The 55,486-nt window shown below is 60.9% G+C and carries 55 protein-coding genes and 1 pseudogene (1 of these 56 running past the window's edge); 33 read left to right on the top strand and 23 right to left on the bottom strand.

Translation table 11 applies throughout. The features are described from left to right. A protein-coding gene (gene coaBC / locus AC07S6_RS07065; RefSeq protein ID WP_054919730.1) for a bifunctional phosphopantothenoylcysteine decarboxylase/phosphopantothenate--cysteine ligase CoaBC crosses the window boundary here: on the bottom strand, positions 1-1,132 show its 5' portion. The gene continues 77 nt to the left of window position 1, outside the view; only the first 1,132 of its 1,209 coding nucleotides appear in the window; its start codon is at positions 1,130-1,132; its stop codon lies beyond the left edge, outside the window. 142 nt (positions 1,133-1,274) lie between these two features. Between coaBC and radC the strand changes: the two genes are divergently transcribed. Next, positions 1,275-1,949, top strand: coding sequence for a RadC family protein (gene radC, locus AC07S6_RS07060; protein WP_014720480.1), 675 nt, complete (start codon positions 1,275-1,277; stop codon positions 1,947-1,949). A gap of 54 nt (positions 1,950-2,003) precedes the next feature. Here the strand turns inward: radC and AC07S6_RS07055 are convergent, their stop codons facing one another. Beyond that, positions 2,004-3,596, bottom strand: coding sequence for an ABC transporter substrate-binding protein (locus AC07S6_RS07055; RefSeq protein WP_495111971.1), 1,593 nt, complete (start codon positions 3,594-3,596; stop codon positions 2,004-2,006). Positions 3,597-4,053: 457 nt separating this feature from the next. Between AC07S6_RS07055 and rpmB the strand changes: the two genes are divergently transcribed. Both rpmB and rpmG read left to right on the top strand, forming a co-directional pair. Then, positions 4,054-4,287 carry a 50S ribosomal protein L28 gene (rpmB, locus tag AC07S6_RS07050; RefSeq protein WP_003176907.1) on the top strand — a complete coding sequence of 78 codons (234 nt, stop codon included), beginning with the start codon at positions 4,054-4,056 and terminating at the stop codon, positions 4,285-4,287. A gap of 11 nt (positions 4,288-4,298) precedes the next feature. Further along, positions 4,299-4,454, top strand: coding sequence for a 50S ribosomal protein L33 (rpmG, locus tag AC07S6_RS07045; protein ID WP_003176906.1), 156 nt, complete (start codon positions 4,299-4,301; stop codon positions 4,452-4,454). A gap of 149 nt (positions 4,455-4,603) precedes the next feature. Here rpmG and AC07S6_RS07040 read toward each other — a convergent pair whose 3' ends face one another. Beyond that, the gene (locus tag AC07S6_RS07040) at positions 4,604-4,966 is read right to left on the bottom strand and encodes a cupin domain-containing protein (protein ID WP_014720478.1); all 363 of its coding nucleotides are present in this window, start codon (positions 4,964-4,966) and stop codon (positions 4,604-4,606) included. Positions 4,967-5,196: 230 nt separating this feature from the next. On the opposite strand from AC07S6_RS07040, the gene AC07S6_RS07035 reads away from it, so the two are divergent. Together AC07S6_RS07035 and AC07S6_RS07030 are read left to right on the top strand one after the other, a co-directional pair. Next, positions 5,197-6,690: an aldehyde dehydrogenase gene (locus tag AC07S6_RS07035; RefSeq protein WP_495111970.1), complete on the top strand. Its 1,494-nt coding sequence runs from the start codon at positions 5,197-5,199 to the stop codon at positions 6,688-6,690. 177 nt (positions 6,691-6,867) lie between these two features. Next, positions 6,868-8,010 carry an MFS transporter gene (locus AC07S6_RS07030; RefSeq protein WP_072435241.1) on the top strand — a complete coding sequence of 381 codons (1,143 nt, stop codon included), beginning with the start codon at positions 6,868-6,870 and terminating at the stop codon, positions 8,008-8,010. Positions 8,011-8,135: 125 nt separating this feature from the next. Here the strand turns inward: AC07S6_RS07030 and AC07S6_RS07025 are convergent, their stop codons facing one another. Beyond that, entirely contained in the window at positions 8,136-9,704 is a 1,569-nt protein-coding gene (locus AC07S6_RS07025; protein WP_495111969.1) for a phospholipase D family protein, read from the bottom strand. 61 nt (positions 9,705-9,765) lie between these two features. Further along, positions 9,766-11,190 (bottom strand): aminotransferase-like domain-containing protein, encoded by a 1,425-nt coding sequence (locus AC07S6_RS07020; RefSeq protein ID WP_495111968.1) that lies wholly within the window; start codon positions 11,188-11,190, stop codon positions 9,766-9,768. A 166-nt stretch (positions 11,191-11,356) separates the two neighbouring features. On the opposite strand from AC07S6_RS07020, the gene AC07S6_RS07015 reads away from it, so the two are divergent. After that, positions 11,357-11,581, top strand: coding sequence for a DUF1127 domain-containing protein (locus tag AC07S6_RS07015; RefSeq protein WP_054896024.1), 225 nt, complete (start codon positions 11,357-11,359; stop codon positions 11,579-11,581). On the opposite strand, the gene AC07S6_RS07010 is transcribed toward AC07S6_RS07015, so the two are convergent. Then, the gene (locus AC07S6_RS07010; RefSeq protein ID WP_103452384.1) at positions 11,582-12,874 is read right to left on the bottom strand and encodes an NAD(P)/FAD-dependent oxidoreductase; all 1,293 of its coding nucleotides are present in this window, start codon (positions 12,872-12,874) and stop codon (positions 11,582-11,584) included. Positions 12,875-12,989: 115 nt separating this feature from the next. On the opposite strand from AC07S6_RS07010, the gene AC07S6_RS07005 reads away from it, so the two are divergent. Further along, entirely contained in the window at positions 12,990-13,343 is a 354-nt protein-coding gene (locus tag AC07S6_RS07005) for a YkgJ family cysteine cluster protein (protein ID WP_060763902.1), read from the top strand. Positions 13,344-13,414: 71 nt separating this feature from the next. Here the strand turns inward: AC07S6_RS07005 and AC07S6_RS07000 are convergent, their stop codons facing one another. Continuing rightward, positions 13,415-13,903 carry an Lrp/AsnC ligand binding domain-containing protein gene (locus tag AC07S6_RS07000; protein ID WP_003176896.1) on the bottom strand — a complete coding sequence of 163 codons (489 nt, stop codon included), beginning with the start codon at positions 13,901-13,903 and terminating at the stop codon, positions 13,415-13,417. 156 nt (positions 13,904-14,059) lie between these two features. On the opposite strand from AC07S6_RS07000, the gene dadA reads away from it, so the two are divergent. The 6 genes from dadA to AC07S6_RS06970 all read left to right on the top strand — a co-directional run bounded on the left by dadA (position 14,060) and on the right by AC07S6_RS06970 (position 20,158). Continuing rightward, positions 14,060-15,361 (top strand): D-amino acid dehydrogenase, encoded by a 1,302-nt coding sequence (dadA, locus tag AC07S6_RS06995; RefSeq protein ID WP_014720473.1) that lies wholly within the window; start codon positions 14,060-14,062, stop codon positions 15,359-15,361. Then, positions 15,333-15,686, top strand: a complete 354-nt coding sequence (locus AC07S6_RS06990) for a RidA family protein (RefSeq protein ID WP_014720472.1) — start codon at positions 15,333-15,335, stop codon at positions 15,684-15,686. The genes dadA and AC07S6_RS06990 overlap by 29 nt, the downstream gene beginning before the upstream one ends. Before the next feature lie 79 nt (positions 15,687-15,765). After that, entirely contained in the window at positions 15,766-16,839 is a 1,074-nt protein-coding gene (alr, locus tag AC07S6_RS06985) for an alanine racemase (protein ID WP_034129082.1), read from the top strand. Between the two features lie 116 nt (positions 16,840-16,955). After that, positions 16,956-17,504, top strand: coding sequence for a cupin domain-containing protein (locus AC07S6_RS06980; RefSeq protein WP_014720470.1), 549 nt, complete (start codon positions 16,956-16,958; stop codon positions 17,502-17,504). Between the two features lie 182 nt (positions 17,505-17,686). Further along, positions 17,687-18,097, top strand: coding sequence for a c-type cytochrome (locus tag AC07S6_RS06975; protein ID WP_034129081.1), 411 nt, complete (start codon positions 17,687-17,689; stop codon positions 18,095-18,097). Between the two features lie 138 nt (positions 18,098-18,235). Beyond that, entirely contained in the window at positions 18,236-20,158 is a 1,923-nt protein-coding gene (locus tag AC07S6_RS06970; RefSeq protein ID WP_495111967.1) for an acetyl-CoA hydrolase/transferase C-terminal domain-containing protein, read from the top strand. A gap of 116 nt (positions 20,159-20,274) precedes the next feature. Here the strand turns inward: AC07S6_RS06970 and AC07S6_RS06965 are convergent, their stop codons facing one another. Together AC07S6_RS06965 and rep are read right to left on the bottom strand one after the other, a co-directional pair. Further along, positions 20,275-20,847 (bottom strand): xanthine phosphoribosyltransferase, encoded by a 573-nt coding sequence (locus tag AC07S6_RS06965; RefSeq protein ID WP_003195447.1) that lies wholly within the window; start codon positions 20,845-20,847, stop codon positions 20,275-20,277. 58 nt (positions 20,848-20,905) lie between these two features. Beyond that, positions 20,906-22,915, bottom strand: a complete 2,010-nt coding sequence (gene rep, locus AC07S6_RS06960) for a DNA helicase Rep (RefSeq protein ID WP_005792464.1) — start codon at positions 22,913-22,915, stop codon at positions 20,906-20,908. A gap of 266 nt (positions 22,916-23,181) precedes the next feature. On the opposite strand from rep, the gene AC07S6_RS06955 reads away from it, so the two are divergent. Continuing rightward, positions 23,182-24,846 carry a putative bifunctional diguanylate cyclase/phosphodiesterase gene (locus AC07S6_RS06955; RefSeq protein ID WP_197880316.1) on the top strand — a complete coding sequence of 555 codons (1,665 nt, stop codon included), beginning with the start codon at positions 23,182-23,184 and terminating at the stop codon, positions 24,844-24,846. Positions 24,847-24,971: 125 nt separating this feature from the next. Here AC07S6_RS06955 and AC07S6_RS06950 read toward each other — a convergent pair whose 3' ends face one another. Then, a complete protein-coding gene (locus AC07S6_RS06950; protein WP_127880352.1) occupies positions 24,972-26,375 on the bottom strand; it encodes a NorM family multidrug efflux MATE transporter in 1,404 nt (467 codons plus the stop codon). A gap of 152 nt (positions 26,376-26,527) precedes the next feature. Between AC07S6_RS06950 and AC07S6_RS06945 the strand changes: the two genes are divergently transcribed. From AC07S6_RS06945 to AC07S6_RS06935, 3 genes and pseudogenes are all read left to right on the top strand, one after another. Then, positions 26,528-27,448, top strand: a complete 921-nt coding sequence (locus AC07S6_RS06945; protein WP_014720465.1) for a LysR substrate-binding domain-containing protein — start codon at positions 26,528-26,530, stop codon at positions 27,446-27,448. 176 nt (positions 27,449-27,624) lie between these two features. Continuing rightward, positions 27,625-28,698: pseudogene (locus tag AC07S6_RS06940) on the top strand (Cache 3/Cache 2 fusion domain-containing protein); the annotation flags it as partial. 42 nt (positions 28,699-28,740) lie between these two features. Then, on the top strand, positions 28,741-29,601 hold the full coding sequence (locus tag AC07S6_RS06935; protein WP_425608145.1) for a methyl-accepting chemotaxis protein: 861 nt from the start codon (positions 28,741-28,743) through the stop codon (positions 29,599-29,601). Positions 29,602-29,628: 27 nt separating this feature from the next. Here the strand turns inward: AC07S6_RS06935 and AC07S6_RS06930 are convergent, their stop codons facing one another. Continuing rightward, complete coding sequence (locus AC07S6_RS06930) at positions 29,629-31,125, bottom strand: YifB family Mg chelatase-like AAA ATPase (protein ID WP_495111966.1); 1,497 nt, start codon at positions 31,123-31,125, stop codon at positions 29,629-29,631. Between the two features lie 215 nt (positions 31,126-31,340). Next, positions 31,341-31,604, bottom strand: coding sequence for an accessory factor UbiK family protein (locus AC07S6_RS06925; protein ID WP_003195432.1), 264 nt, complete (start codon positions 31,602-31,604; stop codon positions 31,341-31,343). Between the two features lie 424 nt (positions 31,605-32,028). Here AC07S6_RS06925 and glnK point away from each other — a divergent pair, with 424 nt between their 5' ends. The 4 genes from glnK (at position 32,029) to sutA (ending at position 34,809) form a co-directional block, all read left to right on the top strand. Further along, the gene (gene glnK, locus AC07S6_RS06920) at positions 32,029-32,367 is read left to right on the top strand and encodes a P-II family nitrogen regulator (protein WP_002555808.1); all 339 of its coding nucleotides are present in this window, start codon (positions 32,029-32,031) and stop codon (positions 32,365-32,367) included. A gap of 34 nt (positions 32,368-32,401) precedes the next feature. Continuing rightward, positions 32,402-33,739, top strand: a complete 1,338-nt coding sequence (locus tag AC07S6_RS06915; RefSeq protein WP_020302863.1) for an ammonium transporter — start codon at positions 32,402-32,404, stop codon at positions 33,737-33,739. A 209-nt stretch (positions 33,740-33,948) separates the two neighbouring features. Beyond that, complete coding sequence (locus AC07S6_RS06910) at positions 33,949-34,374, top strand: secondary thiamine-phosphate synthase enzyme YjbQ (protein ID WP_003195429.1); 426 nt, start codon at positions 33,949-33,951, stop codon at positions 34,372-34,374. Between the two features lie 102 nt (positions 34,375-34,476). Continuing rightward, on the top strand, positions 34,477-34,809 hold the full coding sequence (gene sutA, locus AC07S6_RS06905) for a dormancy-specific transcriptional regulator SutA (RefSeq protein ID WP_073843438.1): 333 nt from the start codon (positions 34,477-34,479) through the stop codon (positions 34,807-34,809). Between the two features lie 186 nt (positions 34,810-34,995). Here the strand turns inward: sutA and AC07S6_RS06900 are convergent, their stop codons facing one another. From AC07S6_RS06900 to lptM, 6 genes are read right to left on the bottom strand one after another with little or no spacing between them, the layout of a single operon-like run. Next, positions 34,996-35,691 carry an HAD family hydrolase gene (locus AC07S6_RS06900; protein ID WP_102665828.1) on the bottom strand — a complete coding sequence of 232 codons (696 nt, stop codon included), beginning with the start codon at positions 35,689-35,691 and terminating at the stop codon, positions 34,996-34,998. Further along, a complete protein-coding gene (gene xerC / locus AC07S6_RS06895; protein WP_014720459.1) occupies positions 35,688-36,587 on the bottom strand; it encodes a tyrosine recombinase XerC in 900 nt (299 codons plus the stop codon). Before xerC ends, AC07S6_RS06900 begins: the two co-directional genes overlap by 4 nt. Before the next feature lie 2 nt (positions 36,588-36,589). Beyond that, entirely contained in the window at positions 36,590-37,306 is a 717-nt protein-coding gene (locus tag AC07S6_RS06890) for a DUF484 family protein (protein ID WP_014720458.1), read from the bottom strand. A 13-nt stretch (positions 37,307-37,319) separates the two neighbouring features. After that, positions 37,320-38,150 (bottom strand): diaminopimelate epimerase, encoded by an 831-nt coding sequence (gene dapF / locus AC07S6_RS06885; protein ID WP_495111965.1) that lies wholly within the window; start codon positions 38,148-38,150, stop codon positions 37,320-37,322. A gap of 3 nt (positions 38,151-38,153) precedes the next feature. Beyond that, positions 38,154-39,401, bottom strand: coding sequence for a diaminopimelate decarboxylase (gene lysA / locus AC07S6_RS06880; RefSeq protein WP_003195418.1), 1,248 nt, complete (start codon positions 39,399-39,401; stop codon positions 38,154-38,156). A 14-nt stretch (positions 39,402-39,415) separates the two neighbouring features. Next, on the bottom strand, positions 39,416-39,583 hold the full coding sequence (gene lptM / locus AC07S6_RS06875; RefSeq protein WP_003195417.1) for an LPS translocon maturation chaperone LptM: 168 nt from the start codon (positions 39,581-39,583) through the stop codon (positions 39,416-39,418). Between the two features lie 238 nt (positions 39,584-39,821). Between lptM and cyaY the strand changes: the two genes are divergently transcribed. The 3 genes from cyaY to rnk all read left to right on the top strand — a co-directional run bounded on the left by cyaY (position 39,822) and on the right by rnk (position 40,920). Beyond that, the gene (gene cyaY, locus AC07S6_RS06870; RefSeq protein ID WP_034129050.1) at positions 39,822-40,154 is read left to right on the top strand and encodes an iron donor protein CyaY; all 333 of its coding nucleotides are present in this window, start codon (positions 39,822-39,824) and stop codon (positions 40,152-40,154) included. Then, positions 40,154-40,375 (top strand): DUF1289 domain-containing protein, encoded by a 222-nt coding sequence (locus AC07S6_RS06865; RefSeq protein ID WP_186353363.1) that lies wholly within the window; start codon positions 40,154-40,156, stop codon positions 40,373-40,375. The genes cyaY and AC07S6_RS06865 overlap by 1 nt, the downstream gene beginning before the upstream one ends. Before the next feature lie 131 nt (positions 40,376-40,506). Continuing rightward, positions 40,507-40,920 (top strand): nucleoside diphosphate kinase regulator, encoded by a 414-nt coding sequence (rnk, locus tag AC07S6_RS06860; RefSeq protein ID WP_014720453.1) that lies wholly within the window; start codon positions 40,507-40,509, stop codon positions 40,918-40,920. On the opposite strand, the gene AC07S6_RS06855 is transcribed toward rnk, so the two are convergent. From AC07S6_RS06855 to AC07S6_RS06845, 3 genes are all read right to left on the bottom strand, one after another. After that, the gene (locus AC07S6_RS06855) at positions 40,917-43,757 is read right to left on the bottom strand and encodes a class I adenylate cyclase (protein WP_495111964.1); all 2,841 of its coding nucleotides are present in this window, start codon (positions 43,755-43,757) and stop codon (positions 40,917-40,919) included. The two genes, rnk and AC07S6_RS06855, sit on opposite strands and share 4 nt — an antisense overlap. Positions 43,758-43,926: 169 nt before the next feature. Then, positions 43,927-44,181, bottom strand: coding sequence for a TIGR02647 family protein (locus tag AC07S6_RS06850; protein ID WP_003195403.1), 255 nt, complete (start codon positions 44,179-44,181; stop codon positions 43,927-43,929). A gap of 95 nt (positions 44,182-44,276) precedes the next feature. Then, positions 44,277-44,561 (bottom strand): hypothetical protein, encoded by a 285-nt coding sequence (locus AC07S6_RS06845; protein ID WP_014720450.1) that lies wholly within the window; start codon positions 44,559-44,561, stop codon positions 44,277-44,279. A 125-nt stretch (positions 44,562-44,686) separates the two neighbouring features. Here AC07S6_RS06845 and AC07S6_RS06840 point away from each other — a divergent pair, with 125 nt between their 5' ends. Next, positions 44,687-45,346, top strand: coding sequence for a glutathione S-transferase family protein (locus AC07S6_RS06840; RefSeq protein WP_197880323.1), 660 nt, complete (start codon positions 44,687-44,689; stop codon positions 45,344-45,346). A gap of 105 nt (positions 45,347-45,451) precedes the next feature. Here AC07S6_RS06840 and argH read toward each other — a convergent pair whose 3' ends face one another. Then, positions 45,452-46,846: an argininosuccinate lyase gene (argH, locus tag AC07S6_RS06835; protein ID WP_490613476.1), complete on the bottom strand. Its 1,395-nt coding sequence runs from the start codon at positions 46,844-46,846 to the stop codon at positions 45,452-45,454. Between the two features lie 501 nt (positions 46,847-47,347). Between argH and AC07S6_RS06830 the strand changes: the two genes are divergently transcribed. The 7 genes from AC07S6_RS06830 to AC07S6_RS06800 all read left to right on the top strand — a co-directional run bounded on the left by AC07S6_RS06830 (position 47,348) and on the right by AC07S6_RS06800 (position 53,736). Next, entirely contained in the window at positions 47,348-48,094 is a 747-nt protein-coding gene (locus AC07S6_RS06830; RefSeq protein WP_003195394.1) for a LytR/AlgR family response regulator transcription factor, read from the top strand. A gap of 138 nt (positions 48,095-48,232) precedes the next feature. Beyond that, the gene (gene hemC, locus AC07S6_RS06825; protein ID WP_495111963.1) at positions 48,233-49,174 is read left to right on the top strand and encodes a hydroxymethylbilane synthase; all 942 of its coding nucleotides are present in this window, start codon (positions 48,233-48,235) and stop codon (positions 49,172-49,174) included. Then, on the top strand, positions 49,171-49,929 hold the full coding sequence (locus AC07S6_RS06820; RefSeq protein WP_495111962.1) for a uroporphyrinogen-III synthase: 759 nt from the start codon (positions 49,171-49,173) through the stop codon (positions 49,927-49,929). Before hemC ends, AC07S6_RS06820 begins: the two co-directional genes overlap by 4 nt. Before the next feature lie 18 nt (positions 49,930-49,947). After that, complete coding sequence (locus tag AC07S6_RS06815) at positions 49,948-51,063, top strand: uroporphyrinogen-III C-methyltransferase (protein ID WP_014720445.1); 1,116 nt, start codon at positions 49,948-49,950, stop codon at positions 51,061-51,063. Positions 51,064-51,068: 5 nt separating this feature from the next. After that, positions 51,069-52,310: a heme biosynthesis protein HemY gene (locus tag AC07S6_RS06810; protein WP_014720444.1), complete on the top strand. Its 1,242-nt coding sequence runs from the start codon at positions 51,069-51,071 to the stop codon at positions 52,308-52,310. A 236-nt stretch (positions 52,311-52,546) separates the two neighbouring features. Then, complete coding sequence (locus tag AC07S6_RS06805) at positions 52,547-53,068, top strand: disulfide bond formation protein B (protein ID WP_197880326.1); 522 nt, start codon at positions 52,547-52,549, stop codon at positions 53,066-53,068. Between the two features lie 209 nt (positions 53,069-53,277). After that, entirely contained in the window at positions 53,278-53,736 is a 459-nt protein-coding gene (locus AC07S6_RS06800) for an Rsd/AlgQ family anti-sigma factor (RefSeq protein ID WP_057975310.1), read from the top strand. A 53-nt stretch (positions 53,737-53,789) separates the two neighbouring features. Here AC07S6_RS06800 and AC07S6_RS06795 read toward each other — a convergent pair whose 3' ends face one another. Then, a complete protein-coding gene (locus AC07S6_RS06795; RefSeq protein ID WP_495111961.1) occupies positions 53,790-54,467 on the bottom strand; it encodes an FKBP-type peptidyl-prolyl cis-trans isomerase in 678 nt (225 codons plus the stop codon). Positions 54,468-54,659: 192 nt separating this feature from the next. Between AC07S6_RS06795 and AC07S6_RS06790 the strand changes: the two genes are divergently transcribed. Beyond that, on the top strand, positions 54,660-55,486 hold an 827-nt coding region (locus AC07S6_RS06790; RefSeq protein ID WP_495111960.1), incomplete at its 3' end, for an AlgP family protein.

Here is a 55,486-nt window from a genome sequence, read left to right as displayed (position 1 = left end):
GGGTGGCGTGCAGTTCGCGGTCGATCACGCTGCACGCATTTTCCTCGCTGTTGAAGCCGATGCTCGGGTTGGCGACATCATTGGCAACGATCAGGTCGAGGTTTTTGTCTTTCAGTTTGCGTGCGGCGTAGTCCAGCAGGTGCTCGGTCTCGGCAGCGAAACCGACGCTGAACGGACGGTCCGCACGGGTAGCGATGGTGGCCAGGATGTCCGGGTTACGCACCATTTGCAGGAGCAGGCCGTCGCCGCTCGTAGGGTCTTTCTTGAGCTTCTGCGGGGCCACGACCTCCGGGCGGTAATCCGCAACCGCTGCCGAGGCGATAAACAGGTCGCAGGGAATGGCGGCTTCGCAGGCCGCCAACATGTCCCGGGCGCTGACTACGTCGATCCGCGTGACGCGATCAGGGGTCGGCAGATGCACGGGACCTGTGATCAGTGTGACCCGTGCGCCTGCCTCGACCGCAGCTTCTGCCAACGCGAAGCCCATTTTTCCTGAGCTATGGTTGGTGATGTAGCGCACCGGGTCGATGTTTTCCTGGGTCGGGCCGGCGGTGATCAGCACGTGCTTGCCGGTCAGGGCCAGATGCTGGAAGCACTCGGCGGCGCACTGCGCCAGGTCCGTGGCTTCGAGCATGCGGCCCAGGCCGACGTCGCCGCAGGCCTGGCTGCCGGAAGCCGGGCCGAACACCTTGAGGCCGCGGGTTTGCAGGAGTTGGGTATTGGCCTGGGTGGCCGGATCGCGCCACATGGCCTGGTTCATGGCCGGTGCTATAGCGACGGTGGCGTCGGTGGCCAATACCAGGGTGGTGAGCAGGTCATCGGCAATGCCCTGGGCCAGGCGGGCGATCAGGTCGGCAGTGGCCGGGGCTATCAGCACCAGGTCGGCCCATTTGGCCAGTTCGATATGGCCCATGGCGGCTTCTGCGGCCGGGTCCAGCAGGTCGAGGTGAACCGGGTGGCCGGACAGGGCTTGCATGGTCAGCGGGGTGATGAACTCACTGCCACCACGGGTCATGACCACGCGCACTTCGGCGCCCTGGTCCAGGAGCCTGCGAACCAACTCTGCGCTCTTGTAGGCGGCAATGCCGCCGCCGACGCCGAGAACGATGCGTTTCCGATACAGACGCTGCATTGGTTTGCCTTTCCAGTTCAGTGATGCCAGTTCAATGACACCTGCGATGCCCCCTCCCCAGGTGAAATCGCAGGCAAAAAAGAGGGCCCTACGATAACACAGCGCCCGCCGGGCAACAGCGGAGCAGATATAGGGAGGTGGGATGAGTATTCGTGATTGGCCCGTGGCAGAGCGTCCACGGGAGAAGTTATTGGAAGGCGGCGCGGCGAGCCTGTCCGATGCCGAGCTGTTGGCGATCTTCCTGCGTACGGGGGTGGCCGGCCGAAGTGCGGTGGATCTGGCGCGCCATCTGTTGGCGCAATTCGGTGGCCTGCGCCCGTTACTGGAGGCCAGCCAGACGTTGTTCAGCCAGCATCTGGGGCTGGGGCCGGCGAAGTTTGCCCAACTGCAGGCGGTGCTGGAAATGTCCCGGCGCCACTTGGCTGAGCGCTTGCGGGCTGACTCGGTGCTGGAGAGCCCGTTGGCCGTGCGCGAGTACCTCAAGGCGCTGCTGCGCCATGAGCCCCATGAGATATTCGGCTGCCTGTTTCTGGATTCCAAGCATCGGGTGCTGGGGTTCGAGGTCATTTCCCAGGGCACCATCGACGCTGCGATTGTCTATCCGCGACAAGTGGTCAAGCGCGCCTTGGCGTACAACGCGGCGGCGTTGATCCTGTGCCACAACCACCCGTCGGGGAGCGCGGAGCCCAGCGCGGCTGATCGAAAATTGACCAAGCTGCTGCAAAAGGCGTTGGACGTGGTGGATGTGCGGGTGCTGGACCATATCATCGTGGGCGATGGCGACCCGCTGTCGATGGCTGAATACGGTTGGCTGTAACGGTCCTGCCTCTGTAGGAGCGAGCAAGTTCGCTCCTACAGGTGGGAGTGTGCCTTAGGGCTTGAGGCTGACTTTCGAATAGTCCTGGCGCCCGAACGGGCTTACCAGGTACCCCTGGATGTTCTTGCGGGTCAAGGCAAACGCCGTCGGATGCGCTAGTGGCAGCCACAGCGCCTGTTGCTGGATCTGCGCCTGGGCCTGCTGATACAGCTTGCTGCGCACACCTTGCTCACTGGTGGTTTTGCCCGCGCTGATCAACTTATCCAGGGTGGGGTCGCAATAGCGGGCAAAGTTGGTGCCGGACTTCACCGCTGCGCATGAGAACTGCGGCGTCAGGAAGTTATCCGGGTCGCCGTTGTCGCCGGCCCAGCCCATGAACAGCAAGTCGTGCTCGCCGGCCTTGGCGCGGCGGATCAACTCGCCCCATTCGATCACGCGAATCTCGGCCTGGATGCCAACCTTGGCCAGGTCGGCCTGCAACAGTTGGGCGCCGAGGTTCGGGTTGGGGTTCAGCAGGCTGCCCGTAGGGCGGGTCCATATTGTGGTCTTGAAGCCGTCCTTGAGCCCGGCGCGGCCCAGCAACGCCTTGGCTTTGGCGAGGTCCTGCGGGTAGCCTGGCAACTCTTTGGCATAGCTCCAGGTGTTCGGCGGGTAGACACCGTTGGCCGCTTCGGCGGTGCCTTCGAACACGGCCTTGAGGTAGCTGCCCTTATCAAAGGCCAGGTTGATCGCCTGGCGCACTTCGGGCTTGTCCAGCGGTGGGTGCTGGCTGTTGATGGCGACGAACGCGGTCATGAAGGCGGCGGTTTTTTCCACCTTCAGCGCCGCGTCTTTTTCGGCCTCGCCCACATCCAGGGGCTTGGGTGACAGGGCGATCTGGCATTCATCGCGGTGCAGCTTCTGCAGGCGTACGTTGGCGTCCGGGGTGATGGCGAAAATCAGATTATCCACCGCCGGTTTGCCGGCGAAGTAGTCCGGGTTGGCCTTGTAACGCACCACGGCATCTTTCTGGAAACGCACGAACACAAACGGGCCGGTGCCGATTGGCTGGCTGTTGAGCTTCTCGGGTGTGCCGGCCTTGAGCAATTTATCGGCATATTCAGCCGGATAGATCGAGGCAAAGCCCATGCTCAGTGCTGGGAGGAAGGTGGAATCGGCATGGTCGAGGGTGAAGCGCACGGTCAGTGGGTCAAGGGCGTCGATTTTCTTCACCAGTGCCGGCAATTGCAGGGATTGGGCGTGAGGAAAGCCGCTCTGGGCGATCTTGTGCCACGGGTTGGCCGGGTCGAGCATGCGCTCGAAGCTGAAGCGTACATCTTCGGCCGTCAGGGTGCGGCTTGGGCTGAAATAACTGGTGCGATGGAATTTCACATCGGGGTGCAGTTTGAAGGTGTACGTCAGCCCATCGGGCGACACTTCCCAGCTATCTGCAAGGCTCGGTACCAACCTGCCACTGGCCGCGTCGAATTCCACTAAACGGTTCATCAGCACGTCGGCCGAGGCGTTGGTGGTGGTCAGTGAGTTGTACTGCACCACATCGAACCCTTCGGGGCTGGCCTCGGTGCATACGCTCAAGTTGGTGGCCGCAACGGCCATCGGCGCAATAAAGAGAGGGGTAAGCAATAGCGGTAGGGCAGCGAGGCGCATATTCGGTTTCCTGTGCAGATCGAAGGCCCATCTGCGAGTGCAGTCTGGAAAAAGCCTACCGTAGAGGTCTGATTGATAAATGACTAGCCCATTTTTGCCTGTGCTTTTGGCCAAAATGCTGTTTTGATGGCGCCTCAGCGTGTTTCGCCGTGCACTTCCCTGTGACCGCAGGCGTTGTAAATCATTCTGTGCGACGAGCGGTCGGCTGTTACAGCGGCCCCTCCTGGCGGCGGTTCAGGCACTTGTGGCCAAGATTTACGCTGCTAAAAGTACACAGGTTGTTGTTGCACTGGGGTCTTTCTGGTATAAAGCAGCGCTCTTTTCTAGGGGCCCGGTTCCTTCACTGTAGGTGTAGCCGGTAAGACCCTAAAGAAACGCGGCGCCTGGCGCCAAATGACTGAGAGATTAAGCGGCCAACCCATGCCGGGTTGGGCATGTGGTTTTAGAGGGCTGAGGCATGTCGAGAGTCTGTCAAGTTACCGGTAAGGGTCCGGTGACTGGGAATAACATTTCCCACGCAAATAACAAAACCCGTCGTCGTTTCCTGCCGAACCTGCAGCATCACCGCTTCTGGGTTGAAGAAGAGAAACGTTTTGTTCGCCTGCGTGTATCTGCTAAAGGCATGCGTATTATCGACAAGCGTGGCATCACTGTCGTGCTGGCCGAAATCCGCGCCGCTGGCAAGATCTAAGGAGCTCTATCATGCGTGAATTGATTCGAATGATCTCTAGCGCCGGTACTGGTCACTTCTACACTACCGACAAGAACAAGCGTACTACCCCGGACAAGCTCGAAAAGAAAATGTTCGACCCGCGCGTTCGCAAGCACGTGATCTACAAAGAAGGCAAAATCAAGTAATTGATTTTCTTCCTTGTGAAAAAAAGCCCGTATCTCACGATGCGGGCTTTTTTTTGCCTGATCGTTCCCACGCTCTGCTGATCGTTCCCACGCTCTGCGTGGGAATGCCGTCTCGGACGCTTAGCGTCCCGTTGCCGATCAATCAATGATCAGGCTTTCTCTTCAAACACCACGTAGATCTTGCGGCACGCTTCCAGCACTTCCCAGGTACCGCTGAAACCGGCAGGGATCACAAAGCGGTCGCCGGCCCGCAGTGTCTTGGCATTCCCCTCAGCATCGCGCAACACCGACACGCCTTGCACGATCTCGCAGTACTCATGCTCGGTGTAATTGACCTTCCACTGGCCCACTTCACCTTCCCAGACGCCGGCGTTCATCTGGCCGCATGGGCTGTTGTAGTGGTTGTAGAGTGTCTGCTCGGGATCGCCCTTGAGGATTTTCTCGGCGGCAGGGCGGTAGCGTTCGGGGGCGGTGTTGGCTTGGCTGAAATCGACGATGTCCTGGATGCTCATGTGCATTTCCCGTCTGGCCTGCGGTTAGAGAGCCCAAAGTCTATGTTTATTAAAATGAACATCGCAAGGGCGTTTGCCGCCGTTCTGTCAAATATATTGAAACATCCCCAGCCGCTGGTTTAGGGTGGCAGCTGCCTTGAGCCGAACAGCAGGCTGGCCGGGCAAGCATTCGTGATGGCGCCGGGATAAACCTCCCAGGCCCTTGTATTCAATAAGAGGAGGACACTCGCATGACCACCCTGACCCGTGCCGACTGGGAACAACGCGCCAAGGCTCTGAAGATCGAAGGCCGCGCCTATATCAATGGCGAATACACCGCCGCCGTTTCCGGTGACACCTTCGAATGCATCAGCCCGGTGGATGGGCGCTTGCTGGCCACTGTCGCCAGCTGTGATGCCAGCGATGCCCAGCGCGCCGTGGAAAATGCGCGTGCCACTTTCAATTCCGGCGTGTGGTCGCGCCTGGCACCGGCCAAGCGCAAGTCCGTCATGATCCGTTTCGCCGCGCTGCTCAAGGCTAGCGCCGAAGAGCTGGCGCTGCTTGAAACCCTGGATATGGGCAAGCCCATCAGCGATTCCCTGAACATCGACGTCCCCGGCGCGGCGCAAGCCCTGAGCTGGAGCGGCGAGGCGATCGACAAGATCTACGACGAAGTCGCCGCCACGCCCCATGATCAACTGGGCCTGGTAACCCGCGAGCCCGTCGGTGTTGTTGGCGCCATCGTGCCGTGGAACTTCCCGTTGATGATGGCGTGCTGGAAACTCGGCCCGGCGCTGTCCACCGGCAACTCTGTCATCCTGAAGCCGTCCGAAAAATCCCCGCTCACCGCCATCCGCATCGCCGCGTTGGCCGTTGAGGCTGGTATTCCAAAAGGCGTGTTCAACGTGCTGCCTGGCTATGGCCACACCGTGGGTAACGCCCTGGCGGTGCACATGGACGTCGATACCCTGGTGTTCACGGGCTCCACCAAGATCGCCAAGCAACTGTTGATCCGCTCCGGCGAGTCGAACATGAAGCGTGTATGGCTGGAAGCCGGTGGCAAGAGCCCGAACATCGTGTTTGCCGACGCGCCGAACCTGCAAGCGGCGGCCGAATCCGCCGCCAGCGCCATTGCCTTCAACCAGGGCGAAGTCTGCACTGCCGGCTCGCGCCTGCTGGTCGAGCGTTCGATCAAAGACACCTTCCTGCCGCTGGTGATCGAGGCCCTCAAGGGCTGGAAACCCGGCAATCCACTGGACCCAGCCACCACTGTGGGTGCATTGGTGGATACGCAGCAGATGAACACCGTGCTTTCGTACATTGAAGCCGGCCACGCCGACGGCGCCAAGCTGGTCGCGGGTGGCAAGCGCACCCTGGAAGAGTCCGGCGGCACCTACGTCGAGCCGACGATTTTCGACGGCGTGACCAATGCCATGAAGATCGCCCAGGAAGAGATCTTTGGCCCGGTCCTGTCGGTGATCACTTTCGACAGCGCCGAAGAAGCCATCGCCATCGCCAACGACACCCAATACGGCCTGGCTGCGGCGGTGTGGACGGCGGATATCTCCAAGGCACACCTGACGGCCAAGGCTCTGCGCGCCGGCAGCGTGTGGGTTAACCAGTACGACGGCGGCGACATGACCGCACCGTTCGGTGGTTTCAAGCAGTCGGGTAATGGCCGCGACAAGTCGCTGCATGCATTCGACAAGTACACCGAGCTGAAGGCGACCTGGATCAAGCTCTAAGCAACACTGCTGATCCCCTGTAGGAGCGAGCCTGTGTGGGAACTGGCTTGCCTGCGATAGCATCACTGAGGTGTGGCTGACACACCGAGGCGTCTGTATCGCAGGCAAGCCAGCTCCCACATAAGCTCGCTCCTACAGTTCGTTTTGCGAAGCAGAATTATCCACAGGAGCGTGGCAATGCGTTGGGCGACATATTTCGCCGTGCTGGCCTCGGTACTCAGCGTTGGCCTGGCCCTGGGTGTCAGCATGCCGTTGGTATCCCTGCGTCTTGAAGGTTGGGGTTATGGCAGTTTCGCCATTGGCGTGATGGCGGCGATGCCGGCATTCGGCGTACTGCTGGGCGCCAAGATCTCCAGCCGCATGGCGTCCTGGCTCGGCACTGCCAACCTGATGCGCCTGTGCCTGTGGGCCGGTGCGGTGTCCATCGGCTTGCTGGCGATCCTGCCCAGCTACCCGGTGTGGCTGGTGCTCAGGCTGATGATCGGGGTGATCCTGACCATCGTATTTATCCTGGGTGAAAGCTGGATCAACCAATTGGTGGTCGAGCAGTGGCGTGGCCGCCTGGTGGCGCTCTACGGCTGCAGTTATGCCTTGAGCCAACTGTCGGGGCCGTTGCTGTTGGGCCTGATTGGCACCGACCATGACTACGGCTTCTGGGTCGGCGCGGGCCTTTTGGTGCTGGCGCCGCTGCTGTTGCTGGGACGTACCGGCGCGCCGACGGCGGATTCGTTCAGCGTGACCTTTGGCGACCTGTGGCGCTTTTGCCTAGGCCTGCCGGCGATTGCCTGGGCCGTGGCGTTGTTTGCTGCGTTTGAAGCGATGATCCTGACGCTGTTGCCGGTGTACTGCCTGCAACAGGGTTTTACTGCCGAGATCGCCTTGGCGATGGTCAGCACGGTGGTGGTGGGCGATGCGTTGCTGCAATTGCCCATTGGCGCGCTGGCCGACTACCTGCCGCGACGCACTCTGTTTCTGGCCTGTGCACTGCTGTTGCTGGCGTCGAGCCTGGCGGTGCCGTTATTGATGCACACCTTGCTGATCTGGCCGGTGTGGGTGCTGTTCGGCGCCAGTGCCGGCGGGTTGTTCACCTTGTCGCTGATTTTGATTGGCGAGCGCTACCGCGACGATGCGTTGGTGCGTGCCAACGCTCACGTGGCGCAGCTGTGGGGCATTGGCTGCCTGATCGGGCCTCTGGTGGCAGGAGCGGGCAGCCAGTGGATCAGCGGGCATGCGCTGCCGCTGTTGATGGCTGCCGGGGCGCTGGGGTTGGTGGTGCTGTTGCTGCGCCAGGGGGCTTTCGGCGCTACGCAGCCGGCCTGACCTTTAAACGCGGCCAATGTGGGAGCTGGCTTGCCTGCGATGACGGTTTGTCAGCCAGCTGATTTGTTGTCTGGCACACCGCTATCGCGGGCAAGCCCGGCTCCCACAGGTGATCCGCAGGGGTTTTAGAGCATGCGTTCCAGGCCAACACTGGTGGCGAACCAGGCGTTGAACCGCCGCCACCAACTGCCCGGTTCGCGCGTCAGAGTGTGCATCTGGCCGTTGTCTTCTGTCACCCACACCACTTGGCCGTCCTGCAGTTTGGCCTCATAGCTCAACGCTGGCGCCATACCTTCCAGCGCCAGGTTGCGCACGTGTTCGGCCAGTTCGGGGCTGTCCACCAGTACGCCGACTTCGGTGTTCCACAGCACTGAGCGCGGGTCGAAATTGAATGAGCCGATAAACGACTTTTCTCGATCGAAAATCATCGCCTTGCTGTGCAGGCTGGAGTCCGAGCCGCGCCAACTGCCATGCCGAAACAGGTGCGGGCCGCTGCTTGCGCTGGGGTCGCCCGGTTGCCGGCGCAGCTCATAGAGCTTTACTCCGTGCTCCAGCAGCGCCTTGCGATACGGCGCATAACCGCCGTGCACGGCCGGTACGTCGGTGGCTTCGAGGGCGTTGGTCAGCAGGCGCACCGAAACACCCGCATCGGCACGCCCTGTGAGGTAGGCCAGCCCAGGTTGGCCCGGTACGAAGTAAGCCGAAATCATGATCAGCTCATGGCTGACACCCGCCAGCTCTGGCGCCAGCTGAGTGGTCAGCAACAGTCGCGGGTCGGGGTCGGCCTTGGCCAGTACCTTGCTCGGTGCGTCCCACAGCGCCTGGTTCCAGGCCCAGATCAACTCGCGGCGCCAGATGTCCATGCGGGGCTGGGTCTGGTACGTGCGCAGGCGGTTATACAGCGCATGGTTCTGCTGACGGGACTGAGCCAGGGAGGCTTCAAGGCGCCCGCGGGCGACGGCGAGGTCGACCTTGGAGGGTTTGTTCGAGACGAAGTCATCGATAGGCTTGCTCAGGGCGCTGTTCCAGTACTGGTCGAAGCTGTGACCCAATTGCTCGGCTACCGGCCCGACGCTGAGCATGTCGATGTCGGTGAAATTCAGGTTGGGTTCGGCGTCGAAATACTCGTCGCCCAGGTTGCGCCCGCCAACGATGGCCACGCTGTTATCGGCCAGCCACAGCTTGTTATGCATGCGCCGGTGTTGCAGTGACAGGTTGAATACACGGCCCATGGCGCGTGTAACGCCGGTGCTGCGCCCCAGGTGCAGCGGGTTGAACAGGCGTATCTGCACCTTGGGATGGGCGGCGAGGGTGGCGATGATCTGGTCGAGGCCATCGCTGGTGGTGTCGTCCAGCAGAATGCGTACGCGCACCCCGCGGTCGGCGGCCTTGAGCAGTTCGTCCACAAGCATGCGTGTGCTGATGCCGTCGTGCACGATGTAGTACTGCAAGTCGAGGCTGGTCTGGGCGTTGCGGATCAACTCGGCACGTGCCATGAAGGCTTCACTGCTGTTGGGCAGCAAGCGGAAGCCCGAGCGTCCTTGGTAGGGGGCGGCCTGGGCCTGGATCGAGCGACCGAACGAGGAGTCCTTCGCCGGCAGGGCATCGCTGGGGATGCGCGGGGTATCGACCGTGGCGCAGCCGCCCAGGGCCAGGGCGGCCAGCAGGCAAAACGGTAAAAGCCGTCGAATCATCAAGGAAACTGCTTCCAGGTCAGGGCGGTTGTGGCATATGACGGCATTTGCTCGGGAAAGGTCAGTCCGCCGTCTCTTGCAGCATCTTGCGTGCAGCGGCACCTACCTTGCGCACGGCGTCTTCAATCTGCGTCGTTGGCTTGGCAGCGTAGTTCATGCGCAAGCAGTTACGGTACTTGCCGGAGGCGGAGAAGATGCTGCCTACCGCCACCTGTACACCTTGTTCCACCAGCACGCGGTTGAGCTTCAAGGTGTCGAAGCCCTCCGGCAGCTCAATCCATAGCATGAAGCTGCCTTGGGGCCGGCTGGCGCGCGTGCCAGCGGGGAAATAACGGCTGACCCAATCGAGCATCAAGTCGCGATTACGCTGGTATTGGGTACGCATCCTACGTAAATGAGGCTCGAAATGACCGCCTTTGAGGAATTCGGCAATGGCAATCTGCGGCTGCGTGGCCGTAGAGCCGGTGCTGATGTATTTCATGTGCAGCACCCGCTCCAGATAGCGTCCCGGTGCGACCCAACCAATGCGCAGGCCGGGCGCCAGAGTTTTGGAGAACGAGCTGCACAGCAGCACACGGCCGTCTTCGTCGAAGGATTTGATGGTGCGCGGGCGTGGGTAGCTGTAGGCCAGCTCGCCATACACATCGTCTTCGATAATCGCCACGTCAAAGCGCTGGGCCAGGGTCAGCAAGGCGCGTTTGCGCGCTTCCGGCATGATGTAGCCCAAGGGGTTGTTGCAGTTTGGGGTGAGCTGGATGACTTTGATCGGCCACTGTTCCAGCGCCAGCTCCAGGGCCTCCAGGCTGATGCCGGTGAGCGGGTCGGTGGGGATTTCCAGGGCTTTCATGCCCAGGCCCTTGAGGGTCTGCATGGCACCGTGGAAGCTGGGCGAATCCACCGCGACGATATCGCCGGGCTCACAAATGGCGTGAATGCTGGCGGAGAGGGCTTCGTGGCAGCCGGTGGTGATCACGATGTCTTCGGCGCTCAGTTGGCAGCCGGAGTCCAATGACAGCCGGGCGATTTGCTCACGCAGTTCCATACAGCCGAGGATATTGTCGTAATACAGCCCCGGCAGGTCTTGGCGCCGGCTGACACGGGCGAGGCTACGCAGCAACGGCTTCAAGGTAGGCGACAATACATCCGGCATGCCTCGGCCCATCTGTATGACGTCTTTGCGCGGCACCGCACGAATCAGTTCCAGCACCAGGTCCCACTGGGAGATTTCCACTGGCCGTTGGGCCGGGCGGCCTATCTCGGGCAGTGCCGGCAGTTCACGGCCCACCGGAACAAAATAGCCCGACTTGGGCTTGGGCATCGCCAGGCCGTTGTCTTCGAGCAACCGATACGCCTGCTGCACGGTGCTCAGGCTCACCCCATGTTCCACACTCAAGGCCCGCACCGAGGGCAGTCGATCGCCCGGACGATAGAAGCCCTGTTCAATACGGGTGCCGAGCAATTCGGCGAGGTTGACGTAAAGGGTCATGGTGGTCGCTCCCGAGGGACCAGTACAGATAGGGGAAAAATACAGGATTCAGCCACGCAAAGGCAGCATCTGTATGTATTTAATAAAAGTTGGCTGAATCTGTAATGGTTCTGGCCCCCCACGCATGCTGATCACTCAAGGCAACAGGCCAATGAGGGGCAGTCAAATGAGCGGCATGAGCGATGTACGGCTGGCGTTACGCAGTCAGGAACTGGACGTGGCGCAGGAGCAGGTGATCACTGCCTCGGCGCCTGGCCGCTGGAATCTGTTCTGGCGCCGTCGCCATACGCGCAAGGCCCTGCTGGACCTGAGCCGCGAGCAGTTACGCGACATCGGGCTGACCGCCGATCAGGCGCGCCGTGAGGGTTTGAAACCCTTCTGGCGCGATTGATCAGAGCAGTTCTTTGAGGCGGTGCCAGAGCATCCCCAGGGCCAGCAACGGCGAACGCAGGTGTTTGCCGCCGGGGAAGGTGATGTGTGGCACCTGGGCGAACAGATCGAAGCGCCCCTGTTGCTGGCCGCTGATGGCCTCGGCCAACAGCTTGCCCGCCAGGTGCGTGGCGTTGAGGCCATGGCCGGCATAGGCCTGGGCGTAATACACGTTGGGTTGATCGGCCAGGCGGCCAATCTGCGGCAGGCGGTTGGCGCCGATGCCGATCATGCCGCCCCATTGGTAGTCGATTTTCACGTCTGCCAATTGGGGGAATACCTGCAGCATCTTCGGCCGCATGTAGGCGCCGATGTCCTTGGGGTCTCGACCGGAGTAGTGGCAGGCGCCGCCGAACAACAGGCGACGGTCGGCGGACAGGCGGAAGTAATCCACCGTCACACGCTGGTCACACACGGCCATGTTCTGCGGTAACAGACTGGTGGCTTGCGCCTCGCTCAAGGGCTCGGTGGCAATGATGTAGCTGCCGGCGGGCAACACCTTGCCGCTCAGTTGCGGGTTGAGCCCGTTCAGGTAGGCGTTGCAGGCCAGTACCAGGGTCTTGGCGCGCACAGTGCCTTGGGCGGTGTGCACCTTGACCTCAGGGCCATAGTCGATACGGGTCACTTGGGATTGCTCGTACAGCGCCACGCCCAACTGCTGGGCAACGGCAGCCTCACCCAGTGCCAGGTTCAGCGGGTGCAGATGGCCGGAACCCATATCGATCATGCCGCCTACATAGCGATCAGAGCCGATTACGGTGCCCATCTCGCTGGCTTGCAACAGGCGCACTTCGTGGCGGTAACCCAGGCTGCGCAGCTCTTCGGCATCCTCGGCCAGGCCCTGCAGGTCGCGGGGTTTGTTGGCCAGGTCGCAGTAGCCCCAGGTCAGGTCACAGGGGATCTGGAAGCGCTCCACACGCTCGCGCACGATCTCCACGGCTTCCAGGCCCATCAGCTTCATCTGGCGCACGCCGTCGCTGCCGATCACCTGGGTGAACTGATCCAGCCCGTGGCCGACACCGCGAATCAACTGGCCGCCATTGCGCCCGCTGGCGCCCCAACCGATTTTGCGCGCCTCCAGCAACACCACGCGAAAGCCGCGCTCGGCCAATTCCAGGGCGGTGTTGAGCCCAGAGAAACCCCCGCCGATCACACAGACATCGGCGTTCACCTCACCGGTCAGCGTCGGGTAATCCGGTTGCGGGACGCTGCTGGCGGCGTAGTAGGAAGCGGTGTGCCGGGCGCTGGCGGTCATGGGGAACCTCCCTGTCTGGAAAATTTGACGCAGGATACAGTGGTCGCACGACGCTGTCTGCGCGGGGCTTTTTGCGTCAGAATCCACGTCTATTCGCCGTTCGGTATGGGTTTCGATGAGTTGCAACAGTCAGAAAATCAGCGCGCTGCGTCGCCAGATTCCTTCGTTCGAGTGCGTCCCCGGTTGCCACGACTGCTGTGGGCCGGTGACCACCTCGCCCGAGGAAATGTCGCGCCTGCCGCGCAAGACCGCTGCCGAGCAAGAGGCGGCGATGGACGAGCTGAACTGCGTGCACCTTGGGCCCAAGGGTTGCACGGTGTATGACGAGCGGCCGCTGATCTGTCGCCTGTTCGGCACTACCAAGACCTTGCCGTGCCCTAATGGCCGCCGGCCAGTGGAGCTGATTCATCCGCAGGTGGAGAAGCAGATTCATGAGTACATGGCGAGTACCCGGCAGGTGTTGGTCTAGCGGATGTACTCGGTTAAAACCAAGGGAGCAGGCAAGCCAGCTCCCACATTTGGCCGTGTTGTGTCAGTGGGTCAGTCAGGGATCGGCAGGTTCAGGCTTTCTTTCACCTCTTCCATCACGATATAGCTCTTGGATTCGCGCACATGGGGGAGTTTGAGCAGGATATCGCCCAGCAATTTGCGGTACGAAGCCATCTCCGAGATTCGCGCTTTCACCAGGTAGTCGAAATCACCCGACACTAGATGGCACTCCAGCACGTGAGGCAGTTTCAGCACGGCTCGGCGAAATTCTTCAAAGGTGTCACCCGACTTGTAATCCAGGCTGATCTCGACAAATACCAGCAAACTTCCCTTCAAATGTTGGGGATTGAGCCGTGCGTTGTAGCCCATGATGATCCCTTCGCGCTCCAGGCGCCGCACGCGCTCGGTGCAGGGCGTGGTGGACAGCCCGACCTTTTCCCCCAGCTCCGTGAACGAGATGCGCCCGTCGGTTTGCAGGATGCGCAGGATATTGCGGTCGATCTTGTCCAGCTCCCGTTTGGTCTGGGTGTTGGTACGCATAGGGGATACGCCTCTGTCAAAAGGGTTTTTGCCAAGAATTGTCGCCAAATATAGGCATTTATATAGTGAAATGCACTGTCGATTGTTTTTTACACTGCGCCCATCATTGCTCGAATAACACACGTCAGCGGCCAAGCCCGCGATGAGGATATAAAAATGCGCGTTCTGGTCTTGGGTAGCGGCGTCATTGGGGTGACCAGTGCCTACTATTTGGCGCGGGCCGGCTTCGACGTTGTGGTGGTTGATCGTCAGCCTGCCGCTGCCATGGAAACCAGTTTCGCCAACGCCGGCCAGGTCTCCCCTGGGTATGCTTCGCCCTGGGCCGCGCCGGGCGTGCCACTCAAGGCGATCAAGTGGCTGTTGCAACGCCACGCGCCGTTGGCAATCAAGGCCACTGCTGATATCGACCAATACCTGTGGATGGCGCAGATGCTGCGCAACTGCACGGCCAGCCGCTACGCGGTGAACAAGGAACGCATGGTGCGCCTGTCCGAGTACAGCCGCGACTGCCTCGACGAATTGCGCGCCGAGACCGGCATTGCCTACGAAGGGCGCAGCCTCGGGACTACCCAACTGTTCCGCACCCAGGCCCAACTCGATGGTGCCGCCAAGGACATCGCCGTGCTGAAAGAGTCCGGCGTGCCATTCGAATTGCTCGACCGCGCCGGCATTGCCCGGGTTGAACCGGCTCTGGGCAGCGTCACCGATATCCTCGCTGGTGCCTTGCGCCTGCCCAACGACCAGACGGGCGATTGCCAGATATTCACCACGCGCCTGGTCGACATGTGCAAACAATTGGGCGTGGAATTCCGCTTCGAACAAGACATCCAGCGCCTGGACTACGCAGGCGACCGCATCAATGGTGTGCTGATCGACGGCAAGCTGGAAACCGCCGACCGCTATGTACTGGCCCTCGGCAGTTACTCGCCCAAGTTACTCAAGCCATTGGGCATCAAGGCGCCGGTGTACCCGCTCAAGGGCTACTCGCTGACCGTGCCGATCACTAACCCGGCAATGGCGCCGACCTCGACCATTCTTGATGAAACCTACAAAGTCGCGATCACCCGTTTCGATAACCGTATTCGCGTCGGTGGCATGGCTGAAATAGCCGGTTTTGACCTGTCGCTGAACCCGCGGCGACGTGAAACCCTGGAGATGATCGTCAACGACCTTTATCCTCAGGGCGGCGATCTGGCCCAAGCCAGTTTCTGGACCGGCCTGCGCCCGACCACCCCAGACGGCACGCCGATTGTGGGTGCCACGCCGTTCAAGAACCTGTTCCTGAATACAGGCCACGGTACCCTCGGATGGACCATGGCCTGTGGTTCGGGTCGCTTGCTGGCCGACCTGATGGCGAAGAAAACGCCGCAGATCAGCGCCGCAGGCCTCGATATTTCCCGTTATGGCAACCACCAGGAGTCCGCACAACATGTCAATCCAGCGCCAGCTCACCAATGAGCGCATGAGCCAGATCGTTGTCCACAGCGGTACCGTGTACCTGGCAGGGCAGGTAGGCGACGACATGAGCGCCGGGATTGAACAGCAAACCCGTGAAACCCTGGTCAATATCGAGCGCTTGCTGGACTTGGCCGGTACTGACAAGTCCAGGTTGCTGTCGGTGACGATCTACCTGAAAGACATCGACGCCGACTTCGCCGGCATGAACGCGGTGTGGGACAAGTGGCTGCCCAAAGGCGTCGCCCCGGCCCGCGCCACTGTGCAAGCCAAGCTGTGCGAACCCGAGATTCTGGTTGAGCTGTCAGTCGTGGCTGCGCTGCCTTAACAATGATCCCTCTCCCGGTGCCGGCGTTGTTGGTCGGCACCGGTTTTTTATTGACTTTGCTGCCTAGAAGCCTGCCGCCATGCGTCCAGCCCGTGCCCTGATCGATCTCCAAGCCCTGCGCCATAACTACCAATTGGCCCGAGAAGTCACCGGGGCCAAGGCCCTCGCCGTGATCAAGGCCGATGCCTACGGCCATGGCGCGGTGCCCGTGGCCCAGGCACTGGAGGCGCAAGCCGACGGGTTCGCGGTGGCGTGCATCGAGGAAGCGCTGGAACTGCGCGCCGCCGGCATTCGTGCGCCGGTGTTGCTGCTGGAAGGTTTTTTCGAAGCCGACGAGTTGCCGCTGATCATCGAGCAGGATTTGTGGTGCGTGGTGCATTCGCTGTGGCAGTTGGACGCCATCGAGCAAGCTCGTTTGAGCAAGCCGCTGACAGTGTGGCTGAAGCTGGACTCGGGCATGCACCGTGTGGGCCTGCACCCCAAGGATTACCAGGAGGCGTATCAGCGCCTGCTGGCGAGTGGCAAAGTGGCGAAAATCGTGCTGATGAGCCATTTTGCCCGCGCCGATGAGCTCGATTGCGTCAGCAGCAACGAACAAGTAACGGTGTTTGAGGCGGCGCGCCAGGGGCTGGCGGCTGAGGTCAGCCTGCGCAACTCACCGTCTGTATTGGGCTGGCCGAGCGTGTCCAGCGACTGGGTGCGCCCCGGTATCATGCTTTACGGCGCAACGCCCTTTGGCGAAGACCAGGCCCTCGCCGCGCGCTTGCAGCCGGTGATGACCCTGGAATCCAAAGTCATCTGCGTGCGCGAGTTGCCAGCCGGTGAGCCGGTGGGCTATGGCGCCAGGTTCGTCACGCCCAAGCCGATGCGCATCGGCGTGGTTGCCATGGGCTATGCCGACGGTTACCCGCGCCATGCGCCTACCGGCACACCGGTGCTGGTCGCTGGCCAGCGCAGCCGGCTGCTGGGGCGCGTGTCCATGGACATGCTGTGTGTCGACCTCACCGACTTGCCCCAGGCGGGCCTTGGTTCCACCGTAGAGCTGTGGGGCAAGCACATCCTCGCCAGCGATGTGGCCGTGGCCGCCGAGACCATCCCTTATCAGATTTTCTGCAATCTGCGCCGAGTGCCAAGGCTCTATAGCGGCGCTTAGCCGCCGGCAACGAACCGAGCACGCCGGGATTTAGGCCCAAGTGTTGTAAATACTGAACGCTGTCGCCATGATAACGCTCAATTACAACAAAGCCTGAATCCTAGGAGGCTCCTGCATTGGACGTCGGCGAACGACTGCAATCCATCCGTAAACTCAAAGGTCTTTCCCAGCGTGAGCTCGCCAAGCGTGCGGGCGTCACCAACAGCACCATTTCGATGATCGAGAAAAACAGCGTCAGCCCCTCGATCAGCTCCCTGCGCAAGGTGCTGGGCGGTATCCCCATGTCCATGGTCGAGTTCTTTTCCGAAGAAGTCCTCCAGGAAATACCGACGCAGATCGTCTATAAAGCCAATGAGCTGATCGACATCTCTGACGGTGCCGTCACCATGAAACTGGTGGGCCGGGCGCGCCCAAGCCGGGCCATCGCATTTCTCAATGAAATCTACCCTCCGGGTGCCGACACGGGCGAAGAAATGCTCACTCATGAAGGCGAAGAAACCGGAATTCTGGTGGAAGGGCGCCTGGAATTGGTGGTCGGCCTTGAAACTTTTGTGCTCGAAGCGGGCGATAGCTACTACTTTGAAAGCACCAGGCCTCATCGTTTTCGCAATCCGTTCGACGTGCCGGCGCGACTAATCAGCGCAGCCACACCCGCGAACTTTTAAGAATAGAGGCGCCCTGCCAGCGTTGCAGAGGTTCCCGCAGCTGTACACCGTGAGGCCGAATCTCCCTTTATTTAATAGGGTTGTTTCGGCCGGGCGGGCTAACCGTTATACTTTCGCCGCCTGCGAAACCGTGGCCGCAGGCGTGAATAGCCACCATTGAGGGTGAACGCGTGAACCTAATTATGAAAATGCTGGCTGCACCAGCAACCGTACTGGCCCTATGGGCTGTCAGCGCTCAAGCTGCGACCAATGATGACATTGCCAAGCGCCTGGAGCCTGTGGGCCAGGTTTGCGTCCAGGGCCAGGAATGCAAGGGCATGGAAGTTGCCGTGGCAGCCGGCGGCGGCGGCGCGAAAACCCCCGATGAGATCATCGCCAAGCACTGTAACGCGTGCCACGGCAGCGGCCTTTTGGGTGCGCCAAAAATTGGCGACACCGCCGCATGGAAAGAACGCGCCGATCATCAAGGTGGCCTTGATGGCATCCTGGCCAAGGCCATTACCGGTATCAACGCTATGCCGCCCAAAGGCACCTGCGCTGATTGCTCGGACGACGACCTCAAGGGTGCGATCAAGAAGATGTCCGGGCTGTAATCGGCCGATCTTCGTCAAAAATGCCGCTTACCAGCGGCTTTTTTGTGCCCGCGATTTGGTATTCAGGCTGTTCATTGCAGCAAAGACCCGGCAAGCTCGGTCCAACCCCTAATTCATGGAATGTTCGGGAGCAGTCGGATGGTGCAGTTGTGTTCAATCGAGCAAGCAGTTGACGACGTACTGGAGCGCCTGCCGGCGCATATCCACATGGGCATGCCGCTGGGGCTGGGCAAGCCCAACCTGTTCGTCAACGCGCTGTACCGGCGCATCGCAAAATTGCCCGAACGGGCGCTGACGCTCTATACGGCCTTGAGCCTGGGCCGTCCTACGCAGGGTGACGGTCTTCAAAAGCGCTTTATCGAACCTTTCATCGAACGAGTGTTTGGCGACTACCCCGAGCTGGATTTCCTCGCGGACCTGCACAAGGGCAGCCTGCCGAGGAATATCCGTGTGCAGCAATTCTTCATGCAGCCCGGCAGCCTGCTCCACAGCGCCGCGGCGCAACAGGATTACGTCAGCAGCAACTACAGCCATGCGGCCCGCGACATCAATGCCGCCGGCCTGAACCTGGTGGCGCAATTGGTTGCCAGTAGCAGCGAGCATCCCGACCGCCTGAGCCTGAGCTGCAACCCGGATATCACTCTCGACCTGCTGCCCATGATCGCCAAGCGCCGCGCGGCCGGGGAGACCATCCTGGTCGTCGGCCAGGTCCATAGCGATTTGCCCTACATGCCTGGCGATGCCGAGTTGGGCATGGATGAGTTCGACTACCTGCTGGATGAAAAAGACAGCACCACGTTGTTCTCCACCCCGAATATGCCGGTGGGCTTTCAGGATCATTTTATCGGCCTGCATGCCAGCACCCTGGTGCGTGATGGCGGTACGTTGCAGATTGGCATCGGCTCCATGGGCGATGCACTGACGGCTGCCTTGCTGGCGCGCCAGGCCGACAACGAAGCCTATCGCCTGTTGCTCACCGACTTGGATGTGTACCAGTGGGCACCGTTGATCAGCCGCGAAGGTGGCGTTGAGCCGTTTGCCCGTGGCCTTTACGGTTGCAGCGAGATGTTCGTCAACGGCCTGCTGGTATTGGCCGATGCCGGGATCGTGCGGCGCAAGGTCTACCCGGATGTGGCGACCCAGATGCAGGCCAACGCGGGCACCCTGGACGACGCGGCGCAACCTGATGGCGTGTCGATCCATGGCGGTTTCTTCCTGGGGCCGCGCAGTTTTTACCAGCGTCTGCAGGAAATGACCCACGCCAAGCGCCAGGCATTCAACATGACCCGCATCAGCTATATCAACGAGCTGTACGGGCAGGAAGAACTCAAGCGCCTGCAGCGCCTGGATGCTCGGTTTATCAACAGCGCCATCATGGTCACCTTGCTCGGTGCTGGCGTGGCTGATCAGTTGGAAGACGGTCGGGTGCTCAGTGGTGTGGGCGGGCAATACAATTTCGTGGCCCAGGGGCATGCGCTGGAAGGTGCACGCTCAATCCTGATTTTGCGCAGCTGGCGTGAGTCGGCGGGTGAGGTCAGTTCCAATATCGTCTGGGAGTACGGCCACTGCACCATTCCCCGGCACCTGCGGGATATCGTCATTACCGAATACGGTATTGCCGACTTGCGCGGTCAGACGGATGCCAAGGTGATCGAAGCGTTGCTGAACATCACTGACTCAAGGTTCCAGCACGACTTGATTGAGCAGGCGCAAAAGGCCGGCAAACTGCCCAAGGATTTCCAGTTGGATCCGCGTTTTGCCGACAACACGCCGCAGCGGCTCCAGGCGATTCAGGCCAGGCACCGTCGCTTGTTTCCCGAATACCCCCTGGGCAGTGACTTCACGGATGGGGAGCGGGACTTGTTGCGGGCGCTGAACTGGCTCAAGAGCAAATTCAAGCTCACGGAAATTCTGGAGTTGGGCAAGGCGGCACTCGACGCGCCGGAGCCGGAGGCGTTTCCCGAGCATTTGCAGCGGATGCGCTTGGATAAGCCGGAGGGCATCAAGGAAGACCTGTATCAACGCTTGCTGCTGGCCGGACTGCAGGCCACCGCCCACTGACAGCGCAACGCAAAAGCTAATGTGGGAGCTGGCTTGCCTGCGATGAGGGCCTGTCAGTCGACATCTCTGTCGACTGACACATCGCTATCGCAGGCAAGCCAGCTCCCACACAGTGATTACTCGATAAAGGTCACGACACCACCGGCCAGCGATTTCACCCGCGCCAGCGACTCAACCCGATAACCCTGTGCATCCAGTTCTGCACGCCCACCCTGGAACGACTTCTCGATCACAATGCCCAAGCCGGCTACGGTCGCGCCGGCCTGCTTGATGATCGAGATCAGCGCCTGGGACGCCTTGCCGTTGGCCAAAAAGTCATCGATCACCAGCACGCGGTCGCTGCTGGTCAGGTGGCGCGGGGAGATCGCCACGGTGCTTTCGGTTTTCTTGGTGAAGGAATACACCGTGGCCGACAGCAGGTTTTCCGTGAGGGTCAACGACTGCTGCTTGCGGGCGAAGATCACCGGCACACCCAGGTTCAGCCCGGTCATGATCGCCGGGGCAATGCCCGACGCTTCGATGGTGACGATCTTGGTGATGCCCGAATCCTTGAACAGTGCGGCGAACTCGTCGCCGATCAGTTTCATCAGTGCCGGGTCGATCTGGTGGTTCAGAAAGGCGTCAACCTTGAGGACCTGATCGGAAAGCACGATGCCTTCTTCGCGAATTTTCTTGTGCAGTGCTTCCACGGAAAGCTTCCTCTAATGGCGCGTTGTGCGCCGAAAGTAGATTAAAAAGTAGTCGATTCTAGCGCTTTAACATCGCGCGTATGTCCGCCAAGGCGGTGTTGCCGCGAACCGCCTTCACCTCGGTGGGCGTGTCGTCATTGCCTTCCCAGGCCAGGTCGTCCGGCGGCAGTTCATCCAGGAACCGGCTGGGGGCACAATCTATGATTTCACCGTATTGCTTGCGCTTGGCTGCAAAGGTGAAGGCCAGGGTCTGACGTGCGCGGGTAATGCCCACGTAGGCCAGGCGGCGTTCTTCCTCGATGGTGTCGGCTTCGATGCTGGAGCGGTGCGGGAGGATTTCCTCTTCCATGCCCATGATGAACACGTAGGGAAATTCCAGGCCCTTGGACGCATGCAAGGTCATCATCTGCACGCCTTCGGCACCGTCTTCCTCTTCTTGCTGGCGCTCGAGCATGTCGCGCAACACCAGCTTGCCGATGGCGTCCTCGACGGTCATCTCGCCGTCTTCGTCTTTTTCCAGAGTGTTCTTCAGCGCTTCAATCAGGAACCAGACGTTGCCCATGCGGTAATCCGCGGCCTTGTCGCTGGAGCTGTTGGTGCGCAGCCAGTTTTCATAGTCGATGTCCATGACCATGCTGCGCAGGGCGCTGATCGGGTCCTCGCCGGCGCACTGTTCGCGGACTTTGTCCATGAAGCGCTTGAAGCGTGACAGGCGATCAGTGAAGCGCGTATCCAGGTGTTCGCCCAGGCCGATTTCGTCGGTGGCGGCGTACATCGAGATCTTGCGTTCTGTGGCGTAGTTGCCGAGCTTTTCCAGGGTGGTGGAGCCGATTTCCCGGCGCGGCACGTTGATTACGCGCAGGAAGGCGTTGTCGTCGTCCGGGTTCACGATCAGCCGGAAGTAGGCCATCAGGTCTTTGACTTCCTGGCGTCCGAAAAAGCTGTTGCCGCCCGACAGGCGATACGGCACCTGATGATGCTGCAGTTTCAGCTCGATCAGCTTGGCCTGGTAGTTGCCGCGATACAGGATCGCAAAGTCGCTGTAGGGCCGGTCGGTGCGCAAGTGCAGGCTGAGGATTTCCACGGCGACGCGCTCGGCTTCGGCGTCTTCGTTGCGGCAGCGGATCACACGGATCTCGTCGCCATGGCCCATCTCGCTCCACAGTTGTTTTTCAAACTCGTGGGGGTTGTTGGAGATCAGCACGTTGGCGCAACGCAGGATGCGGCTGGTGGAGCGGTAGTTCTGCTCCAGCATCACCACTTTCAAGGAGGGGTAGTCTTCCTTGAGCAGCATCAGGTTTTCCGGGCGGGCGCCGCGCCAGGCGTAGATCGACTGGTCGTCGTCGCCCACCACGGTGAACTGGTTGCGCGTGCCGATCAGTAATTTCACCAGCAGGTATTGGCTGGCGTTGGTGTCCTGATATTCGTCCACCAGCAGGTAGCGCACCTTGTTTTGCCACTTCTCAAGGATGTCCTTGTGCTCCTGGAACAGCTTGACCGGCAGCAGGATCAGGTCGTCGAAGTCCACCGCGTTGAACGCCTTGAGCGTGCGCTGGTAGTGGGTGTAGACGATGGCAGCGGTCTGCTCCTTGGGGTTGCGTGCAGCTTCCAGGGCTTCGGCGGGCAGGATCAGGTCGTTTTTCCACGAGCCGATCATGTTCTTGATTTCGTCGACGCCGTCGTCGCCCGCGTATTCCTTCTGCATGATGTCGGTCATCAGGGCCTTGACGTCGGTCTCGTCAAAGATCGAGAAGCCCGGCTTGTAGCCCAGTCGCACATGCTCCTTGCGGATGATGTTCAGGCCCAGGTTGTGGAAGGTGCACACGGTGAGGCCACGGCCTTCGCCGCCCTTGAGCAGGGTGCCGACCCGCTCTTTCATTTCCCGCGCCGCCTTGTTGGTGAAGGTCATGGCGACGATGTACTGGGCGCGGATGCCGCAGTTCTGGATCAAGTGCGCGATCTTGCGCGTGATCACGCTGGTCTTGCCGGAGCCTGCACCGGCGAGCACCAATAGAGGGCCGCCGACGTAGTTCACGGCTTCTTGCTGCCGGGGATTGAGTCGGGACATACGGAATTTCAGGGGTCGTTGTTCAAAAGGGCGGGCATTTTAACAGGCTGGAAAGATTCTGCTGCCATAGAACGACGGTGTGACGTACCACTCGATCTAAATTTGCCGGTTTTGCTACTTTGCCGCAGGATGTTAAGGATTATTCGAGACTAATATTTACAGTCTGCGTTTTTGATAACACCTATCATTTGTCATCCTTTGTCATTGTCAGGCCGCACGTCATAATGGCACCGCTAATGAAATTTTGCAGAGTCTAGGGAGTTAGCGTGTCTACGCCTGTCGAACCCTTGCGTTTGCTGCTGCTGGCCGATGAGCCCGAGTGGGCAGCGTTGTTGCGCGAGTGCCTGGCGCCGATGGGCGAAGGGGCTGTGCTGATCAGTGCGCCCAACTGGGACTCGGTAAGCCGCCTGTTCGATGACGACCAGGGTGCTGTGTTATTGACCACGCCCAGCCTGCAGCCCGGCCCCGGCCGGTGCAGCCTGCCGTGTGTATTGCTGCTGGAGCAGGAGCCACTGGTGTCGCCGCTGGGTGTCAGCGATTGGTTGGTGTTGGATGCATTGGCCGCCGACACATTGCGCCGCTGCCTGCGCCATGTGCGCGAGCGCGGCGTGCTGGAAAACACCTTGCAGCGCCTGGCCGAGCAAGACCCGCTCACCGGTATTGCCAACCGTCAGGGCTTCCAGACCTTGCTGGCCGCCCGGCTGGCAGAAAACGAAGGCCGTGGCCTGGCCCTCGGCCATCTGGACCTGGACAATTTTCGTCATGCCAACGATGCCCTCGGCCATCAGGCGGGCGACCGTTTGATCCTGCAAGTGGTGTCGCGGCTCAAGAGCCAGCTCGAAGCCGGGGACCAACTGGCGCGCCTGGGCAGCGATGAGTTTGCCTTGTTGATCGATACCCGCCGGGCGCCCCAGCGCGCCGAGTGGATGGCTGAGCGCATCACCGAAGTGATGGCCGAGCCCTACTGGGTGGATGGTGAAAGCCTGTTGATCGGTTGCAGCCTGGGTATGGCCCATGCTCGAGCCCGCGCTGGCGCCGACCCGTTGATGTGGCACGCCCATATCGCCATGCAGCAGGCCAAAAGTACCCAGGGCTGCACCTTCCATATCTTCAATGAGCGCATCAACCGCAACGCCCGCAGCCTGGCCGACCTGGAAAGTGAACTGCGCCGGGCTTTGCGTCGCGATGAGTTGGAGCTGCATTACCAGCCGCGCCTGGACCTGGACGACGGTCATATCGTTGGCCTCGAAGCCTTGGTGCGCTGGCGTCACGGCGAGCGCGGCTTGTTGCCGCCTAGCGAATTCGTGCCGCTGGCCGAACAGAGTGGCCTGATCGTGCCATTGGGTTACTGGGTGATCTCCCGAGCCCTGCGCGACATGCAAGACCTGCGTGAACGCGGCCTGCCGCCGCTGCACATGGCGGTCAACCTGTCGTTTCGCCAGTTCCAGGACAGTCAGTTGCTGTCTACCCTCAGCCGCCTGATTGCCGAGCGCGGCGTGGAAGCGCAATGGCTGGAGTTCGAATTGACCGAAACCGCCGTGATGCGCCGCAGCGACCTGGTCAAGCAGACCATGGACGCCCTTGGCCGGCTGGGTGTGCGGTTTTCCCTGGATGACTTCGGCACCGGTTTTTCGTCGTTTGTGCACCTCAACAGCCTGCCGATTGCCTTGTTGAAGATCGACAAGAGCTTTGTCGGCGGCATGGAAGAGCGCGAAGAAAACCGCAAGCTGGTGCACGCCATGATCAACCTGGCCCACAACCTCAACCTGGAAGTGGTCGCCGAAGGCGTGGAAACCCCTGAGCAACTTGAACTTTTGCGCTTGTTTGGGTGCGACCAGGTCCAGGGTTACCTGATCAGCAAGCCGTTGCCGCTGCCCGAGCTGGTGGAATACCTGATGTTCGGGCAAAGCCAGCAGGCGCTGTTGGGTTAAGCCTTCAAAGTGGTTCAAATGTGGGAGCTGGCTTGCCTGCGATAGCGGTCGTTCAGCTAATAATGATTAGCCTGACACACCGCTATCGCAGGCAAGCCAGCTCCCACATGTGCCGCGTGCACTCGCTAGTCAGGCAGTGCCGCTTGGAAACCAACAGGAGCATCTGGCTCCTGCCGAATCATCCGCTTCATCTTCGCCTCAAATGCCCAGGTCAGGCTCACCGCCGCACACGCCAGCCCCAGTGCCAGGCCCCACCAGACGCCGGTGGGCCCCCAGCCCAGGGTGAACGCCATCAACCAGGCCGACGGTGCGCCAATCAGCCAATAGCAACCCAGGCCCACCAGGAAGGTGGTCTTGGCGTCCTTCAGGCCACGGATACAACCCATGGCGATGGTCTGCACGCCATCGAACAATTCGAACCAGGCGGCGACGGCCAGCAGGCTCACCGCCAGGACGATGACGTCATGGAACGCCGGGTCGTCATGGTCGAGGAACAGTCCGATCAGCGGGTCGGAAAACAGCCACAGTACCGCCGCAAACCCCAACATCACCATGGCCCCGAATCCTATGCCCACTCGTCCGGCGAGGCGTGCCTGCAGCAACTGCCCGGCGCCGTAATGCTGGCCGATGCGCATGGTCACCGCGTATGACATCCCCGCCGGCACCATGAAGGCCACCGAGACAATCTGCAGGGCGATCTGGTGCGCCGCCAACTGCGTGCTGCCCATGGTGCCCATGCACAACGCCGCAAAGGCAAACAATCCGACCTCTACCGCATAGGTGCCGCCAATCGGCAGGCCCAGGCGCCACAGCTCGCGCAGGTAATGGGTATTCAGGCGCAGCAGGCCGGTGCCCAGCGGGTAAGCGGCGTAGGCCCGGTTGCTGCGGATGTACCACATCAATGCCAGCGCCATGCCGTTGGCGACGATGGCAGTCACCAGGCCGATGCCCATCAGGCCCAGTTTCGGCAGGCCGAACATGCCTTCGATCAAGGCATGGTTGAGCAGGTAGTTGACCACGGTGCCGCACAGGCTGATCACCATCACCGGAGTGGCCTTGCCGATGGCGCTGGTAAAGCCGCGCAGGGCCATGAAGCTCAGGTAGCCGGGCAGGGCAAAGGGCAGGATCGTCAGAAATTGCCCGGCCGCATGCACGTTGGTTTCGGTCTGGCCGAACATCAGCAGCACCGGCTTCAAGTTCCATAACAGCAACGCCGCCGCCAGGGCCATCAACCACGCCAGCCACAGCCCGGCCTGGGTCAGGCGAGTGGCGCCGTCGATATCGCCCGCGCCATGGCGAATGGCGACCAGGGTGCCCACGGCTGCGATCACGCCGATGCAGAAAATCGCCACGAACGAATAGCTCGCCGCGCCCAGGCCGCCGCCCGCCAAGGCCTCGGGGCTCAGGCGCGCCATCATCAGGGTGTCGGTCAGCACCATCAGCATGTGCGCCAACTGTGAGGCAATCAACGGCCCCGATAGCCGCAGAATGGCCCAGAGTTCGGTACGTGCCGGATGTTGCATGATCATCACACTCGAATGGTCGGGAAGGTGGGGGAGGGTTGATTCTCGGCGCATTCAGCGCATTGCACAAAAGGATAAAAGCGATCGTTGGCATGATTAAAACTCATACATGAGCGATTCTGGTAGGGTTTCCAGATTGCGCAGTCGGAGCTTTCAGCATGTCTCGTCGTCTTCCTCCTCTTTATGCCTTGCGGGCATTTGAAGCCGCCTCCCGCCACCACTCGTTTACCCGCGCGGCTGAGGAGTTATCGATTACCCAAAGTGCGATCAGCCGGCATATCCGTACGCTCGAAGATTATTTCGCCTGCCGATTGTTCCAGCGCAGCGGTCGCACATTGCAGCTCACGGAAGCGGCGCGGTTGTTGCTGCCTGGCGTACGGGAAGGCTTCGCTGCCCTGGAGCGTGCTTGCCATACCTTGAATGCCGAAGATGACATCCTGCGTATGAAGGCGCCGTCCACCTTGACCATGCGCTGGCTGCTGGCGCGGTTGAGTCGCTTCCGCGCATTGCAGCCGGGCAATGAGGTACAGCTCACCAGTGCGTGGATGAGCATCGATGAAGTGGACTTTAACCAAGAGCCGTTCGACTGTGCGGTGTTGCTCAGCAACGGGCACTTTCCGGCGGACTGGGAGGCCAGTTATCTGTTTGCGGAAATGCTTATCCCGGTGGGAGCGCCGAATCTGTTGGACGACGGTCCCTGGGACGTGACGCGGCTGGCAACAGCCGAACTGCTGCACCCGACGCCTGACCGCCGCGACTGGCGTTACTGGCTGCAGCGCATGGGGTTGTCGTCTCACGTTTCACTCAAGGGTGGGCAGGTGTTCGACACGCTTGAACTGGGCATGATAGCCGCCGCCCGAGGCTATGGCGTCTCCATGGGTGATTTGCTGATGGTGGCTGAAGACGTGGCGCAGGGACGCTTGAGCCTGCCGTGGCCTACGGCGGTCGCCAGTGGGGAAAGCTACTACCTGGTGTGGCCGAAAACCCGTCCGGGTGGCGAACGTTTGCGACGGTTGGCGGAATTTCTTCAAGGTGAAGTCAAGGCAATGGAATTGCCTCAGGTTGAACGCCTCGATTGAGTAGGGCCGGACCTTTTGTGCAATCGTTTGCGGGATACCCCTGTGATTCGCTCAAGTATTGCCAAATGCCGCCGAAGAAAGGTGTTGGAACCCTCGTGCACTACCGTTTCCCACTAGATAATTTGCCGAGCAGCGCTATGAGATCAGGATGATCCTGGCCTCGGCCAGGAGCTGTCATGTCTCAACCTCGTGCCCGGATTGCCTCCCAGTTAGGCCTTGCACTCGCCGTGATTCTGGCTGTCGTGATCAGCGGCAGTACGGTCTTTGCCTTGCGTACCCTCGACTCCGCCAACCTCGCCACCCGCGAGGAACACTTGGCCAGCGAGGCACGTTTGCTCGCCGACCAACTCAACACCTTCCACAGCACCTTGCGTGAAAGCACCCAGCGTTTGAGCGGGCTGTTTGAAAAGCGCTTCGGCGCCGGCTTGAGTGTGCGTGCGGACCAGCCCGTGGCCGTGGCCGGCGTGCAGACGCCGAGCCTCTACCTGGGCAATGAGGTGCTGAACAACAACTTCGAAGAGGTGGATGAGTTCAAGCAGATGTCCGGTGGCGTGGCCACGGTGTTCGTGCGCAGCGGCGACGACTTTATCCGCGTCAGCACCTCCCTGACCAAGCAGGACGGCAATCGCGCCATTGGCACCGTGCTCGACCGTCAGGGCGCGGCCTACCAGCGCGTTGTGAGCGGCCAGACCTACATCGGCCGTGCCGTGTTGTTCGACCGCTCCTACATGACCCAATACAGCCCCGTACGTGACAGCAGTGGGCAGGTCATCGCCGTGCTGTTCATCGGTTTCGATTACACCGATGCCCAGAACGCCCAGTTTGAAAACCTCAAGCGCTTCCGTATCGGCCAGACCGGCTCCCTCGCGCTGCTGGATGAGCAAAAGCACTGGCTGGTGCCGCCGGCTGGCGTGCAAGCGCCGGATCAGGCGATTGCCGTGATGCTCGACCTGGCGAAAAAGCCGGGAGGTGGCCGTTTCTGGAGCGACAAGAACGAAGATTTCTATAGCGTCTCGGTGCCATTCGAAGGAGGCCCTTGGGCGGTGGTAGCGAGCATGCCCAAGGCTGAGATTCGCGCAGTGACGTGGGAAGTCGGCATCCGCCTGGTGATCGGCAGTGTGCTGGCGATGTTGCTGGCAGTGGGCGCCACGGTGTGGCTGTTGCGCAGCAAGCTGGCGCCATTGAGCGAGCTGGTGCGCCAGGCCCAGGCCCTGGGCGCGGGCGATTTGAGTGCGCGGCTCAATGTGTCCAGCCATGATGAAATCGGCCAGCTGGCGCGTAGTTTCAACCAGATGGGTGAGGCGCTGTCGACCATGGTGTCGCATATCCGTACCGCGGCCGAACAGGTCAACAGCCGCGCACAGGCGTTGTCGGGCCTATCCGGTGGTGCCTACGAAGGCATGGAGCAGCAGTCCGGCGAGATCACCAGCATGGCCGGTGCGGTGGAAGAGTTCAGTGCTACCTCGCTGAACATTGCCGACAACATGGGCAACACCGAGCGCCTGGCCCAAGAGAATGCCCAGCAAACCCGTATCGGCCGCACCTCGATGCAAGAAGCGTCATCGTCCCTGGAACATATCGCCACTGCGCTGAACAGCACCGCTGCCGTGATCAACACCCTGGGCCAGCGTTCCCAGGAAATCGGCGGGATCGTCGGCGTGATTACCGCCATCGCCGAACAGACCAACCTGCTGGCGCTCAACGCCGCCATCGAAGCCGCACGTGCCGGTGAGCAAGGCCGTGGTTTTGCCGTGGTCGCCGACGAAGTGCGCAATTTGGCTTCGCGTACCCGCCAGGCCACCGATGAAATCTCCGGCATGATCCAGAGCATCCAGCAGGAAACCGGCAACGCCATCAGCACCATGGAACACGGCAATGCGCTGATGCAGGAAGGCTTGTCGCGCAACGCCGACGTGGCCTCGGCCCTGGCGCGTATCGACGAGCAAAGCCGCTCGGCCGGCCAGCAATTTGCTGCGATCACCACCGCCACCCAGGAACAGAGCAGCACCGCGACTTTGCTCAGCAGCAACCTGCAGAGCATTGCGCTGGCCAACAGCGAGCAGCGTGAAGTGGTGTCCAACCTGGCGGTTACCGCCAAGGAGCTGGAGACCTTGGCGGCAGGCTTGCGTCATGAGGTGGATCGGTTTCGTTGAGGCACCGCCAATCAAATTGTGGGAGGCTCAACTGAGAGATGCTGGGCGGTATTGCAAGGCCTCCTTCAGATGATCACGGGTGATGGCGTCCATCTGGTCCAGGTCCGCCAGGGTGCGCGCCACCTTCAGCAGCCGATGGGCCGCCCGCAGTGACAGTGTCAGTCGCTCGCAGGCGGTCTCCAGCCAGCCCTCGTCGACCTTTGGCAGCTTGCAGTGCTGGCGCAGCCCCGGCAGGTCGAGAAAAGCATTGGCACACCCCTGGCGTTGCTGTTGACGCTCGCGTGCTTCGGCTACCCGCACCGAGGCATCGGCCGTTGTATCGCCCGCCGGTTGAGTGGGGCTCAGCGCAGTGGCCTCCCGCGCGACGGTCAGGTGCAAATCAATCCGGTCCAGCAAAGGGCCGGATAGCTTGTTGCGATAACGCTGGATCTGCTCCGGCGTACACCGGCAACGCCCGCTGGGTTCGCCCATGTAGCCGCAGGGGCAGGGATTCATCGCCGCGACCAGTTGAAAGCGCGCCGGGAAGCGCACTCGGTCACGGGCGCGGGATATCACGATATGTCCCGATTCCAATGGCTCGCGCAGCACCTCCAGTACCTTGCGATCGAACTCTGGCAGCTCATCCAAGAACAAAACCCCGTGATGGGCCAGGGTGATTTCCCCCGGTTGTGGCTTCGAGCCGCCACCCACCAGCGCCGGCCCGGATGCCGAGTGGTGCGGCTGGCGAAACGGGCGGTTTGGCCAATGGCTCAGCGGTGCCAGGCTGACCACGGACTGGATTGCGGCCACTTCCAGCGCTTCCTGCTCGCTCAACGGCGGCAGCAAGCCCGGTAGCCGGCTGGCCAATAAAGTCTTGCCGGTGCCCGGTGGCCCGCTGAACAATAGGTTATGCGCGCCTGCCGCCGCGATCAGCAATGCTCGCTTGGCCGCGAGTTGGCCCTGCACTTCACTCAGGTCTGGGTAAGGCTTGTTCAAGTACAGCAAACCGTCGGACCTGTAGGGCTCAATCGGCACATGCCCATTCAGGTGCGCCACCACTTGCAGCAAGTGATCCACCGCAATCACCTTCAACCCCGACGCCAGGCACGCCTCCTCGGCATTGGCGCGCGGCACTATCACGGTGCGCCCGGCCTTGCGCGCTGCCAGCGCGGCAGGCAGTACCCCTTTCACCGCGCGCACCTCGCCGGACAACGCCAATTCCCCAAGGCATTCCACGTCATCGAGCATCAGCGCCGGCACTTGCACACTGGCTGCCAGGATGCCCAGGGCAATCGCGAGATCAAAACGCCCGCCGTCCTTGGGCAGGTCGGCGGGCGCGAGATTGAGCGTGATGCGGCGGGCCGGATATTGCAGCGCCGAGTTGAGGATGGCACTGCGCACGCGGTCCTTGCTTTCCTTTACTGCGGTTTCGGGCAAACCCACTAAGGTGAGAGACGGCAGGCCATTGGCCATATGCACTTCGACAGTGACGGCTGGGGCTTCCACACCGACCTGGGCGCGGCTGTGGACGATGGCGAGGGACATGCTCGTTCCTTGAATGGGAGGGCCGCTTCCTGCGGTTTTTTCCAAGGGTAGACGAGGTGGGATGGAGCGGGGCGGGGAGGTTTTACAGAACGTATCCGGGCGGCGACGCAAAACAAATGTGGGAGCTGGCTTGCCTGCGATCGCGGTGTGTCAGCAAAGAATCATCCGCTGATAAACCGCGATCGCAGGCAAGCCAGCTCCCACAACAATTGCGTTCACTCAGCAGAAGGTGGCGTCAACCGTGCTTCAAGTTCAGCCACCTTCGCCTCCAGGCTCTCCAGCCGTGCACGTGTGCGGGCCAGCACCACCATCTGGCTGTCAAACTCTTCCCGGCTGACCAGGTCGAGCTTGCTGAAACCACTCTGTAGCAAAGCCTTGAACTGGCTTTCGATTTCATTGCGGGGCAGCGGCGTGTCGCCGCTGAACAGGCGAGAGGCGTGGCCGCTCAGGGCGTCTAGGAAGTCTTTGGGCGCGAGCATTGGACATATTCCGGAAAACAGTTGGCCGGCAGTGTATCACGCAGCGTCTATAGTCATTTTCAGGCCCCGTTGCGCACGGTTTTCGCGCATTGGGGCGGGCGGCCTCGCACTGTTTTGATGCGCATTGCGGCCGCGCAGGCGCCCCGTAGGTGGGCACAAGCGGGTAAAGGATTGATTTCGGTGGTTTTTACGGAGCTGGCAAGGTTTCTGCTTAGACGATCATGACCCATGCACTGATGCAGTCGCTGTGACGAATGCAGTGCGCCGACGGATCCGGGGGTACAGGGCTCGTCACCAGTGGTTCGCTGGCGTCGCGACGGCAAATGCCGAGGCGACGATGCGTTACAAAGCCAGGCACTGCGCTTAGACTTGAGACGGGTTTGTTTTCCTGGGGCAAGTCCACCAAATTCGGGAGAGAGTTTTCATGAAGCTAGTCACTGCCATCATCAAGCCGTTCAAGTTGGACGATGTTCGCGAGTCACTGTCCGAGATCGGCGTGCAGGGCATTACCGTTACTGAGGTCAAGGGCTTCGGTCGGCAGAAGGGTCATACCGAGCTGTATCGCGGCGCAGAATACGTGGTCGATTTCCTGCCGAAGGTGAAGATCGATGTCGCCATTGACGACAAGGATCTTGACCGGGTTATCGAGGCGATAACCAAGGCGGCCAACACCGGCAAGATCGGTGACGGCAAGATCTTCGTGGTCAATCTGGAACAGGCTATTCGCATCCGTACCGGCGAAACCGATACCGACGCAATCTAAGCCGCCAAACCCCAACGCCCCAGGAGAAAACAATATGACTCTGCGTAAATTCGCAGGGCTCGGAGCCCTGCTGTCCATCGTAATGCCAAGCCTGGCCATGGCGGCAGATGAAGTGGCTGCTCCAGTCCTCAATTCCGGCGACACCGCCTGGATGCTTACCGCCACCGCGCTGGTGCTGTTCATGACCATCCCTGGCCTGGCGCTGTTCTACGGCGGCATGGTCCGCTCCAAGAATATTCTGTCGGTGATGATGCAGTGTTTCGCCATCACTGGCCTGATCAGCATCCTGTGGGTCGTCTACGGCTACAGCATCGCGTTCGATACCACCGGTATGGAACAAGGTGTGGTCAACTTCAATTCCTTCTTCGGCGGCATGGGCAAGGCGTTCCTGGCGGGGGTCACCCCGGCCAGCATCACCGGGCCGGCGGCGCTGTTTCCGGAAGCCGTGTTCATCACCTTCCAGATGACCTTTGCCATCATTACCCCGGCGCTGATCGTCGGTGCTTTCGCTGAGCGTATGAAGTTCTCCGCAATGCTGATCTTCATGGCTATCTGGTTCACCCTGGTCTACGCGCCGATTGCGCACATGGTCTGGAGCGGCAACGGCGGCCTGATGTGGGACTGGGGCGTGCTGGACTTCGCTGGCGGCACCGTTGTGCACATCAACGCGGGTGTGGCTGGCCTGGTGGCGTGCATCGTGCTCGGCAAGCGCAAAGGCTTCCCGACCACCCCGATGGCACCGCATAACCTGGGCTATACCCTGGTGGGCGCGGCCATGCTGTGGATCGGCTGGTTTGGCTTCAACGCCGGTTCCGCCGCGGCGGCCAACGGTACAGCGGGCATGGCGATGCTGGTGACTCAGATCGCCACCGCAGCTGCGGCCCTGGGCTGGATGTTTGCCGAGTGGATCACCCACGGCAAGCCCAGCGCACTGGGTATCGCCTCGGGCGTGGTCGCCGGCCTCGTCGCCGTGACGCCTGCGGCGGGCACCGTGGGCCCGATGGGCGCCCTGGTGATTGGCCTGGTCGCCGGTGTGGTGTGCTTCTTCTGTGCTACCAGCCTCAAGCGCAAGCTGGGTTATGACGACTCCCTGGACGCTTTCGGCGTGCACGGTATCGGCGGCATCGTCGGTGCGATCCTTACCGGTGTGTTCGCTGCCCCGGCGCTGGGCGGCTTCGGCACCGTGACCGACATCGCAGCCCAAGTCTGGATCCAGTGCAAAGGCGTGGGCTTCACCGTGATCTACACGGCGATCGTGACCTACGTCATCCTCAAGGTGCTCGACATGGTCATGGGCCTGCGTGTCACCGAAGAAGAAGAGGCGGTTGGCCTCGACCTGGCGCAACACAACGAGCGCGGCTACAACTTGTAACTACGCGAAAAAAACATGCCCGGCTTGCCGGGCATTTTTTTGTCTGGTGTTTGTCTTTGGCTAAAGGTGTATGGGTTTTTTATCAACTTTGTGATGGGATCCACACGGCACTTTTCAGAGTGCAAATGTCTTACAGGCATGAAGGCGTATTCGGCACTTTGTTTTTTCCCAGAGCGCGCTAGAATGCGCGCCGATGGGCGGAGAACTGTATGTGGCAACAGACCCTGATTACCCTGCGGGCCAAGCCCCGGGGCTTTCACTTGGTAACGGACGAGTTGCTTGCCGGCTTGCCTGAGTTGAAGGCGTGCCGTGTGGGCCTGTTGCATCTGTGGCTGCAGCACACCTCGGCCTCGTTGACCGTCAACGAGAATGCCGACCCGGCGGTTCGCCGTGACTTCGAGCGTTTTTTCAACCTGCTGGTGCCACAGGGTCGCGCAGGGTTTGAACATAACGACGAAGGTCCGGATGATCTGCCGGCTCACTTCAAGGCCAGTCTGCTGGGCTGCCAGTTGAGTTTGCCGGTCAAGGCCGGCCGCTTGGCGATAGGGACCTGGCAAGGTGTTTATCTGGGCGAGCACCGTGATCATGGCGGTGCTCGTAAAGTCCTCGCCACCTTGCACGGTGAAGGGGCATAAGCCACTGGTTATCTGGTGGATGTTGATTTTTTTCCGGCGACCTCGACAGAGGGTGAAGCTGGGCTATAACTAATCTGCTTTTCGCAAGTCATGAGGTAGAACATGAGCGACGATGATCTGGAACAAGACGACCTCGAAGTAGGCGATGAAGACGACACCGAAGAAGGTCTTGAAGTAGCGGCCGAAGACGTTGCTGAGGATGTCGATGACAGTGTTGGCGATGACGCGGCTCCCAAAGCCAAAGGCAAAGCCAAGGCGGCTGTTTCGGTAGACGAGTTGCCGAGCGTTGAAGCCAAGAACAAAGAGCGCGATGCCCTGGCCCGTGCGATGGAAGAGTTCCTCGCTAAAGGCGGCAAAGTGCAGGAAGTCGAGGCCAACGTGGTGGCTGATCCACCGAAGAAGCCGGATAACAAGTACGGCAGCCGACCCATCTGAGGTCTGCCTCCTGCTTGTAAGAAAAAGCCCGCCGTCGCTGCGGGCTTTTTCATGCCTGCCATTTACCAGTTCGCTGCAATACCTTGTGGGAGCCGGCTTGCCTGCGATAGCGGTGTATCTGCGAGCCCTGTGTTGATTGGCCCACCGCTATCGCAGGCAAGCCAGCTCCCACATTGGGGGGCAGTGTTAACCCCAGCGACTCAGCAAGGGCGGCAACTCCGTCAGGCTGCGAATCTGCGCATCCGGGCGCTTGTCACCCTCCCAGGCCTTGCCCGTGGGGTTGAACCACACTGCCCGCAGTCCCGCCTGCTGCGCGCCGGCGATGTCATCCCCAGGATGATCGCCCACATGCACTGCCGCGCTGGCGTCCACACCGCCACGTTGCAGTGCTTCCTGAAACAGCCGTGCATCCGGCTTGGCGATGCCGATATCTTCAGCGCGCAGGGCAAAGTGAAAGTAGTCCGCCAGGCCCACACGCTGCACATCGGCATTGCCATTGGTGATCACGCCGAGCAGGAAGTGCTGGCGCAGCGCCTTGAGCATCGGCTCGGCTTCCGGGAATACGGTGAGTTGGTGGCGTGCGTGGATGAATGCCTCGAAGCAGACATCCGCCATCTCTGTGGCCTCAGGCTGGGGGTAACCGGCCTCCTCGAACGCATGCATCAACACGCGATGACGCAGCAGGCTGATACGGTGTTTGAGTTCGGGATGACGCTGCAGCACCTGCTGGCGCAGGCTGGCAAAATGCTCAAGGGGCAGGTCGCCGACCTTGGACGCGTGGGTCGCCAGCCATTCGCGCATCGACGCTTCGGCGCTGATGATGACGGGTACGTTGTCCCAGAGGGTGTCGTCCAGGTCGAAGGTGATCAGCTTGATACTCATGAGTCGCCGCCCTTGATGCGTTTGGCCCGTGGATGGGCGCTGTCGTACACCGTTGCCAGGTGCTGGAAGTCGAGGTGGGTGTAGATTTGCGTGGTCTTGATATCCGAGTGCCCGAGCAGCTCCTGTACGGCGCGCAGGTCCTGGGAGGATTCGAGCAGGTGGCTGGCAAAGGAATGACGCAACATGTGCGGGTGCAGATTCTGCCCCAGCTCGCGCTCGCCGGCAGCCTTGACCCGCAGCTGAATCGCCCGCGGCCCCAGGCGCCGGCCTTGCTGGCTGACAAACACGGCATCGTCTGCCGGGTTGGTCAAGAGACGTAGCGGCAGCCATAGCTGCAAGGCTTCGCGGGCTTTCCTGCCCACGGGCAGTACGCGCGTCTTGCTGCCTTTGCCGAGCACTTGCACCAGGCCATCGGCGAGGTCCAACTGATCGAGGTTCAGGCCCGTCAACTCCGACAGGCGCAGGCCCGAGGAATAGAACAGCTCGAGGATTGCCTGGTCGCGATGGGCCAGGAAGTCATCCTCGACGGCACCGTCGAGCAATTGCAGGGCTCGGTCTGTGTCCAAGGTCTTGGGCAGGCGCCGTTCGCCTTTGGGCGGTGACAGGCCATTGGCCGGGTCGTGGTCGCACAGCCCTTCGCGATTGAGGTAGTGATAGAGGCCGCGCACCGCCGACAGCAGGCGAGACAGGCTGCGGGAGGATTGGCCCTGTTGGTGCAACCGGGCGATCAGGCTGCGCAGGGCCTGGATATCCAGGGCCTTCCAACTGCTGACGTGCTGCTTTTCGCAATAGGCCAGGACCTTGTTCAAGTCCCGCCGATAGGCTTCCAGCGTGTGGGACGACACCTGGCGCTCATTGCGCAGGTGAGCGCAGTAAGCGTCCAGTTGCCGCTCCATGATCAGCGCACCGCGCGCAGGGTGGTGGTGTGGCGTGGCAAGACGCGGCCCAGCACTTCGGCGATATAGGTGAGGAACAACGTGCCCACCGAGCTTTTGTAGTGCGCCGGGTCGCGGCTGGCGATGGCCAGTACCCCGTGCAAGCCTTGATGGCTAAGGGCGATAACGGCCGTAGAGCCGATCTGCTTGCGCTGTTCGGCGCCAAACAGGAAGTCCAGCTCATGCTCGCGCAAGGTGCCGCTGACGGTCTTGCCTTCGGACAGCAGGCCACCGATGGCCGTCTGCGCTTCGCCGCCTGTGACCCAGCGGCCCACCGGCATCGGGTTGTCGCTGAACAGGATCAGGCTGACGAAGGGCACCTGGAAATCCTCACGCAGGCTGTCTTCCACGGCGATCACCGTTTCTTCCAGGCTGGTGGCATCCATCAGGGTCAGAATCAGGCGGCGCGTCTTGTCGAACAAGCGGTCGTTGTCGCGGGCCACGTCCATCAGATGAGAGAGTCGGTGGCGCATTTCAATGTTGCGCTCGCGCAGGATCTTCATCTGCCGCTCCACCAGCGACACGGTATCGCCGCGCTGGTGGGGGATGCGCAGGGCCGGCAGCAGTTCTTCGTGCTCGACGAAGAAGTCCGGATTAGCCTCAAGGTACGCCGCAACAGCAGCGGCCTCCAGGCTTTCACTCGGGGTAGCGTGTGCGGGTACTTGAGGCTTATCGGTCATTAGCTTGGCTCACTCATAGACGGACCTGTCCTTCGTATACACGCGTGGCTGGCCCGGTCATCATCACCGGGTGGCCAGGGCCTGCCCATTCGATGGACAAACGTCCGCCGGGCAGGTCGATCAACAGTGGCGAATCCATCCACCCCTGGCTGATCGCGGCCACGGCAGCGGCGCAAGCACCGGTGCCGCAAGCCTGGGTTTCGCCGGCGCCGCGTTCCCATACGCGCAATTGCGCACGGTTACGGTCGATCACCTGCAGGAAGCCCACATTGACCCGTGCCGGAAAGCGCGGGTGATGTTCGATCTTCGGCCCCAGTTCATGCACGGGGGCGTTATTGATGTCGATGACCCGCAGCACCGCATGGGGGTTACCCATGGACACGGCGGCGACCTCCACGGTTTTGCCATCCACATCCAGCGGGTAACTGAGGGCCTGCTCGGTGGCCTGGAACGGAATATCCGCCGGCACCAGGCGTGGGGCGCCCATGTTGACGCTGATCTGGCCATCATTGCGGATGTCCAGTTCGATCACGCCGCCCTTGGTTTCGACGCGAATCTGGCGTTTGGCAGTCAGGCGTTTGTCGAGCACAAAGCGCGCAAAGCAGCGCGCGCCGTTGCCGCACTGTTCCACTTCGGAACCGTCGGAGTTGAAGATCCGGTAACGGAAATCCACCTCCGGGTTGCTCGGTGCCTCGACCAGCAGCAACTGGTCGAAACCGATCCCGGTGTGGCGATCACCCCACTGTTTGGCGTGCTTGGGCAGGATGTGCGCGTGCTGGCTGACCAGGTCGAGGACCATGAAATCATTACCCAGCCCGTGCATCTTGGTAAAACGCAGCAGCATGGCTTACTCCGGCAGCAGGCTTTCGCCAGCATACAACTCGGCTACCGTCTCGCGGCGACGCACTTCAAATGCTTGATCACCGTCCACCAGCACCTCGGCGGTACGCCCGCGGGTGTTGTAGTTGGAACTCATGACAAACCCGTAGGCACCGGCCGAATGCACGGCCAGCAGATCACCTTCCTCAAGCGCCAACTCACGATCCTTGGCCAGGAAGTCGCCGGTCTCGCAGATGGGCCCGACGATGTCATAGGCGCGGGCTTCGCTTGTGCGCGGCGTCACGGCGGTGACATCCATCCAGGCCTGGTACAGCGCCGGGCGGATCAGGTCGTTCATCGCCGCATCGACGATGGCGAAATCCTTGTGTTCGGTGTGCTTGAGGTACTCGACCTGGGTCAGCAACACGCCAGCGTTGGCGACGATGTAGCGGCCCGGCTCGAACATCAGCGTCAGGTCGCGGCCTTCGATGCGTTCGCGCACGGCCTGGATATAGTCGGCAATCAGCGGCGGCTCTTCATCGCGATAGCGCACACCCACGCCACCACCGAGGTCGATGTGGTGCAGGTAGATGCCGCACTCGCCCAGGCGGTCGATCAAGGCCAGCAGGCGGTCGAGGGCATCCAGGAACGGTGGCAGAGTGGTCAGTTGCGAGCCGATATGGCAGTCGACACCCAGCACTTCCAGGTTTGGCAGTTGAGCGGCGCGGATGTACACGTCCTCGGCGTCGGCGATGGCAATGCCGAACTTGTTCTCTTTGAGACCGGTGGAAATGTACGGGTGGGTGCCGGCGTCGACATCCGGGTTGACGCGCAGGGAGATCGGCGCGCGAACGCCCATTTCGGCGGCAACGACTTGCAGGCGCTCCAGTTCGTCGGTGGATTCGACGTTGAAGCAATGTACGCCGACTTCCAGGGCGCGGCGCATGTCTTCGCGGCTCTTGCCGACCCCGGAGAAGACGATTTTGTCAGCCTGGCCGCCGGCGGCCAGTACGCGTTCCAGCTCGCCACGGGACACGATGTCAAAACCAGCGCCAAGACGCGCCAGGACATTCAGTACACCCAGGTTGGAGTTGGCCTTGACTGCGTAGCACACCAGGTGCGGCACGCCGTCGAGGGCGTCGGTGAACGAGCGGTATTGAGCTTCGATATGCGCACGCGAGTACACATAGGTCGGGGTGCCGAAGCGCTGGGCAATCGCGGACAAGGCCACGCCTTCCGCGAACAGCTCGCCGTCCCGGTAGTTAAAAGCGTCCATAAGTTTCCCTTAACTTAGTAGGTGTCGTGCTTATGGGCTTTTGACGGCTTTTGCGACGATTGCGCCTGTTCGTTTGGATCTTTGCTGTCATCCGGCAGGTACAGCGGGCCTTTCTGGCCACAGGCACTAACGAGGCAAGCGACCGCGACGAGCGCAGCAAGGGAAGAGATCAGGCGCTTCATGGCGAAATCCTTGAATATGCATTAATTGCGCCCGAGTATACCGACCACCCGCCAGCTTGCCTATGCGCCGCACCACCCGTCCGGCGGGGGTTTGCCGAGACAGTAGGGAAGCAGGCTACGATGCCTGGGGATATTTCGTACCGTCATCCGTGATGAAATCAGTATCCTTTGCAATCGGCGAAGCTCGCCCGTATCGTGCGGCGCTTGAGCAAAACCAGACACTTTTGAGGTTGCCACAATGAGTTTGACCGAAGCCCGTTTTCACGACCTGGTGGATGCCACCCAAGAGAAGCTGGAAGATATTTTCGACGACAGCGGCCTGGACGTGGACCTGGAAAGCTCGGCCGGTGTGCTGACGGTCAAGTTCGAGAGCGGCCAGCAATTGATCTTCAGTCGCCAGGAGCCGCTGCGTCAGTTGTGGCTGGCGGCGCGCTCCGGTGGCGTTCACTTCGACTACGATGAAGAAAGCGGCAAATGGCAGTGCGACAAGAGTGAAGAGTTGCTGGGTGAGATGCTCATGCGCCTGGTTCAGGAATACACCGGCGTCGAGCTGGATTTCGACGAGATCTGATGGTGAGTGAGCCTGTAGCCGTACGCCCGCCCAAGCCGCTGTTCAGCAATGTCAGCCCGGCGGTGCCGTCACCTTGTATCAGTTTGTGTCGCCTGGACGAGCGGAAAGTCTGCCTTGGCTGCTTTCGCCATGTGGAAGACATCCGGGAATGGCGCTCTGCCGACGATGCGCGGCGCCGGGTGATCTGCGCCGAGGCCGAGCAGCGCAAGGCGAGCACCTGACGGCGTCTTGTTTATTTGTGTCGCTGTGGTAGTGTCCGGATACACCTCCATTCATCGAGGTCCGTGAGAACCCCGCCTTTTCCTGGCGGGGTTTTGCTTTTTTGTGCAGAAAAAAGGAGTCTGCCTGAATCATGACCACCGCACCGTCCATCATTCTTACCCGTCTTGACGTGCAGCGTCTGGAGCAACTGATCGACCGCTTGGGCGACGAGTTTCCCGGCGCCCGAGCGTTGCAAGCCGAACTCGACCGCGCCGAAGACGTGGTTGGTCACGATGAAGTGCCTGCGGGTGTCGTGACCATGAATTCCAGCGTGCATTGCCGTGAACAAAGCAGCGGCAAGGACTATCACCTGACGCTGGTCTACCCCAAGCACGCGAACGCCGACGAAGGCAAGATTTCGATCATGGCACCCGTGGGCAGCGCATTGCTCGGCCTGCAAGTGGGCCAGCACATCGACTGGCCGGCGCCAGGCGGCAAGACCTTGAAGCTGGAATTGCTCAGCGTCGAAGGCCAGCCCAAAGATGGCGGCGCCTTCCCGCTCTAAACCTGATTCAAGGCCGCATTGAGTGACTGTTCCAGTTCGGCTTTATAGCGCAGGTACAGATTGCTTGGGCTTTGCACATCACCGAGCAGTCCCGACAGATCCAGGTCAGTGATATAGCCGCGGTAACGCTCGGTTTCCCGACGTTGCCCGACGATCTCCCGGGCGACCACTGCAAACAGCTGGTCGCCAAATTCCAGTTCGGAAAACTCCCGCTGATTGCAGTACAGGGTGATCCCTACCTGGCCTGGCGCGCCTTTACCGATGATGGCCTGCACGTCATAAAACGCCTTGTTGGCCGGGTCTTGCGGGGCCGGCCGTGGCTCCACGCCCCGCGCCCGGCCGTTGCCCGATGGCAACAGTTGGTAGTACAGGATCTGTACTTCGCCCGCAGGTTGCTGGGTGTCCAGGGACAATAGCGCTTCCCGACGGTACAGGATCGATTGCAAAAAGCGTTGCAGTGGGGCCAAGAGGCTTTGCTCATCATGAAACGGCAAGCGCTGTTGCCAGAGCGCGTTGAATTCGTCGAGCACATAGACGTCGGCGAAGCCTTCATTGACGCGGTAGAACACCTGCACACACTCGGCTTGGCCCATGGGCAGCAGCAGCGCCAGGTCGTGGTCTTCCAAGGCCATGGCGTCCAGGTGCCACGGGCTATAGCTGACCAGCTCCTCGCTGAGGTAGGCGATCAGCGCGTCCTGGGTCGGCAGTGACACATGGGTGGCCTGGCCCGGTACCAGTTCCATGACGTGATAATGCTGCTGCACCTGGAGCAGGTAGCGATGATTGCCCTGGCCGAGCAGCAGATGCTGCGCGGTGTCGAATACCTCTTCCACCCGCTGGGCAATGAACTGTGCCCGGTTGTGGCAAAAACAACGCACTCGCAGGCGTGGCAGATGGTTCGAGGGCAGTTGGTTGAGGTAGTCGCGCAGGCAGTCGAGCAGGGCGTGCGGGCCGTCATAGCGGCTGACCATCACCTCGTTCCAGCTGTTGAGTGTGACTTGGTCCAGGGTCAGCACCAGGTTGTCGCGCACGCCGGCATAGCTCAGGGAGTCGGTGCGCTCCGTGGTCATCAGGATATTCAGGTCGCGATGATGCTTGAGCGGGTCAACCCCAACGTTGATCAGCAGCAGCACCTCTTCTGGCACTGCCGGGCGCAGCAAGCTGACCTCGTCGACACTGGCCAGGGGCAGGGTGATGGTCTGTTGCAGGCTGCCCAGCAGGTTGAACAGCTCGAACTCGGTCATGTCGCTGGTGCCGGGGTGCAGTGCCAGGCGGGTGCTGCTGTCGATCACACCGTTGCGATGGCACCAGGTGAGCATTTCCAGCAGGTCGCGGCTGCGTTTGATCGGTGCAAAGTGTTCCCATTCGAGAGCGGTAAGGTTGCCGTTATACAGGCCCCAATGGTATTGGCCCGGCTCCTTGCGGTTGGGCGACTGCACCAGAGTCAAGGTATCTTCGGCCAGGTCCGGGGCGATGCCGGGGTTGATGAACTCGACCTTGCCGGCCTTGCGCTCGAACGCCGCGTACAAGCGGCGGCCCAGTACATTGAGATCGCGCTTATTGACCGCGCTGGCGGTCTGTTCGCTGCGGGTGAACTGGGTGAGGAAGCGGTAGCTGTAGTTCAACTCATTGACCAGAGCACGGCGCTCGGAGGCGACCTGGCGCACTTTCCATTGGCTGCGGCTGTCCAGCAGGGCCAGTTGGCGCGTGTCCCAGCCCCACTCATGCGCCAGGCGTTCCAGCAGCTGCCGTTGCCAACCGGCGGTGCGCTGGCCGGCGCTGAGCTTGCGGTTGACCTTCAGGTACAGGCTACGCCGCACCAATTCCAGGCGCTCCAGCTCGTTGCGGGCCTTGAGGTACTCCTCGATACGGCGGTAGACCATGATGTACGGGTCCAACTCATCCAGGTCTACCTGATGGCTGAACACCGCCTGTTTGAAGCGCAGGCTCAGGCAGTGCACGTTCGGGTGTTCGCTGGCGTAGACCTCGGTCAGCAGCAGCTTGAGCACCGACTTGTAGGGCGACTCGATGCCCTTGAACAGTTGCCACAGCCCGGCGCCAATAAACTCCCCCGGAGGAATATGAGCCAGATGCCCGAGGTCGAGGGTTTCATCGGCGCGGATAAAACGCTTGGACACCAGGGTGTGAGTAAATTCGGCGTAGCGGCTTTCTTCGTAGACCGGCACCAGCCACCAGATGGGCGTGCGCCCGGCCAGCCAGATCGCGGTGCGATAAAACTCATCCAACAGCAGGTAGTGCTGGGTGGTACCGCAGTCGTCGGAACTCAGTTGGGTGTCGCGATCACCCAACACAAAGCGCGTCGGGTCGATCAGGAAGAAATGCGCTTCGGCGCCCATGCCCAAGGCCCAGGTTTCCAGCAGTTGGCACTTTTTGCGCAGCTCGGCCAGCTCGGTTTCGCTCAGGTGGGGAGCGTGGCACACCCACACGTCCATATCGCTTTGATCGGCCTGGGCCAAGGTGCCAAGGCTGCCCATCAGGAACAAGCCGTGGATCGGCGTAGGCGGGTTGCCGTGGCGCGGTTTATAGGAGAACGAACGGGTCAGGCGTTGGGCATCGGCCAGGGCCTGGGCGTCCGGTTCGAAATTCGACAGCCCGGCCGGCGTGCTGCTAGAGACATAGCCCGGCAAGAGAGGGTGATTGACGTGGAAAAACAGCGGCAACAAGGCCAGCACGCTTTGCTGACGTGGCGTCAGCCCCTCGACGGCCCGGGACATGCGGCCTTGATTGAGGGTCATGAAACGCGCGCGCAGTTGGGTCAGCACCTTGCGGTCGATGCCTTCGTCCAGATCGGGGCGGATTTCATGGGTGCGGGTCATGTCGAACTCGTTGGCTCGCAGGGCCCGACGCGGGCGGCCATACAGGAGTTTACAGACAGTAGCGTAGGAGTTTTAGAGGGAAATGGCTTTTTGGCGTCAGAATTCTGTATGCCACGCAGCAGTGCCCGCGGAATCCGCAGGCGGCGGACTCCATGGGCAGTATCAGGTATCAGGCGGCTTCTTTGGTGCTGGCAGTGGTGAGGATGGTCAGCAGGGTTTGGGCTTGCTCGGCAGCGTCCCGGCCAAGGCTCGTCAGGTAGCCCCCGTCCGGTTGGTCGATCAGCCCTTTGGCATGGAGGCGCTTGGCAGCGGCGATGGCAGTAGGGGCGGCAGTCTGATGGACTTTCAAGCCTTCCTTGGTGCTGTCCAAGGGGAAGAGTACAAGGATTTCCAGTTCGGCAACCAACTCAGGGGTATACGACATAAGGACTCCAGACTTTCTAAAATTTATTAGAGGCTAGCAGGCCATAAGGTGAACGCACTTTGCCGAACTGTCCAGCGTGTTGCTGCGTGCCGGGGTTATTCCTTTTCCGGCGGCAGCTCGGGCAGTGCCCGCAGTGCCGTTTCATACCACTCGGTATTGAAGGCGCGGTCATCTTCGAGCATGGCGTCGATCTCGAACGCCAGCACGTGAGCCATCAGATTCAGGATATCTTCGCGCTCGTAACCCACCAGGGTCAGTTTGTTGAACGTAGCCTTGGCCGCTGGCGGGTTATCGCTCTCGATCTGGTTCTCGATGGCTTCGATCAGCGTGGTCTCGGTGAATTCTTCTTCGTCGTTGTCGATATCGGTCGGCTCGCTCATGGCAGGCTCCTCAAGGAAAGGGCGTCAGTCTACCCCCATTCAGGTGGGTGATGCTGCTGGTCAGGGTGCCCTCAAGGATCTATAACTCTTGCAGCCAACCCCACACCCGGCCTGGAGGCTTTGCGATGCTCAAGCTTTACGGATTTTCGGTCAGCAACTACTACAACATGGTCAAGCTGGCGTTGCTGGAGAAAGGACTGCCCTTCGAAGAAGTGCCTTTTTATGCCGGTCAAACCCCCGAAGCTTTGGCGGTAAGCCCCCGCGGCAAAGTGCCGGTGCTGGGTGTGAAGCAGGGTTTCATCAACGAAACCAGCGTCATCCTCGAATACCTCGAGCAGAGCCAGGAAGGCCCGGCGCTACTGCCTGCCGATCCGTTTGCGCGGGCTCAGGCGTTGGCGTTGTGCCGTGAGATCGAGCTGTACATCGAACTGCCTGCGCGGGCGTGTTACGCCGAGGCTTTTTTCGGCATGAAGGTGCCGGAGGCGATCAAGGAAAAATCCAGGGCCGAGCTGCTGCTTGGTATCGGTACTTTAGGCCGGCACGGTAAGTTTGCGCCTTATGTGGCAGGTGAGAGCTTCACCCTCGCGGACCTGTATTTCATGTATAGCCTGAACCTGGCCTGCGGTGTGGGCGAGAAGCTGTTTGGGCTGGACCTGCTGGAGCAGTTGCCGAAGGCGAAGGCATTGTTGGCGCGCCTGAATGAGATGCCCAATGCGCAGAAGGTAGAGGCGGACAGGCAGGCGGCGATGCCGGCGTTCATGGCGATGATTGCGGCCAAGAAATAGAGTCGCTTTTGTGGCGAGGGAGCTTGCTCCCGCTGGAGTGCGAAGCGCTCCCAAGATTTTGGGGCCGCTGCGCAGCCCAGCGGGAGCAAGCTCCTCGCCACGGTTTTAGCGGCTGGCGAGCAATTCTTTGCCGCGCACGACCGCTGCCTTGACCTGTGCTGGCGCAGTGCCGCCCACATGGTTACGGGCATTCACCGAGCCTTCCAGGGTCAGCACGGCAAACACATCCTGCTCGATCTGGTCGCTGAACTGGCGCAGTTCTTCCAGGCTCATTTCCGCAAGGTCCTTGCCGGTGTCCACCCCGTACTTCACGGCGTGGCCAACGATTTCGTGGCAGTCACGGAACGGCAGGCCACGGCGCACCAGGTAGTCCGCCAGGTCCGTCGCGGTGGAGAATCCGCGCAGTGCCGCTTCACGCATGATCGCGTGCTTGGGCTTGATCGCCGGGATCATGTCGGCAAAGGCGCGCAGCGAGTCGCGCAGGGTGTCGGCGGCGTCGAAGAGCGGTTCCTTGTCTTCCTGGTTGTCCTTGTTGTAGGCCAGTGGTTGGCCTTTCATCAGGGTCAGCAGGCCCATCAGCGCGCCAAATACACGGCCGCTCTTGCCACGCACCAGCTCTGGCACGTCGGGGTTTTTCTTTTGCGGCATGATCGAGCTGCCGGTGCAGAAGCGGTCCGGCAGGTCGATGAACTGGAATTGCGCGCTGGTCCATAGCACCAGCTCTTCGGAGAAGCGCGACAGGTGCATCATCGCGATGCTGGCGGCGGCGCAGAATTCAATGGCGAAGTCACGGTCCGACACGCCGTCCAAAGAATTGCCGCCCACGGCGTCAAAGCCCAGCAGCTGTGCGGTGTACCCACGGTCGATCGGGTAGGTGGTGCCGGCCAGTGCAGCGCTGCCCAGCGGCATGCGGTTGGCGCGCTTGCGGCAATCGACCAGGCGTTCGTAGTCGCGGCTGAGCATTTCGAACCAGGCCAGCAGGTGGTGGCCGAAGGTCACGGGTTGTGCGGTCTGCAGGTGGGTGAAGCCGGGCATGATGGTGTCCGATTCACGCTCGGCCTGCTCCAGCAAGCCTTTTTGCAGGCGGGTGATTTCGCCCAGGATCAGGTCGATCTCATCGCGCAGCCACAGGCGGATATCGGTGGCGACCTGGTCGTTACGGCTACGGCCGGTGTGCAGTTTTTTGCCGGTCACGCCGATGCGATCAGTGAGGCGTGCCTCGATGTTCATGTGCACGTCTTCCAGGTCGACGCGCCAGTCGAACGTCCCTGCCTCGATCTCACCGCGGATGGTGGTCAGGCCGTCGATGATGCTGTCACGCTCGGCGTCGGTCAGCACGCCGACCTTGGCCAGCATCGTGGCGTGGGCGATGGAGCCCATGATGTCGTGGCGGTACAGGCGTTGATCGAAGGTGACGGAGGCGGTGAAGCGCGCGACGAAGGCGTCGACGGGTTCACTGAAGCGGCCGCCCCAGGACTGGTTGGTCTTGTCGGTGCTCATGGATTCGCTCGTGATGTGCTTAAAAGAGGCATGAAGGTGTGCCGGCGATCATAACAGGGTTGCCCGTGAAGGCGGTGCTGCGGGTGGTCGGCAATTTTATTTGTGTAAGAGATGGCTAAGTGCCTTGCCGCCGACCGCGTCCGGGACGAGACTGGTGACAGGTACTTATTGAAACGATATTTGACGATTGAGCAATGTCGCCTCAGTGAGCGTCTACAGTTGGACTGATAGTGTGTGAATGCACCAAAGTCGGGTGATGCGGTCATAACCAGACTATCCATTAAACAGGGGGGTATTCGGATTGTTTATCAGTGAACCCTACGACGATGCCCGAAGGCAGCTGGTCTTGGGCGCTATTGAACAGGTCCGGGTAAATTTGGGTGCCATTCTCAGGGCACTTTTTGCCGCTCGCGCTAGTCTTAGCGTGGATCGCTGTGACGTCAGTCACCGCACCTGTCTACGCTATCCTTGTGCGAGACTCACGCAGGAATCCAGCGCAATATGAATGTCCTGATCGTTGATGACGAACCCCAAGCCCGCGAGCGACTGAGCCGTCTGGTCAGTGAACTCGAGGGTTATACAGTCCTTGAACCGAGCGCCACCAGCGGCGAAGAGGCGTTGACGCTGATCGACAGCCACAAGCCGGATGTAGTGCTGCTCGATATCCGCATGCCGGGCTTTGATGGCCTGCAGGTCGCCGCCCGCTTGAGCGAACGCGAATCGCCGCCCGCCGTGGTGTTGTGTGCGGCGCAGGATGAGTTTTCTGCACAAGCGCTGGAAGACAGCGGTGTCAGTTTTCTCGTCAAGCCGGCCACTGCTGAAGCCTTGCTCAAAGCTTTGAAAAAAGCCGAGCGTCCCAGCCGCGCCCAACTGGCAGCCTTGACGCAACCGGCTGCGCAAAGTGGTAACGGGCCACGCAGCCATATCAGCGCGCGTACCCGCAAGGGCATTGAACTGATCCCACTCGGCCAGGTGGTCTACTTTATTGCCGATCACAAATACGTGACCTTGCGCCACGAGACCGGTGAAGTGTTGCTCGATGAGCCGCTCAAGGCGCTTGAAGACGAGTTTGGCGAGCGTTTCGTGCGCATTCATCGCAACGCGCTGGTCGCCCGTGAACGTATCGAGCGCCTGCAGCGCACGCCCCTGGGGCACTTTCAGTTGTTCCTGAAGGGGCTCAATGGCGATGCGTTGATCGTCAGCCGACGCCATGTTGCTGGCGTGCGCAAAATGATGCAGCAGCTTTAGCCCAAGGGCTGCGGCGCGGTCTGCATTCCTTATCCCGGTGCGGCGTGGCCAGGGAGGCCCCGCACTTGCTGATTCAAATCAAAGCGTATTTGCCTGAGCTGTTATTATCCGCCGTATCTATTCAGTACGGATTGATCCATGTCCTCTCGCGAAATCCGCATCGCCACCCGTAAAAGCGCCTTGGCCTTGTGGCAGGCCGAATACGTCAAAGCACGCCTTGAGCAGGCCCATCCCGGCCTCAAGGTCTCCCTGGTGCCCATGGTCAGTCGCGGCGACAAGCTGCTGGACTCGCCATTGTCGAAAATCGGCGGCAAGGGCCTGTTCGTCAAGGAATTGGAAACTGCGCTGCTGGACAACGAAGCCGACATTGCCGTGCATTCGATGAAAGACGTGCCCATGGACTTCCCTGAAGGCCTGGGCCTTTTTTGTATCTGCGAGCGCGAAGACCCGCGCGACGCCTTCGTTTCCAACACCTTCGCGTCCCTGGACGAATTGCCGCCGGGCAGTATTGTCGGCACCTCCAGCCTGCGTCGCCAGGCCCAGTTGCTGACGCGGCGTCCCGATCTGCAGATCCGCTTTTTGCGTGGCAACGTCAACACGCGCCTGGCCAAGCTGGACGCCGGGGAATACGACGCGATCATCCTCGCCGCTGCCGGCCTGATCCGCCTTGGCTTTGAAGACCGCATCACCTCGGCCATCAGCGTCGAAGACAGCCTGCCAGCTGGCGGGCAGGGTGCAGTCGGCATCGAATGTCGCACCGCCGACAGCGAAATTCACGCACTGCTCGAGCCTCTCGATCACGCGGACACCGAAGTGCTTGTTACCGCCGAGCGTGCCTTGAACAAACACCTCAACGGTGGCTGCCAGGTGCCCATCGCCTGCTATGCCGTACTCGAGGGTGAGAACCTGTGGCTGCGTGGCCTGGTTGGTGATCCGGACGGCGGTAACCTGCTGACCGCCGAGGTGCGTGGGCCGCAGCGTGATGCCACGGCCCTGGGGATTCAGGTCGCCGAGGAACTGCTGGAAAAAGGCGCGGGTGCCATTTTGCAAAAAGTCTATGGCGAGGCCGGCCCGCAGTGACCAAATGGCGAGTGCTGCTGACGCGGCCTGCCGAGGAGTCGACGGCCGTGGCGGCGTTATTGGCCCAGAGCGGTATTCACAGCAACTGCTTGCCCTTGCTGGAGACTGAAGCCTTGCCGGTGACCGCAGAGCAACGCGCGGTGTTCGGCGCGCTGCCGCGCTATTGCGCTGTCATCGCAGTGAGCAAGCCGGCTGCACGCCTGGCGTTGCAGCGATTGGGGGGCAGTGTGCCGCCAATGCCCTGGTTCAGTGTCGGCGCGGCCACGGCCCAGATATTGGCCGATCATGGCCTCAACGTTCACTATCCCGCCACGGGCGATGACAGCGAGGCCTTGCTTGAACTGCCCGCCTTGCGCGAGGCTATTGCAGTGCCGGGTGCCCGGGTGTTGATCCTGCGCGGCGAGGGCGGGCGTGAGTTGCTGGCAGAGCGTTTACGCGAGCAAGGTGCTAGTGTCGAATACCTGGAATTGTATCGGCGTTTTCTTCCGGTGTATGAGAAGGGCGCGTTGATGCAACGCATCCAGTTGGAACGCTTGAACGGCCTGGTGGTCAGCAGTGGGCAGGGTTTTTTACACCTGCACGCGTTAGCCGGCCCCGATTGGCCAGAGGTGGCACAGCTGCCGTTGTTCGTGCCCAGCCCGCGTGTATATGAAATGGCGCGGGCCGCGGGCGCAGAAAAAGTTGTGGATTGTCGCGGCGCGAGTGCCGCGGCTTTGTTAGTGGCGTTAGGGAGCTATCCCGTTCCCACTCTCTGATACGCAAAGGACGGATACGTGAGCGAAACAGCCTTGCCTAAAGATGAAGCTCAGCCCGCGCTTGATGCGCCGGTCGAGACACCGGTCAGCGCGCCACGCCGTGGCAATGGCCTGGCAGTCGTCGCCTTGCTGTTGGGCGCTGCGGGCGTAGCCGCCGGCGGCTGGGGGATCTGGCAGGTCCGTGCCCTGCAAGCCAGCAGCCAGCACCAACTGGGCCAGGTGCAGACCCTGGATGACCAGTCCCAGAGCCTCAAGCAAGGCCAGCAACAGCTGGCCGCCCGGCTGGCGCAGTTGCCGGGTGCGGATGAGCTGGAAGAGCGTCGCCGCCTGGTCACTCAATTGCAGGGTGATCAGCAGCGCCTCAACCAGCGTCTGGAAACCGTGTTGGGTGCCAGCCGCAAGGACTGGCGCCTGGCCGAGGCCGAGCATCTGATCCGTCTGGCCAGCTTGCGTTTGTCCGCCTTGCAAGACATCAACAGCGCCCAGTCGCTGGTGCAGGGGGCCGACGAAATTCTTCGCGAGCAGAGCGACCCAGGGGCTTTCGCTGCACGGGAGCAATTGGCCAAGAGCCTGGCCGCGCTGCGCAGCACCGAGCAACCGGACCGTACCGGCCTGTACCTGCAATTGGCTGCCTTGCGTGACCAGGTGGTGCAACTGGCGGCGATTGCCCCGGAGTATCAGCTCACGGAGCCTGCTTCCCAGGGGCGTCCCACCAGCGATACGCAGAACCAGTTGAGCCAGTGGTGGGAGCAGATCTCCCGTTATTTCCGCATCGACTTCAACCCGGATGACAACATCCGTCCCTTGTTGGCAGGCCAAGGCCTGAACCAAGTGCGGCTGGCCTTGAGCCTGGCGCTGGAGCAAGCCCAATGGGCTGCGCTTAACGGCGAGGCGGCGGTGTACAGCCGCTCGTTGGGAGAAGCCCGCAGCGTATTGCAGGACAACTTCAACCAGGACAACCCGCAGAGCAAGGCGATGCTGGCGCGTATTGCCGAGCTTGAGCCCAAGGCGGTGTCGGTGGTCACGCCTGACCTGGCTGCGAGCCTGGCTGCCGTGCAGGCGTACCTTGAACGCCGTCATCAGTCTGCCGACGAAGCCAAGGCTTCGGCTGGCAAACCGGCGACCCAGGAGTAGAGCTGATGAAGCGTTTCTATGTGATCCTGGTGCTCGCGATTGCGCTCGCGCTGGCCCTGGGTGTGGGCATTTCGAAACACACCGGCTACGTGTTGATTACTTATCCTCACCTGCTGCATTACGAATCAAGCCTGTGGGCGACATTGGTGGCGGTGTTCGCCATTGGCCTGGCGATTTACCTGATCCGCGTGTTATGGAGCCTGGTCACCACATCCGGTGGCGTGGTCAACCCGTGGTCACGACGCAACCGCAGCCGTCGTGTGCAGATCGCTATCGAGCAAGGCCAGATGGACCTCGCCGAGGGCCGCTGGGCCAGCGCCGAACGTCACCTGCACCGCGCCGCCGAAGCAGAGCGCCAACCCCTGCTGTATTACATCGGTGCCGCCCGTGCGGCCAATGAACAGGGCCGTTATGAGGAATCCGACGGCTTGCTGGAGCGTGCGTTGGAACGCCAGCCCCAGGCCGAACTGGCCATTGCACTGAGCCATGCGCAGTTGCAGATGGACCGTGGCGATACGGAAGGCGCACTGGTCACTCTTCAGGCGATGCATGAGCGTCACCCGCATAACGCGCAAGTGCTGCGACAACTGCAACGCCTGCATCAGCAGCGTGGCGATTGGTCGTCTGTGATTCGCCTGCTGCCTGAGCTGCGCAAGGACAAAGTCTTGCCCGCCAATGAACTGGCCGAGCTGGAGCGTCGCGCCTGGGGCGAGAACCTGAGCCTGGCGGCCCAGCGTGAAGAGCAAGGCGAAGCCGGGTTGCAGTCCTTGGAACGCGCATGGGAGCAACTGACCGCTGCCCAGCGCCAACAGCCACAACTGGTGTTGGCGTATGCCGACCAACTGCGTCGATTGGGCGCGGATGCCAAGGCCGAAGAAGTGCTGCGTGGCGCCCTTAAACGCGGTTATGACAGTCACCTGATCCGGTTGTATGGCCTGCTGCGCGGCAGTGATCCTGCGCGGCAACTGAAGTTTGCCGAAGGCTGGCTCAAGGACCATCCAGGCGATGCCAGCCTGCTGCTGACGCTGGGTCGTCTGTGCCTGCAAAACAGTCTGTGGGGCAAGGCGCGGGATTATCTGGAAAGCAGCCTGCAAGTACAGCGCAATCCCGAAGCCTGCGCCGAATTGGCTCGCCTGCTGGCCCAATTGGGCGATACCGAGCGTAGCAACCAGCTGTTTCAGGAGGGCTTGGGGTTGCTCGACAATCGTCTGCTGTCCTCGCCGCTGCCAGTGCCTGCGCGAGTTTGAAGTAGGAAAGGGTGGGTGGGTTGGCTAGGACCGATCTGACACCCAACCCTTCAAACCCTGCAACCCCTCGGCTTAACTGGCTTTGTTACTAATTCCTACTTGTCTTGGCTGATTTTCCTCGGGCCCGTGGCGGGATGTCCTTATGTTTTCGAGGAAATGTCCGCTCTAGGGCGTATTGAAAGGGGTCGGGCCTTTCCTCTACCGTAGCGACCTATCTCTTGCAGTGCGGATAAACAATGTCTTTGGCCCCTTTACGCTCTTTGTTTTTCCTGGCGTTCATGGCGGGTGCGCTGACGTTGGGCGCGTCTTTCTATCTTCAATACGGCGCGCTGCTACGACCTTGTTTTCTATGCCAGGTACAGCGCCTGTTCCTCGCGTCTTTTGCCTTGATCAACCTGATTGCGGCGCTTCACAGACCTGGGCGTTCCGGCCATTGCCTCTACGGGCTGGCGAGCATGGCCTGTGCGTTGTTGGGCGCCATCACCGCAGGCAGGCAAGTGCTGTTGCAGAACAGGCCGGCCAGTCAGGTCGGGGATTGCTGGCCCAGCGTGCAGCACATGCTTGAAAACCTGTCTGTCTGGCAGGCAATGCGCTCGGTGTTCAATGGCACGGTCGATTGTGTCGAAATCAACTGGACGCTGTTTGACCTGAGCTTGCCTGAGTGGAGCCTGTTGTTCTTCGTGGCGATGCTGATCCTGGGGTTCATGCAGGTGTCACGGTTGTTGTTCGGCAGGCATTTGCGCCTCGCAACACCTTGAAAACGAGACTCAGGTTGTAGGAGCGGATTAAACACTTGTATGAACATTCTCTCCTGCGTACCTTGAAGCCATAGTCATGCGGGCATAATCTGGCCCGCACGCGTTATTCAAACCGCTTGTCAGACGCGGCCTTGTCCGTCTGCTGCTTCATCCTTGAAGTGTTGCGCAGGTACAGAGCTGCGGCGCCCCAATAGGGAAGAGAGATCATCATGTTGGAAAGTTGTCAGAATGCTCAGGAACGCTGGGGTGGGGTGCACAAGCTGATCGACAGCTGGTTGAAGGCACGTCACGAACTGGTTCGGGCCTTTGATGCTCTCGGCGCCAAGCCCGAAGCGTTGGCTGAGAATCGCAAGCCGTTGCAGGAGTTCTGTGAGGTGTTGGTGGACTACGTGTCTGCTGGCCATTTCGGCGTCTACGAGCAACTGACCAAGGAGGCCGAAGCCTTCGATGATCAGCGTGGCCTGGAGTTGGCTGAGACGCTTTATCCGCGCATTGATGTGATCACTGAAAAGCTGCTGGCATTCACCGACCTGTGTGATGCCGGGAAATGTGTCGCGGAAAAATTCAAAGAGTTGGGGGCGCTGTTGCATGAGCGTTTCGAGCTGGAAGATTGCTTGATCGAAGTACTGCACAACGCTCATAAGGAAGAACCCGCCACCCAGGCTTGAAGCTGGTGGCGAGGTAAGAAAACGGTGCGCATGTCGCACCGTTTTTTTATGGGTCAGTGGCGAGTGCCGAGTAGTTCGATCTCGAACACCAGCGGCGTATAGGGGGGGATCAACTCACCTGCGCCGTCTGCGCCATACGCCTGGGCTGAAGGAATCACCAGCCGCCATTTCGCACCCACCGGCATCTGTTGTAATGCACTGCTCCAACCGCTGATCACGCTGTTGAGCCGAAACCATTGCGGTTGCGTACTTTTGTCGAAGACAGTTCCGTCAGGCAGTCGGCCCACGTATTTAACGTGCACTTCATCGCTGGCCAACGGCTTGTTGCCAGTGCCCGCTACCAGCTCGGTGAGCAGGATCCCATCGGCCAACTGACGAACGCCGACGGTGGCTTTTTCCTTTGAGAGAAATTGCTGCTCGGCAGCGAGTGCTTTTTCGCTTTGAGGTCGTTGGGTGTCGGCGGCGTTCTGCGTTTCGTGCTGCGCGAGGATCTGTTCGATGCGCGCGTTATCCAGCGCCAGTGGCTTGCCTTGGTAGGCTTGCTTGAGTCCGTCGAGCAGGGCCTGTATCTGCAGGTCGGGGACTTCCTGGCGCAACCGTTCGCCAAGGCTTGCGCCCAGGCTATAGGCAAGATCGTGCGGGGTTGCGGCGGTGGTGTTTGAAGAGGGTTGCTCGCTTGCATCGGCCACGCAGATCGCCAAGCCGAACACTAGTAAAAGGTAACGCGACATGGGCATTCTCCCGGCGAAAGTGCGACGGATTATGCCAGTGCGGCTGCGTAAAAAGTGACGTGGTTTTCCGTTATATCGATAAGAATTTTCGCACGCTGCAACGCAACGCAAACGATACTGTCAACATGCCCTAGCGGCGGTAAGAGCAGAGGGCTAGTATGAGCCGCACCCACGTCAGCCAGGAGGTAAACCATGTCGGCCAAACAGAAGCCTGTAAATACCCCGTTGCACTTGCTCCAACAACTTTCGGGCAGCCTGCTCGAACATCTGGAAAGCGCGTGCTCCCAAGCCTTGGCTGATGCAGAAAAACTGCTCGCCAAACTGGAAAAGCAACGCGGTAAAGCGCAAGAAAAACTGCACAAGTCCCGCACCAAACTGCAAGACGCCGCCACTGCCGGCAAGTCCAAGGCGCAAGCCAAAGCCAAAGGCGCGGTCAAAGAACTTGAAGAGCTGCTGGATGCTCTCAAGGATCGCCAAGCCGAAACCCGCAGCTACATTTCCCAACTCAAAAAAGACGCTCAAGAAAGCCTGAAATTGGCCCAAGGCGTTGGCCGTGTGAAGGAAGCCGTAGCTAAGGCACTGGGTGCTCGTACGCCTGCAAAAGTAGCCGCCAAGCCAACTGCTAAAACTGCTGCTGCCAAACCAGCTGCCAAGCCAGTCGCTAAAACCGCTGCTGCCAAACCAGCCGCGAAGCCAACTGCTAGAACGGCTGCTGCCAAACCAGCCGCGAAGCCAGCTGCTAAAACTGCTGCTGCCAAACCAGCCGCGAAGCCAGCTGCTAAAACTGCTGCCGCCAAACCAGCCGCGAAGCCAGCTGCTAAAACTGCTGCTGCCAAACCAGCCGCGAAGCCAGCTGCTAAAACTGCTGCCGCCAAACCAGCTGCCAAGCCAGTCGCTAAAACCGCTGCTGCCAAACCAGCCGCGAAGCCAGCCGCTAAACCTGCTGCTGCCAAACCAGCTGCCAAGCCAGTCGCTAAAACCGCTGCTGCCAAACCAGCCGCGAAGCCAGCCGCTAAAAC

This window comes from Pseudomonas sp. GW821-FHT07B01 (genome assembly GCF_059419065.1).
Note: the sequence above shows the minus strand (reverse complement) of the source record. Positions and strands in the feature narration are given on the sequence as shown.

Excerpts from the sequence above, each read along its gene's own strand:
- AC07S6_RS07025 (WP_495111969.1), bottom strand. The coding sequence starts at position 9,704 with ATGATTCGACGGCTTTTACCGTTTTGCCTGCTGGCCGCCCTGGCCCTG.
- AC07S6_RS06810 (WP_014720444.1), top strand. The coding sequence starts at position 51,069 with ATGAAGCGTTTCTATGTGATCCTGGTGCTCGCGATTGCGCTCGCGCTG.
- AC07S6_RS06915 (WP_020302863.1), top strand. The coding sequence starts at position 32,402 with ATGACTCTGCGTAAATTCGCAGGGCTCGGAGCCCTGCTGTCCATCGTA.
- AC07S6_RS06830 (WP_003195394.1), top strand. The coding sequence starts at position 47,348 with ATGAATGTCCTGATCGTTGATGACGAACCCCAAGCCCGCGAGCGACTG.
- AC07S6_RS06910 (WP_003195429.1), top strand. The coding sequence starts at position 33,949 with ATGTGGCAACAGACCCTGATTACCCTGCGGGCCAAGCCCCGGGGCTTT.
- AC07S6_RS06970 (WP_495111967.1), top strand. The coding sequence starts at position 18,236 with ATGGTGCAGTTGTGTTCAATCGAGCAAGCAGTTGACGACGTACTGGAG.
- AC07S6_RS06975 (WP_034129081.1), top strand. The coding sequence starts at position 17,687 with ATGAAAATGCTGGCTGCACCAGCAACCGTACTGGCCCTATGGGCTGTC.
- AC07S6_RS06865 (WP_186353363.1), top strand. The coding sequence starts at position 40,154 with ATGGTGAGTGAGCCTGTAGCCGTACGCCCGCCCAAGCCGCTGTTCAGC.
- xerC (WP_014720459.1), bottom strand. The coding sequence starts at position 36,587 with ATGGAGCGGCAACTGGACGCTTACTGCGCTCACCTGCGCAATGAGCGC.
- dapF (WP_495111965.1), bottom strand. The coding sequence starts at position 38,150 with ATGCTGCTGCGTTTTACCAAGATGCACGGGCTGGGTAATGATTTCATG.
- AC07S6_RS06890 (WP_014720458.1), bottom strand. The coding sequence starts at position 37,306 with ATGACCGATAAGCCTCAAGTACCCGCACACGCTACCCCGAGTGAAAGC.
- AC07S6_RS06935 (WP_425608145.1), top strand. The coding sequence starts at position 28,741 with ATGGGTGAGGCGCTGTCGACCATGGTGTCGCATATCCGTACCGCGGCC.
- AC07S6_RS07035 (WP_495111970.1), top strand. The coding sequence starts at position 5,197 with ATGACCACCCTGACCCGTGCCGACTGGGAACAACGCGCCAAGGCTCTG.
- rpmB (WP_003176907.1), top strand. The coding sequence starts at position 4,054 with ATGTCGAGAGTCTGTCAAGTTACCGGTAAGGGTCCGGTGACTGGGAAT.
- AC07S6_RS07005 (WP_060763902.1), top strand. The coding sequence starts at position 12,990 with ATGAGTTGCAACAGTCAGAAAATCAGCGCGCTGCGTCGCCAGATTCCT.
- AC07S6_RS07055 (WP_495111971.1), bottom strand. The coding sequence starts at position 3,596 with ATGCGCCTCGCTGCCCTACCGCTATTGCTTACCCCTCTCTTTATTGCG.
- lysA (WP_003195418.1), bottom strand. The coding sequence starts at position 39,401 with ATGGACGCTTTTAACTACCGGGACGGCGAGCTGTTCGCGGAAGGCGTG.
- AC07S6_RS06900 (WP_102665828.1), bottom strand. The coding sequence starts at position 35,691 with ATGAGTATCAAGCTGATCACCTTCGACCTGGACGACACCCTCTGGGAC.
- AC07S6_RS06845 (WP_014720450.1), bottom strand. The coding sequence starts at position 44,561 with ATGAGCGAGCCGACCGATATCGACAACGACGAAGAAGAATTCACCGAG.
- AC07S6_RS06840 (WP_197880323.1), top strand. The coding sequence starts at position 44,687 with ATGCTCAAGCTTTACGGATTTTCGGTCAGCAACTACTACAACATGGTC.
- glnK (WP_002555808.1), top strand. The coding sequence starts at position 32,029 with ATGAAGCTAGTCACTGCCATCATCAAGCCGTTCAAGTTGGACGATGTT.
- AC07S6_RS07040 (WP_014720478.1), bottom strand. The coding sequence starts at position 4,966 with ATGAGCATCCAGGACATCGTCGATTTCAGCCAAGCCAACACCGCCCCC.
- AC07S6_RS07015 (WP_054896024.1), top strand. The coding sequence starts at position 11,357 with ATGAGCGGCATGAGCGATGTACGGCTGGCGTTACGCAGTCAGGAACTG.
- AC07S6_RS07030 (WP_072435241.1), top strand. The coding sequence starts at position 6,868 with ATGCGTTGGGCGACATATTTCGCCGTGCTGGCCTCGGTACTCAGCGTT.
- argH (WP_490613476.1), bottom strand. The coding sequence starts at position 46,846 with ATGAGCACCGACAAGACCAACCAGTCCTGGGGCGGCCGCTTCAGTGAA.
- radC (WP_014720480.1), top strand. The coding sequence starts at position 1,275 with ATGAGTATTCGTGATTGGCCCGTGGCAGAGCGTCCACGGGAGAAGTTA.
- AC07S6_RS06850 (WP_003195403.1), bottom strand. The coding sequence starts at position 44,181 with ATGTCGTATACCCCTGAGTTGGTTGCCGAACTGGAAATCCTTGTACTC.
- AC07S6_RS06855 (WP_495111964.1), bottom strand. The coding sequence starts at position 43,757 with ATGACCCGCACCCATGAAATCCGCCCCGATCTGGACGAAGGCATCGAC.
- cyaY (WP_034129050.1), top strand. The coding sequence starts at position 39,822 with ATGAGTTTGACCGAAGCCCGTTTTCACGACCTGGTGGATGCCACCCAA.
- rep (WP_005792464.1), bottom strand. The coding sequence starts at position 22,915 with ATGTCCCGACTCAATCCCCGGCAGCAAGAAGCCGTGAACTACGTCGGC.
- rpmG (WP_003176906.1), top strand. The coding sequence starts at position 4,299 with ATGCGTGAATTGATTCGAATGATCTCTAGCGCCGGTACTGGTCACTTC.
- rnk (WP_014720453.1), top strand. The coding sequence starts at position 40,507 with ATGACCACCGCACCGTCCATCATTCTTACCCGTCTTGACGTGCAGCGT.
- AC07S6_RS07000 (WP_003176896.1), bottom strand. The coding sequence starts at position 13,903 with ATGCGTACCAACACCCAGACCAAACGGGAGCTGGACAAGATCGACCGC.
- lptM (WP_003195417.1), bottom strand. The coding sequence starts at position 39,583 with ATGAAGCGCCTGATCTCTTCCCTTGCTGCGCTCGTCGCGGTCGCTTGC.
- dadA (WP_014720473.1), top strand. The coding sequence starts at position 14,060 with ATGCGCGTTCTGGTCTTGGGTAGCGGCGTCATTGGGGTGACCAGTGCC.
- AC07S6_RS07010 (WP_103452384.1), bottom strand. The coding sequence starts at position 12,874 with ATGACCGCCAGCGCCCGGCACACCGCTTCCTACTACGCCGCCAGCAGC.
- AC07S6_RS06925 (WP_003195432.1), bottom strand. The coding sequence starts at position 31,604 with ATGCTCGCGCCCAAAGACTTCCTAGACGCCCTGAGCGGCCACGCCTCT.
- AC07S6_RS06950 (WP_127880352.1), bottom strand. The coding sequence starts at position 26,375 with ATGATCATGCAACATCCGGCACGTACCGAACTCTGGGCCATTCTGCGG.
- AC07S6_RS06805 (WP_197880326.1), top strand. The coding sequence starts at position 52,547 with ATGTCTTTGGCCCCTTTACGCTCTTTGTTTTTCCTGGCGTTCATGGCG.
- AC07S6_RS06800 (WP_057975310.1), top strand. The coding sequence starts at position 53,278 with ATGTTGGAAAGTTGTCAGAATGCTCAGGAACGCTGGGGTGGGGTGCAC.
- AC07S6_RS06930 (WP_495111966.1), bottom strand. The coding sequence starts at position 31,125 with ATGTCCCTCGCCATCGTCCACAGCCGCGCCCAGGTCGGTGTGGAAGCC.
- AC07S6_RS06945 (WP_014720465.1), top strand. The coding sequence starts at position 26,528 with ATGTCTCGTCGTCTTCCTCCTCTTTATGCCTTGCGGGCATTTGAAGCC.
- sutA (WP_073843438.1), top strand. The coding sequence starts at position 34,477 with ATGAGCGACGATGATCTGGAACAAGACGACCTCGAAGTAGGCGATGAA.
- AC07S6_RS06990 (WP_014720472.1), top strand. The coding sequence starts at position 15,333 with ATGTCAATCCAGCGCCAGCTCACCAATGAGCGCATGAGCCAGATCGTT.
- AC07S6_RS07020 (WP_495111968.1), bottom strand. The coding sequence starts at position 11,190 with ATGACCCTTTACGTCAACCTCGCCGAATTGCTCGGCACCCGTATTGAA.
- AC07S6_RS06795 (WP_495111961.1), bottom strand. The coding sequence starts at position 54,467 with ATGTCGCGTTACCTTTTACTAGTGTTCGGCTTGGCGATCTGCGTGGCC.
- hemC (WP_495111963.1), top strand. The coding sequence starts at position 48,233 with ATGTCCTCTCGCGAAATCCGCATCGCCACCCGTAAAAGCGCCTTGGCC.
- alr (WP_034129082.1), top strand. The coding sequence starts at position 15,766 with ATGCGTCCAGCCCGTGCCCTGATCGATCTCCAAGCCCTGCGCCATAAC.